Raw genomic sequence first — 57671 nt, 5'->3', positions numbered from 1 at the left:
CGAGGAAATAGGCGATCCTCATACGCGCACCTCCCGGCCCTCCGGGGCCCCGAGGGCGTGATCCGCGGCGAGGCTGGCGGGGGCTTCAGCGCGGGAGGCCTCTGCTGCGGGGATGGCCGCCGCCGGGGCGGCTGGGGCGCTGCGCGCGGCGGTGCCGGGTTCGGTCTGCTGCCGTCCGTTCTGCGGCGCAGCGGCGCCGGTGGGGGAGGCCACCAGGGCGCGCAGCTGCTGGGCTTGGCGGTGTGAGTCGAACTGCTCGGCCACCAGCCGGCGGGCCGCATCGGTCATGGCGGTGTGGTCACCGGGCTGCACAGCCTCAGCCAGCGCCTCAGTCAGTGCCTGAAGGTCGCCGGTGGGCACCAGCCAGCCGGTCTCCCGGCGCCAGGGGCCGGAGTCCGGAGCGCTGTGCGGCTCGCCGCGGATGACTTCGCCTACTGCGGTCACGTCGGCGGCCACGCAGCGGATGCCGCGCGCCATAGCCTCCAGCAGCACGGTGGGCAATCCGTCGGCGTTGCCGTCGCTGCCGATCACGAAGGGCGCGGCGAAGACGTCGTGGCTGCCCAGCAGCTCGGTGATCTCAGCCTGTGTGCGCGGGCCGAGCAGGTGGACGTCGTCGTGGAGGTCATAGGCGGTGATCTTCTCCTCCAGCTCCGCCGCCAGCGGCCCGTCCCCGGCGATGTCGGCGGTGACCCGGATGCCGCGGCTGCGCAGCTGCGCCACCGCGTCGATCAGCAGGCCGAAGCCCTTCTTCTCCACCAGCCGGCCCACCGCCAGGATGCGTGGGACGGCGCGCTGCGGTCGCTGCGGGGTGTAGGGGAACCGGTCCAGGTTCAGGCCGTTGCGCACCAGATGGAGCGTGGCGGTGGCGTCGGGGAAGCAGCGGCGCAGGTGGCGGAGGTTGTACTCGGAGATGGTCACCGCATGGTGGGCTTCGGCGAGTTTGCGCTGCAGCAGCTGCTGGTCGACCTCTTCGTGGAAGATGTCCTTGGCATGGGCGGTGAAGGAGTAGGGCAGTCCAGCGATCATCCCGGCCAGCCGGGCCACAGTGGTGGCCACCGAGGCGAAGTGAGCATGGAGGTGGGTCACCCCTGCCTCCCGGGCGGCCTGGGCGAGCATGACCGCCTGAAAGGCGTCGTCGCTCTCGCTGGCCAGCAGATCCGGCAGAGCACGGGCGATGCCGGTCTGAAGATCCTGCTGGCCGGCGACCTCCCCGATGCGCTCCCACATTTTGGAGGCGTTGGAGGTGCGCGGGATCTGGATCACCGGTGCTTTGACCCTGGCCAGCTCTGCGTGGAACCGCGCGTCGGTGGGAGTGCGCAGGGAGAAGATGACGATCCGTTCGCCGGCGGCCTCACGGGCTAGGATCTCGGAGACGATGAACGTTTCGGAGAAGCGCGGATACATCTTCAGTACGTAGCCGACCACTGGCGTGCCGGGCTGGCCGGCCTGCGGGGACGCGGGGGCGGCCGACTCAGCTGCGGCGTGCGCGACGGCGGGCACCGGATCAGGTGCGCCGGGCTGCGGGCTCTGCTCTGCGGTGGGCTGCGGCTCAGCGGGCATGGGGAATCGACCTCTCGTGGTTCTGTTCGGCAGCGGCCGCGGCGAACTGGGCGGCCGCACCGGGGGTGTCAGGGGGAAGCTCGTCGGCGGCGAAGTCGCCGATGCGGGTCAGCCCGTCCAGGTCTACGCTGTCGCGGACTGTTCTGCGGCGGGCGGCGTCGGCGTACCAGCTGGTCAGGGTCTCGGCAGTCAGCTGTTCGGGGGGAAGGGTCTCCACAGCTCCGGCGGCGGCAAGCGCCGCGGCGCGGCGGGGCTGCTCCTGGCGGCGGGCGCTGCGCGGAACGATCAGGGCCGGGGTGGTGGTGGCCATGATCTCGGCCAGGGAGTTGTACCCGCCCATGGAGACCACGGCAGCGGCGTCGCGCACCAGCATCGGCACGTGCGGGGCGTAGCGGGTCACGCGGATCCGGCCCCGCTCAGCACCGCTGCTGCGCACTGCGTCCAGAATCCGGTCATGGTCGGCCGCCGGCATCTGAGGGCCGGTGAGGATCAGGTGCTGGTGCCCCTCGGGCAGCGTGGCCTGGGCGGCTGCCAGTCCGATGGGGCCGCCGTCGGAGCCCCCGCCGACCATGGTGAGCAGGTAGGGCTGTTCGGCCCGGATGCTGGATCGGGTCAGCGGGTCCTCCGGCCGGCCGTGGGAGAGGTAGCCGGTGAAGCGGGTGCGTCCGGCCAGCTCGGGCGGGATCTCGCCGGTGGCCACCGGATCGTAGATGCTGCGGTCGCCGTAGATCCACAGCGAGTCGTAGTAGTGAGATACTGCACGCGGGCCGCCGATCCGGGCCCATTCGCGGCGGGCGACGTCGGGGGAGTCCAGCACCTCGCGCATGCCCAGGACGCAGCGGGTCCCCACCGCGCGCAGAGTCTCCAGGGCCGGCAGCAGCTCATTGTCGACGCCGAAGGCGTGCCGGTCCACGATCAGCAGATCCGGGCTCATCGCCTCCAGTGCGGCTGCTGCGGTGGAGCTGCGCAGGTGCCACAGCCGCTCGGTGCTCACATCCAGGCTGCGGCACTGGTAGCCGTCCTGGGTGCGGGTGAATCCCGGCAGCACCAGCCAGTCCCAGCCCTCGGGCAGAGTGTCGGCGGTGGCTCCCGGGTGTCCGGCGATCAGCAGGCCCCTGACCCGCTGGCCGGTGATCCGCGGCAGGTCTGCGGCCAGGGCGTGCGCCAGGGCCCGGTTGCGCCGGGCGTGCCCCAGACCCACTGAGTCGTGCGAATACATCGCGACTGTGATGCTCATAGCCACCCACTGTCGCGGGCGAAGGTGAGATCACAGTGAGAGCTGTATGAGAAAGTGCGGCAGTTTTCTCATTTTTGCTTCCGATGCCGCAGCTGCGGCATCCGGGACGCGGCGTCCCCAGGGGGTGAGTGGGCTCAGTTCACCGGGCCGGTCCACTTCTCACCCGGGCCCTGACCGGGGGCATCGGGCACCAGCGACTCTTCGCGGAAGGCCAGCTGCAGCGAACGCAGCCCGTCCCGCAGCGGCGCGGCGTGGGTGGAGCCGACCTCCGGGGCGGCGGCAGTGACCAGACCAGCCAGGGCGGTGATGAGTTTGCGCGCCTCGTCGAGGTCCTTGAGCTCTGCGGCGTCGGGGCCCTCGGCGAGTCCGGTCTTCACCGCTGCCGCGCTCATCAGGTGCACGGCCACAGTGTTGATGAGCTCCACTGCCGGTACCTCAGCGATGTCGCGCGCCTGGGCCTCTGCCGGGCTGGGGAGGTGGTCCTCCGGGGTGTTCTGGTCACTGGTCATGCTGATAAGCTTGACACAGTCTGATTCCGCCGCGCCAACGTGTGCCCGGACGCAGACCCTTCACAATCACACCGCATCGAATCAGGAGCAGGACAGATCAGCGAACCACGTATCAATAACCGCATCCGAGTGCCAGAGGTCCGCCTTGTAGGCCCCCAGGGGGAGCAGGTGGGCATCGTCAGAATCGAAGACGCACTGCGTTTGGCGGGCGAAGCTGATTTGGATCTGGTGGAGGTGGCACCCCAGGCCAAACCGCCGGTATGCAAGCTGATGGACTTCGGCAAGTGGAAGTACGAGGCGGCGGTCAAAGCCCGGGAGTCCCGGAAGAACCAGTCGACCACCACGCTGAAGGAAGTCCGCTTCCGGCTGAAGATCGACGATCACGACTACAACACCAAGGTGGGCCACGCACGCCGCTTCCTGGAGGCAGGTGACAAGGTCAAGGCGATGATCCAGTTCCGCGGCCGTGAGCAGCAGCGCCCGGAGATGGGCGTGCGGCTGCTGCAGCGCTTCAGCGAGGACGTCGAGGACCTCGGCCAGGTCGAGTCGGCCCCGCGTCAGGACGGCCGCCATATGGTGATGGTGGTCGGACCGCTGCGCACCAAGGCGCAGCAGGCCAAGAGCGGCGGCAGCGACGTCGTCGCCGATAACGAGGAGAACAAGGCTCGCGCCAAGGCGAAGAACGAGCGCCGGGCGCGGAAGACCCAGCAGCGTCAGGAGCGCGTCTCCACTGACGAGAAGGACGTCAAGCCGCTGTCGAACTCCATGGCCGACTACCTGCCGGACGAGCTGAAGAACCTCTGAGCAGATCCGCCGTCGACCATCGGCGGCGCTGAGCCGGCCTCGGGAGACAATTTCGTCTCCCGACGGCACTGGCGTACTATGGACGGTTGGGTCACTCGGCCTGCGCCGCGCGTCTGCGCCGGCGCGGCGGGGCGACCCATGACAAAGGGATCTCCCCAGGCCGGGAGTCTGGGCGATGATCCACCTCTGCACCGCCGTGACGGGATCCCCGTGACACATAGGTGCTGCAGGTCCGAACGAACGAAGGAGAACGGCATCATGCCGAAGAACAAGACGCACTCCGGCGCCAAGAAGCGTTTCAAGCTCACCGGCTCCGGAAAGATCAAGCGCCAGCAGGCCAACCGTCGCCACTACCTGGAGCACAAGTCTTCCCGCCTGACCCGTCGCCTGGCGAAGGACCAGATCGTCACCAAGGCAGACGAGGGCCGCATCAAGAAGATGCTGGGCAAGTAAAGCCCGCAGCTGCACTGCGGATGCGTGCGCATCCGGCCGGGCCGCTGGGTGCGGCCCGCGAAGACTTACGTAAGACTCACAGGAGAAACTGACACATGGCACGTGTGAAAAGGGCACTGAACGCCCACAAGAAGCGCCGCAAGGTCCTCGACCGGGCCTCCGGCTACCGCGGACAGCGCTCCCGCCTCTACCGCAAGGCCAAGGAGCAGCTGCTGCACAGCTACACCTACAACTACCAGCACCGGAAGAAGCGCAAGGGCGATTTCCGCCGCCTGTGGATCCAGCGCATCAACGCTGCCTCCCGCGCTCACGGCCTGACCTACAACCGGTTCATCCAGGGCCTGAAGGCCGCCGGTGTGGAGGTTGACCGCCGTATGCTGGCCGAGCTGGCCGTCTCCGACGCCAAGACCTTCGAGTCGCTGGTGGAGACCGCACGCAACGCCCTGCCTGAGGACGTCAACGCCCCCCGCGCCTGAGTCCCCGGCAGCAGCCGAACCGGCGAAAGCGCCGCCGTCCCACTCCGGGAGGCGGCGCTTTCTCATTGCCGCGCCGGGGATCGAAGCCCGCATGGGCCTCGCCCGCCGGGCTCGCAGGGCAGAATGGGGAGGTGGGCGCACACTCCCGCACACCAGGAGGTACGGGCGCACGCCCCCGCACAGCAGAAGGAGCAGACCTGTGGCCGATGAGTATCTGATGGACAATCCGCGCAGCGACCGGGTCAAGAAGGTCGCCGCCCTGTCCAGCCGGGCCGGCCGCCGCAAGCAGGGACTGTTCGTCGCCGAAGGACCGCAGCCGGTGCGCGAGGCGCTGCGCCTGTGGCTGGCCCGCCACGATGCCGGCCCAGACCCCGCCGGCCCAGACCCCGCAGCGCCCGCCGGGGAGGCCGAGCCTGCCCCAGGTGCAGGGCACATACCCAGCGGTGATCCGCACCTGCTGCCGCAGCTGGACGCGCTCTACTTCACATCCGAGGCGCTGGAGCAGCACCCCGATCTGGCCGCCCTGGTGGACCAGGCCCGCGGGGTCCTCTTCGACCCGCAGGCCCAGCTGCCGCGTGGGGCACGGTTCTTCCTCCGGGAAGCCACCTCTGCGACCCTGCAGGCGATGAGCGACGCCGAGACCCCCCAAGGGGTGCTGACCGTCTGCCGGATCCCTCGCAATCCCGGCCCTGAAGCCCAGGCCCTGCTTGCCGACCGCATGCGGCTTGGCGCAGCGCTGCTGGGAGTCCAGGACCCGGGCAACGCCGGAACCATCATCCGAGTGGCGGACGCGGCCGGCGCTGACGCCGTCGTACTGTCCCCCGGCACCACAGACCCCTGGGCGCCGAAGGTGGTCCGCGCCGCCGCAGGCTCCCACTTCCACCTGCCGGTCCTCACCGGGGTGGACCCCGCCGCTGCGGCAGATGACTTCAGAGCCCGTGGACTGCAGATCCTTGCTGCCCACGGGTACGCAAACCTCTCGCTGGCGCAGCTGCAGGCCGGCGCCGGTGCTCCGAGCCTGCAGCGCCGCACTGTGTGGCTGTTCGGCAATGAGGCGCACGGACTGAGCCCGGCTGAGCGCGATCTGGCTGATGCGGCGGTCTCCATTCCGCTCTACGGGCAGGCTGAATCGCTCAACGTCGCAGCGGCCGCTGGCATCTGCCTCTACGCCTCGGCCATGGCCCAGCGCGCAGAAGGCACGCCGTGAGCTACTCGCCGCAGGGCCGGGACGTGGAGAACGCCGGCTTCCGCTGCACCCGCTGCGGAGCCGGCGTGGCCCCGCACACCGCAGGCAGTTACCGCAACCACTGCCCGCACTGCCTGTGGTCCCGGCACGTGGACGAGCTGCCCGGCGACCGGGCCGCCGAATGCGGCGCGCCGATGGAGCCGGTGGGGGTGGACTATTCGGGAAAGAAGGGCTACATCCTGCTGCACCGATGCACCGCCTGCGGAGCTCAGGACCGCAATAAGCTGGCTCCCGACGACGACATGGACCGGGTGATCGAGCTGCAGCGCCCGCGGTAGCCCCGCAGGAGGGGACCCAGTCCGAGCCTGAGCCCCTATGCAGCTCCGGCCCCTGCTGCGCGGCATTCGGTCGCGGCGCCCAGTCCCGCCCAGGCACAGTGATGGCCCCACCATGCTGCGCCTGCCGACCGCGCCGGAGACGTCACGATGGGGCCATCGCCCTACCGAGAGCCCGTCATCGGGCCCTTGGATTCACTATGAGATTGTCAGCTGCCGGCCGGAGTGAAGTCCCTGCTGCTGAGGAACTCCGGACGCGGCTGCGGGGCCGCAAACGGCTCCACCGGGGTGTTCTCCACCGAGTTGTAGACGATGAACACATTCGAGCGCGGGTAGGGGGTCACATTGCCGTTGGAGGCGTGCATGCAGTTGGAGTCGAACATGATCGCTCCGCCGGCCGGGCCCTCCAGCACGTCGATGCCGAACTTGTCGGCGAACTCGGTGAGCGTCTCAGGGTCCGGCACACCGGCGCCCTGCATCACCAGCGACTGCTTGTGGTTGTTCTCCGGGGTCTTGTCCACTGCACTGATGTAGTGCTTGTGGGAGCCGGGCATGATCATCAGCGGACCGTTGAACGAGTAGTTGTCGGTCAGCGAGATGGAGATGCTCACCGCACGCGGAGTGGGCATGCCGTCCTCGGCGTGCCAGGTCTCGAAGTCCGAATGCCAGGTGAAGTCCTTGCCCACAAAGCCGGGCTTGTAGTTGATCCGGCTCTGGTGGATGTAGACGTCGGAGCCTAGAATCTGGCGGGCCCGGTCCACAATCCGCGGGTCGTTGGCGATCTTCCGGAAGACTTCGTTGGTCTTGTGGATATCGAAGATTGACCGCACCTCATTGGACTTGGCCTCCACCACAGTGCGCTCATCGGCCTTGACCTCCGGGTCCTCAGCCAGGCGCTTGAGCTCATCGCGGAACAGCTGCAGCTCATCGGCCGTGATGAGCTGGTCGATGGTCAGGTAGCCCTTCTCGTCGAAGCCGCACAGGGTCTCTGCGTCCATGGGGCCCTGCTCTGCAGTGCCCTGGACAACCGGGTCCTGCCGCGGAATCACGCGGGGCTCACCACCCTGGCGGGTGGGGTACAGGTCCGTCACCTCGTGGACGGTGGCCGTCATGGGTTGACCTCCTTCATCGTTGGACGTTCTGTACATGTGCATCAGACCAAAAGATGCTTGCAGCGCTCGCCTGCCGATGAATGGCAGCTAACGGCGCCGCCACCTACGGACCCTAGCAGGTCTGTTGCTCACTGCAACCGACTGTGCACTACAGTGCTGATATGGAGGCATCACGCAACTACGCGATCACGAACGCACATATTGTTCCGGTGACCGCTGAACCCTTCGACGGCACCTTGGTCATCACCGAGGGCACCATCGCCGCGATGGGTCCCGATGTGCAGGTCCCTGAGGCCCATGAGGTCATTGACGCCGACGGCGGCTGGGTGCTTCCCGGCCTCATCGACGCCCATGTCCATCTGGGCGTCCACGAGCAGGGGGAGGGCTGGGCCGGTGCGGACTTCAACGAGTCCACCGATCCGGTGACCGCCGCCGCCCGCGCCCTGGACGCCATCAACCCCACGGAGCTGGGATTCGACGACGCCGTCTCCTCCGGGGTCACCACGGTGAACGTGAACCCCGGTTCGGCCAACCCGATCGGCGGGCTCACAGTGGCGATCAAGACCTTCGGCGCCGTGGTCGACGATATGGTTCTGCGGTCTCCCTCCGGCCTGAAGGCGGCGCTGGGGGAGAACCCCAAGCGGGTCTACGGAGACCAGAAGAAGACCCCCAGCACCCGGCTGGGAGTGGCGCTGACGGTGCGCAAAGCGTTCTCCGAGGCCCGCGAATGGGCGGCCAAGCCTGCCGAGGAGCGGGGCACCGATCTGGTCAGTGAGGCGCTGGCGAAGGTGCTGAACCGGGAGATCCCCTGGCGGCAGCACTGCCACCGGACAGACGACATCGCCACCGCTATCCGGATCGCCGACGAGTTCGGCTACGAGCTGGTCCTGGACCACGGAACCGAGGCGTATAAGCTGGCCGACCGAATCGCTGAGCGCGGCATTCCGGTGCTCTACGGCCCCATGATGGTCTCCCGCTCCAAGGTGGAGGTCCGCGAGCGGAGCCCGCGGGCGCCCGGGCTGCTGGCCAATGCCGGAGTGAAGGTCTCCATCATCACCGATCATCCGGTGGTGCCCATCGACTTTCTGATCCATCAGGCAGCCCTGGCAGTGCGTGAAGGGATGGACCCGCAGCAGGCGCTGCGCGCGGTGACCATCCATCCGGCCGAGGTCCTGGGCGTCTCCGACCGGGTGGGCTCCCTGGAGCCGAACAAGGACGCCGATGTGGTGCTGTGGTCCGGTGATCCGCTGGACACCCGCAACCGTCCGCTGGCCACCTGGGTCTCCGGCAGGCAGGTCTACACCTACGACGCCGCCGCCGGAGAGGGCACTGTGGCGGCCCGCTGGTAGCCCGCCCGAACGACCTCAGGCGTGGGTGCTGCGCTCGGTCCGCGCGTGGGCGGCCGTCTCCAGCTGGAATGTCGCATGCTCCACCGCGACGTCGAAATGCTCGGCCACGCAGCTCCGCAGCTCGGCGAGCTTCTCCGGGGCGCAGCCGTCGGTGAAGCACTCGTCATCGAGCACCACATGGGCAGAAAGCACAGGCAGCCCGGTGGCCACAGTGGAGGCGTGCAGATCATGGACATCCTGCACGTGGTCGATCTGCAGAATGTGCTGCCGCACCTGGTCCACATCCAGCCCGCGCGGGGCGAACTCCAGCAGGATGCGCCCGGTCTCGCGCAGCAGCACGGCGGCGCGGGGGATGATCACACCGGCGATCAGCAGCGCTGCCACCGAGTCGGCCTGCTGCCAGCCGGTGAGCCAGATGATCACAGCTGCCGCCATCACCCCCGCCGACCCCAGGGCATCGGCGAAGACCTCCAGGAACGCAGCGCGCACACTGAGGTTCTCCCGCCGCACACCGGCCAGGATCCGCAGCGAGATCAGGTTGCCCACCAGCCCGGCGGCCGCGAAGGCCAGCAGCTGCACCGACGGAATCTCCTGGGGCGAGCTGAGGCGCTGCACCCCTTCCACCACGGCATAGACCCCCATGGACAGCAGCAGCGCCGCCTGCAGCAGGCCTGCCAGGATCTCCGCACGGCGGTACCCCCAGGTGCGCGAGGAGGAGGGCGCTCGCAGCATCAGCCCGGCGGCGGTGACCGCTGCCACCAGGCCGATGCTGTCGGCCGCTGAGTGCACCGCATCGGTCAGCAGCGCCAGCGAGCCGGTCAGCCACGCGCCCACCGCCTGGGCGGCCACCACTGCCGCGGTCACCGCGCAGCACAGCAGCAGCCGATCCCGGTGCCCGGCGTAGTCTGCCGCTGCAGGGTCACTGTGGCTGTGCTGGTGGCCGAAGCTCATGCGTTCACAATAAGCCCGCCCAGTTGAGAATGCCTAAGGTGAGAAGCCTGCGCAGAAGAGTTATCACCGGCGCCCGCCGGCCTGCGCTGACGCCGGCCGCCGCGCTCTCCTATTCTGGTGCTATGAGCATTGAGCCGGCCCCCACCTTCAGCACAGAGTTCACCTCAGGAACCTTCGCCCGCATCACCGGCCGCGTCCAAGGGGTGAACTACCGCCGCTCAGCCAAGCGGCAGGCCGATGAGCTGGGTCTGATCGGCTGGGTCCGCAATGCCGACGACGGCGCGGTGGAGATGCTCATCGGCGGGGCCGGCCCTGCCGTGGACTCGCTGCTCAGCTGGTGCCGCTCCGGCCCCTCCAAAGCGGAGGTGAGCCAGGTGGAGACCCGTGAGGCGACCGAGGAGGAGCTGAAGACCCTGCCGGAGAGCGGGTTCGAGGTCCGCCGCTGAATCAGCCGGCCCCTCACTCAGCCCGGCGACCCTGCAGCCGACTCCTCGTCGGCGGTCTGCGGGGTGGTCAGCCCCAGCTCTGCCGGCAGCTCCTCGCTGCGTCCGAGCACATGCTCGGCCAGGAACGCGAAGACCACCTGGTACCAGACCTTGGCGTGCTGGGGCTTGAGAATCCAGTGGTTCTCATCCGGGAAGTACAGGAACCGGTGGTCGGTGGCGCCGTCGTCGTCCATTGGGCGTCCCGAGCGCTCCAGCAGCTCATACCAGAGCCGCAGTCCCTCTCCGATGGGCACCCGATAGTCCTTGTCCCCGTGGATGACCAGCATCGGGGAGGTGATCTTCTCCACGTGGCGGTGCGGTGAGTGCTGCTCCTCCATGGCGGCATCGATCTGCCGGCGCCAGAACGGGGACATATCAGTGGTGGGGCCGAACTGGTCCAGCGCCCAGAGGCTGGCGTGGGTGACGATCGCCCGGAACCGGTCGGTGTGTCCGGCCACCCAGTTGGCCATATAGCCGCCGAAGGATCCGCCCATCGCCGCGGTGCGGGTCTCGTCGATGTCCTCGCGGGCCACCGCGGCATCGGTGATGCTCATCAGATCGGTGTAGGGCTTGTCTCCCCAGGAGTTCCACCCGCGCTGGATGAAGTCCTGCCCGTAGCCGGTGGACAGCGCCGGGTCCGGCAGCAGCACGGCATAGCCCTTGGCCACCGCCAGCCACGGGTTCCAGCGCCAGGTCCAGGCGTTCCAGGAGTTCAGCGGGCCGCCGTGGATCCACAGCAGCATCGGTGCCGGTGAGTCGGCAGCGGCCTCTGCGGGCAGCGCCAACCACGCCCGGAGGCGCGCCCCGTCCTCAGCGGTGGTCTCCACCTCGGTGAGCGTGCCTGGCAGCTGGGGCCGCTCGGCCGGATTCGGCAGCCGGGTGCTGTCCCCGGTGGCCAGATCGATCCGGGCCAGCTCGGAGGGGAATGCGTAGCTGGAGCGCACGCCGTAGGCGGTTGTGCCGTCGGGGGAGACCCGCACCTCCGAATAGGTGGAGTCCTCGGAGGTGAGCCGCGTGGTGCTGCGCTGCTCCACATCCACCCTGAAGATGGGGCCGCGGCCGTTCTCATCAGCCAGCGCCAAAAATCCTGAGCCGTCGGGGAGCCAGTCGGCAGGGGTGAGCCACAGGTCCACATCCTCGGTCAGCGCGGTGAGCTCCCCGGAGTCCAAATCCAGCAGGTGCAGCACCGGGCGCATGGCCTGCTCCGGGGTGGGACGCCGGGAGATCCCGACGACGGCGCGGCGCGAATCGGGGCTGATGATGCCCGGGGTGTGGGTCAGGTTTGGGTCATCCAGCAGCACCTCCCACTGGCCGGAGCGCAGGTCCACCCGGGCCACAGCGGAGCGCATATCCGCCCCGGCCTCCGGGATGCGCAGCGCGAAGAGTGCGAAGCTGCCGTCGGGGCTGATATGCACATCGCCGCCGAACCGGTCCCCGATCTGCTCGGTGACCCGGCGCAGGCTGCGCCGGGCGGGCTCGGCCGGCGCAGCAGCGGCTGGCGCCTCAGCCTCCTGCGGCTGGTCCTGGCCGAGCACGAACAGATTGCTGCGGGCCGGGCCGAGGTCGTGGTCCCAGAACCGGACCGGGTAGCCGGAGTGCAGGATGGCCTTCACGGAGGAATCCTTGCGTGCTGAGTGCAGCCGCTGGTGCTCCTGCTCGGTCTGGGCACCGGGCAGAACAGAGGCGGTCACGGCCACCACGTCGGCGTTGCGTGCGCAGGCCACCGATTCCACCCCGCCGGGGCGGCGGTTGACCACATATGCCTCGCCGCCGCCGGCCGGCAGGCACCACAGGGCGGTGTCGTCGTCGTTGTCCTGCTCGTCCGGCCGGGCGGAGGTGAAGTAGAGGTCGCCATCGGCTGAGAACACCGGTGAGGCCTCGCCCTTGGCGCTGCGGGTCAGCCGCCGCGCCGGGCGCTCGCCCTCCGGGTCCACCTCCCACAGGGCGGTCACATAGCCGTCCTTGGCGGTGTTGAGCGTCTGGACGGTGGTCACCAGACGGCGGCCGTCCGGGCTCAGCGCCAGCGAGGCGATGCGCGGGTGGGCGACGTAGTGGTCAAGGTCTGTGAAGGTCTGATCAGCCATGCACCAAGTCTGCCACGGCAATGGTTGCCTCACGCAACTATATCGGTGGTGCCGGTGAGGTCGCCGCGCGCCGCTCAGCGCCGGGAGAGTGTGCGGAAGAACCAGAGGTAGAACGCGCTCCAGCACCCAGCGAACACCATGCTCACCGCCGGCTCGGGCAGCCGGGGTGCGGCGCGGTGAGCTGCCGCGGCAGCACCGGAGGCCAGCAGCGTGACCGCGGCGAAGCGCAGCAGCCGGGCGGGCACGCTCCAGGCGAGGAAGCTCACCAGCGAGCGGCCCTGCAGTCCGGAGGCGCGGGCGTAGAGCTTGTACGGCACACCGCGGGTGGGCCCCCGCATCAGGCTGCGGTGGCCCTCGTGCTGCAGCTCGGCCTCCACCTCCACTACCATCTGCTCCGAGACGGCCGGCACCTTTGCCATCCATCGGCGCGTAGTGCGCTCAGGCATTCGGCGGCTCCACAGGTAGGTCACTGTGCCCCCGGTCATCGCCCCGCCGAGGGCTGAGAGGCAGCACGTCAGCGCGCGCCGCGGCCGGCGCAGCCCCACCCAGGAGGTCCACACATCCGGCACCACAAAGAAGAAGGTGGCCTCGGCGAAACCCCATCCGGCAGCCACGCTGTGATCAGCGACACGTCCCATGGGAATGACCATATACTGGCCGCGGAACGCAGCGGGAGGGCCGCAGCCAGACAGGAGGCCGCATCGTGGCGCCGCAGCCGGCAGAAGACCGACGTCAGATCCCCCAGCGCAGCTCAGCATGGGCCGCGCGGGCCGCGGACCTGCTGGCTGCTGCGCGGCTGACCCCCAACCAGGTCTCGGTCGGCTCAGTGATCGTGGCCGCCGTCGGCGCTGCTGGGCTGGTGGCCTCCGCCTTCACTGAGGAGGCGGTGCGCGCGGCAGTGCTGGCCGTCGCAGCGGTGTGCATCCCGCTGCGGCTGCTGCTGAACATGCTCGACGGCATGCTGGCGGTGGAGAAGGGCATGCACTCTCCAGTCGGCGAGATCTACAACGAGCTGCCGGACCGCATTGCCGATGCGCTGCTGCTCGGCGCTGCCGGAGTCGCCGGCTCCGGCGTGGTGGTGCCGGCCGGGCTGGACGTGGGCCTGCCGCTGGGGCTCCTCGCAGCGGTGCTGGCGGTGCTCACCGCCTATATCCGCACCCTCGGCGCGGCCCTGGGGACCCGGAACTTCTTCGACGGCCCGCTGGCCAAACCTCACCGCATGTGGCTGCTGATGGCCGCCTGCCTGCTCGCCGCAGCTGAACCATGGCTGCCCTGGAGCAGCGGCTGGGTGATGCTGGTGGCCGCCGGCGTCATCGCGCTGGGCTCACTGTTCACCTGCATGCGCCGCACCCGCCGTATCAGCGCAGTGCTGCGCTCCCGCGGCAGCGAGGACGCAGCGTGAGGCTCACCCAGCTGGCCCGCCGGGGCCTGGCGCGCACCATCAGCGCAGCCGCGGGGGCCCGTGTGGTGGACCAGGCCTCAGCGCTGCCGCAGCTGGAGCAGGCGATCTTCTACGCCAATCACTCCAGCCATCTGGACTTTCTCACCATCTGGGCAGCTCTGCCGGAGCACCTGCAGCAGCGGGTCCGTCCCATCGCGGCGAAGGACTACTGGGGCTCCGGCCTCCGCCGCAGCGTGGCAGAACGAATCTTCAACGCCTACCTGGTGGAGCGTCACGGCTCCTCCGCTGCGCGCACCCGCGGCAGTGACGCCGGTGTGAGCCCCAAAGGCCAGATCACCGGGATGACGCAGGTGCTCGACGCCGGGGACTCGCTGATCATCTTCCCGGAGGGCACCCGCGGCGACGGTGAGACGATCGCGGAATTCCACTCCGGGCTGTACCGGCTGGCCTGCCACAATCGGCAGATCCCGGTGATTCCGGTGGCCCTGGCGAATCTTGGGCGCATCCTGCCCAAAGGGGAGATTGTGCCGGTCCCGCACCTGTCCACTGTGGTGTTCGCCCCGGCGATGCACGTGGGAGCTGAGGAGGACAAGGACAGTTTCCTCACCCGGGCCCGCGAGCAGCTCATCAGCATGCTGGCCCAGCAGGATCAGCAGCAGGGTGAGCAATGAGCATCGGGCTGCTGGATTCGACGTCACTGGCTCTGCTGGCCGGAGTCGGCGCGGTGCTGGTCATCGCCACACTCATCGCCTGGCTGCTGGGGCGCCGGATCGGACCCACCGGAGTGATCATCAACCTCAAGCAGCGCATCGCCGCCTGGTGGCTGATGGCCGGCCTGATCGGCGCGGTGCTGGCGGTGGGGGAGACCGCCACGGTGCTGCTGTTCCTGCTGATCAGCCTGTTGGCGCTGCGCGAGTTTGTGACCATCTCACCGACTCGGCGCGGGGACCATAAGGTGCTGGTCTGGATGGTGTTCATCATCCCGGCGGTGCACTACTGGTTCGTCTGGGAGCACTGGTACGGGATGTTCAGCGTCTTCATCCCGGTCTACGCGTTCCTGTTCCTGCCGGCGCGCAACGCGCTGGCCGGCCAGACCGATGGGTTCCTGCAGCGCACGGCCACCATCCAGTGGGCGCTGATGGTCAGCGTCTACGCCATCAGCTACGCCCCAGCCCTGCTGCAGCTCCCGGTGGCCATGGAATTCGGCCGCGAGGCCGCCGAGGGTTCACCCCCGGGCGCCGGAGGAGCCGCCGGCGCCCAGCTGCTGCTGTTCCTGCTGCTGGTGGTGCAGGGATCCGATGTGCTGCAGTACATCTGGGGCAAGACCATCGGGCGGCATCCGATCGCGCCGCGGGTGAGCCCGAATAAGACCTGGGAGGGGTTCATCGGCGGGGTCCTTTCGGCCACGGCCCTGGGTGCGGCACTGTGGTGGATCACTCCGTTCACTCCGCTGCAGGCCGCGGCCCTGGCGCTGGTCTCCTGCGTTATGGGCTTCGCCGGAGGTCTGGTGATGAGTGCGATCAAGCGCGACCGCGGCATCAAAGACTTCGGCAGCCTGATCTCCGGCCACGGCGGAATCATGGACAGGCTGGACTCCCTGGCTTTCGCCGCGCCGGTGTTCTTCCACCTGGTGCGCTTCTTCTTCTCCTGAGCTCAGGCGGGCAGCCCCGGGCCGGTGCTGGGGTCCAGACCGAGAGATTATGCTGGGCGGTCATGAACAGATCCCACCGTGCCCTCGTGCTGGCCGCAGCCACTGCGCTGCTGGTCAGCTCCTGCGGAGCAGATGACGACGACGCCGGCACCGAACCGACCGCCGCGCCGGAGAACGCCGAGGCCGATCAGCAGGCCGAAGACCAGCAGGAACAGGTGCAGGAGGAAGAGGTCTTCGCCGAAGCTGAGATCACCGATCAGGCCGGCAACCCGCTGGGAACGGTGACCGCCTCCCACACGGAGGAGGGTGTGCGCATCGCCGCCGAAGTGCACAGCCTCACCCCGGGGTTCCGCGGAATCGGCATTCACGAGACCGGAGTCTGCGAAATTGCCTCGGCCGACGAGTTCGGCCAGATCGGCGATTTCCTCTCCGCAGGGGAGCTGCTGGCCGGCAGCCCGGAGGAAGATCTGGGCACCGTGGAAGGTGAGGACGAGCTGGCCGAGACCCCACCGGCCGAAGAGGGGGTGCCGGAGAACTCGCAGGAGGACACCACCGACCAGGCAGAACCTGGCCAGCCCACCACAGAACAGCCCAGCACAGAGCAGCCCGGTACTGGCCAGCCGGGCACTGGCGAGGACCAGGGGCACCCGGCACCGCCGCAGGGAGCCGAAGCTCCCGGGGGCTCCGCCGCGCCCCAGGCCTCCGGTGCAGTGATCCGCCCAGCCGCCTACCTGCAGTCCCAGCCCGGGGCGACCGCGCCGCCGCCGCAGACCGACCCCGAAGCGGAGATCGACCGTCCCGAGCGCGCCGGGGCGCTGCCGAACCTGCTGATCAATGAGGACCGCACCGGCTACCTGGAGACCATCTCCCACCGGCTGACCGAGGAGCTGCTGCTGGACGGCGACGGCGCCGCGGTGATCATCTACACCGCGGCCGACCACCACGGAAATATTCCGCAGCGCTATGCCCCCTACGGGCCCGATGAGGTCTCACGGACCACCGGGGACACCGGCGACCGTGTCGGCTGCGGAGTGCTGGAGCCCAGCGGCGGAGACCAGTGAGCGGTCTCACAGCACTTTGCTGGAGGGAATCCGCTGTGGATATAGTCGGGGGAACAATCTGGTGTGCCGGGAAGTCTGGTCGGCGAGCTGAGAAGGCTGTGTCACCTGGGGTTCACGCGGGCCTGGGTAGGATGCACTCTCGGCATCTGACCGATGCAGGACCCCGACTGCCCAGGAGGCCGCCTGATGGAGACCTCGCTGCTGCCGTGGCCGTTGGCGCGGCGGTCGGCAGCCGACGTGCGCAAGGAGGCTGCTGATCAGTGACTCTGATGGTCCTCCTCTTCCTCACCCTGCTGCTGGTTCCGGCAGCCGCCGCCCTGCACCGCGTGCTGAAGCGTGACACCGGCTGGTTCGCCGCCGCTGTGCTGGCCGTGCTGGGCGGGCTGACTCTGCCCTGGCTGCCCGGTGTGGCCGCCGGAGAGATCACCGCCGAGCATCTGCCCTGGATCCCCAGCGCCGGTGTCGGCATCTCGCTGCGCCTGGACGGGGTGGCCATGGTCTTCCTGCTGCTGGTGCTGCTCATCGGCGCCCTGGTGATGGCCTACAGCGCCCGCTACTTCGCCCCCGGAAAGAAGACCGGCGACTACTACGTGTGGATGCTGCTGTTCGTCTTCTCAATGTCCGGCATGGTGCTGGCCGATGATCTCATCCTGCTGTTCGTCTTCTGGGAGTTCACCACGCTGTGCTCCTTCTTCCTGATCAACCGCTCCGGGGACAAAGCCCCGGCGCCGGCCCAGCGCACTCTGCTGATCACCATGGGCGGCGGCCTGGGGCTGCTGATGGCGGCCCTGATGATCATCTCCGCCACCGGCACCTCCAGAATCTCCGAAGCCCTGCAGCATGACGTCTGGCAGCAGGACCCGGGATTCACCGCCGTGGTGGCAGTGCTGGTGGCGCTGGCGGCCTTCACCAAGTCCGCGCAGTTCCCCTTCCATATGTGGCTGCCCGACGCGATGGTCGCCCCCGCACCCGTCTCCGCCTATCTGCACGCGGCCGCGATGGTCAAGGCAGGCGTCTACCTGCTGCTGCGGTTCTCCCCGGTCTTCCACGATGTGGCGCTGTGGCAGGCGATGCTGCTGACCAGCGGACTCATCACAGCGCTGATCGGCGCGCTCTTCGCGCTGCAGCGCCACGACATCAAAGAGATCATGGCCTTCTCCACCGTCTCCCAGCTGGGATTCCTGGTGGCGATGATCGGCGTCGGCACTCCCACCGCACTCTCGGCCGCCGTGATCCATGTGATCGCCCATGCGCTGTTCAAGGCCACCCTGTTCATGATGGTCGGCATCGTGGAGGGTCAGGCCGGCTCGCGCGATATCCGGGTGCTCAACGGCCTGCGGCGCACCATGCCGGTCAGCTTCGCGATCACCGGCGTGGCTGCCCTGTCCATGGCCGGTGTGCCGCCGATGCTGGGCTTCGTATCCAAGGAGAACCTGCTCAAGGGCTTCCTCTCCGCCGGCGAGGACGGCAGCTTCGGCTCCGGACTGACCTGGACGGTGACGCTGCTGGGCGTGCTGGCTGCCGTAGGGACCTTCGCCTACTGCGGGCGGATCGTGCTGGGCATCTTCACCCGCTACAGCGGCGCCGGCGCTCAGGATGAGCCGCAGCGGCCGATGGAGACCGACGCGGCAAAGGAGGCCCCTGCCGCCTTCTGGCTGCCGGCCATGCTGCCCGCCGCTGCCGGTGCGGTCCTGGGGATTGTGCCGCAGCTGCTCGACGGGGTGGTCACGGCCGCAGCCCGCGCCGCATCGGGCACCGACTACACCTCCCACTTCCACCTGTGGGGCGGTCTGAGCACGGACCTGATGCTCTCGGCAGTCATCATGGGCATCGGCCTGGCGGCGGTGCTTGCCCGCACCCGCGTGGACTCTGTGGTGCCGCGTCGGATCCTGCCGTTCACCGGTGTGCAGGCGGTGGAGGGCATCCGGGAGATGCTCATCCGACTGGGCCGGCGCGCCGGGGATCTGACCCGCACCGATATGCACGGCCTGCATCTGACGGCTCCGGGCCTGATGCTGGTGGGACTGCTCATCGCAGGCCTGATCGCCGCCCCAGCAGTGGGCGAGCTGGAGCCGGGCAGCACGCGCACCGCTGACTGGCTCTTCATCGCACTGATGGTGGTCCTGCTGGCCGGTGCCGTGATCACCACGAACCGGGCGGCCGCCGTCGTGCTCGCCGGCGGAGCCGGGTTCATCGTCTCGGCCTACTACTTCACCCTCGGCGCCATCGACGTGGGGCTGACTCAGCTGCTGGTGGAGATCCTCACCGTGGTGATCTTGGTGCTGGTGCTGCGCAAGCTGCCCTCGACCTTCCACCGGGTGCGGCGGTCCCGGACCGTGCTGGCGGCCCTGGTGGCCGCGGGCTTCGGGCTGATGGCCTTCACCGCCACCTATGCCCTGACCGGACGCCGTGGCCAGCATGAGGTGGCCCGCTACTACCTGGAGAACACCTACGACCAGACCGGGGCTGACAATATGGTCAACTCCATCCTGGTCGACTTCCGCGCCCTGGACACCTTTGGGGAGCTCACCGTGCTGGGAATCGCCGGCTTCGCGATTCTTGCGGTGCTCAACTCGGCGTTCTCCACCTCGGACAACCGCTCGGAGCAGGCCAAATGGTGGGAGGGCACGCCCCTGGGCGATGCCGAGAACAACACCACCGCCATGCGCAGCGTCTTCAATTGGGTCGCCCCGCTGATCGTGCTGTTCTCACTGGTCCTGCTGGTTCGCGGACACTACGAGCCCGGCGGCGGATTCATCGCCGCCCTGGTGGCCGGCGGCTTCTTCGCCCTGCGCTACCTGGTGGCGCCCTCGGACTCGGCGGTCAAGCTGCGCTGGGACTACGCCCTGGTGATCGTCGGAGGAATCCTGATCGGCGCCGGCACAGGTCTTGCCGGCCTGTTCGGCGGCTCCTTCCTCACCCCGCTCACCTGGGACATCCCGCTTCCCTGGGGCGGCCACTACCACTTCACCACTGCACTGGTCTTTGACGTGGGCATCTACCTGGCGGTCATCGGCACAGTCCTGGTGGCCCTGGACAGGCTGGGGCAGGCCCAGCGCTATCCCGCCGAGCTGCTGAAGGCCTACCAGCGGTCCCACGGTCTGCCGCAGCAGGACGCCGGTGCAGGGGCCGTCGGCGCAGACCCCGGTGACGTGCCCCCGCAGGTTGCCGAAGTCGAACTGTACGGCCAGCGGGCCCGCGGGAAGGGGGATCAGCAGCAATGAGTACCGCAGTGATGGTGGGGCTGCTCACAGCAGCCGCGGTCTACCTGTTCATGCAGCGCGGGATGGTGCGCATCATCCTCGGCTTCGTGCTGATCTCCCATGCCGCCAATCTGGTGCTGTTCTCCGCCGGCAACACCGCATACCGGGGGCTGCCGTTCGTCTCCAACGAGGCCGGCGACCGGGCTGACCCGCTGCCGCAGGCGTTCGTGCTCACCGCAATCGTCATCGCCTTCGCCATCACCATGTTCATGCTGACCCTGGCGATCACCACCACCACCGATGACGACACTGAGGGCAATGATGAGGCCCCGGCTCAGGTGGTGGCCACGGCCCACGCGCTGCGCAGCGGCTCGGTGCCGGTCCAGCCCCAGCCCGGTGAGCAGAGCCACCACGGCAGCGGCCCCGACCGCCCCGCCGAGCAGGCCCAGCGGGACGACGGCGCAGCGGAGCCGCCTGCCGGCGATGCCGCAGCCGGTGAGCACGGGGCCGAGCAGCGGCTGGACGATGAACGAGGCGAAGGAGGGCAGCAGTGACCCAGCTCACCGGGACGCTGCCCGGAACCCTGCCCCTGCTGGCCGGGGTGCCGCTGCTGCTGGGAGCGCTGTGCGCGGCCCTGCGCACCCAGCGCATGCTGAGGCACATCATCAGCTTCACCACCCTGGCAGCCATCCTCTGCTACGGACTGCTGCTGGTGGCTGTCACCTCTGACGGCACCGTACTGGCCCACCAGGTGGGGCTGTGGGACTACGGAGTGGCCATCCCCTTCGTGGTGGACGCCTTCTCCGCGCTGATGCTGAGCTTCGTGGCAGTGCTGGGCATCGCCAGCGTGCTCTTCGCCGCTGCCACCCATGAGGCGCGGGCCCGTTTTTACCACCCCTTCGTGCTGTTCCTGTTCGGCGGAATCTCCGGCGCGCTGATGACCGGGGACATCTTCAACCTCTTCGTGTTCATCGAAGTGATGCTGCTGCCCTCCTACGGCCTGATGGCCATGATGGGCGCCAAACTGGGCGCCCACGGGGCTCGCATCTTCGTCACCGTGAACCTCATGGCCTCCACGCTGCTGCTCAGCGGCGTCGGCCTGGTCTACGCCACCGCCGGCACCGTCAACCTGGCTCAGCTGCAGGGGGCCGCCTCGGAGGACCCCGCAGTGGCAGTGGCAGCCGGCGTGGTGCTCTCGGCGATCGCCATCAAAGCCGCCGTCGTGCCCGCTCACGGCTGGCTCACCCGCACCTATCCGATGACCTCCCCGGCAGTCACCGCGCTGTTCTCCGGGGTGCACACCAAGGTGGCGCTCTACGCGATCTACCGGATCTACTCTGTGGTGTTCGACGGCGACTCGCGGTTCCTCTGGGTTCTGCTGGGCATCGCCGCGCTGACCATGGTGATCGGTGTGCTCGGCGCTCTGGGGGAGACCACGGGGCGGTCAATCCTGGTGTTCCACATGATCAGCCATGTCGGCTACATCATGATCGGCGTCGGGCTGTTCACCCTGTTCGGCCTGACCGCGGCGATCTTCTATCTGCTGCACCATATGATCGTCAAGGCCTCGCTCTTCCTGTCGGTGGGTGCTCTGGAGGAGACCTACGGCACCTCTGAGCTGCAGCGGCTGGGCGGGATGATGCGGCGCGAACCCTTTGTGGCCGCCGTGTTCATGATCGGGGCGCTCTCCCTGGTCGGCCTGCCGCCGTTCTCCGGGTTCGTCGCCAAGTTCACCCTCATCGGCGCCACCATCGACGCCGGTCACCTGTGGCTGGCCGTGGTGGCTGTGGTGGTCAGTGTGCTGTCGATGGCGGCCATGATGCTCATCTGGACCCGCGTGTTCATGGGCCCCGAGCCTGAGGGACTGGAGGAGCGGGCGCTGACCTACCAGACCGCCATCCACGGAAAGCGCTACCTCAGGGTCGAGGCCCAGGCCGAGGAGCCCTCCCTGGACATAGGCCCGCCGACCAGAGCCACTATGCGGGTGCTCAGCGGGGAGCGTCCGGTCCGGGTCGCGCCGAAGCTGATCCTCCCGGCAGCTCTGCTCGCCGCAGTCACCCTGAGCCTGGGATTGGGCGCTGAAGTGCTGTTCGATGTGGCCGGAACCGCCGCGGAGAATCTGCTGAACCTCGAGGGATACGTCGATGCAGTGGAGGGAGCGTAGTCATGTCCAGCACCACGTCGACGGCGCTGTGGCCCTGGCGGGTGGTCACCTTCCTGGTCTGGTACGCCAAGGAGTTTCTGCTGGCCAACGCCCGGGTCACCGCTGATGTGCTGCGCCCCCGGGGTCGGCAGAAGATGCACCCGGCCATCATCGCGGTGCCCGCGGCCAGCCGGTCCGAGGCCGAGTGGGCCCTGATCTCAAGCCTGATCACCCTCACCCCGGGGACCCTGACGCTGACCATCTCCCGCGAGCACCAGATCCTCTACATCCACGGGATGTTTGTGGACTCCCGCGAGGAGCTGGTGGCCGAGATCCAGGAGATGGAGGACCGTATGCTCGGCGCCATGCGCCGCCAGCCGGGGGACCTGACGCGGCCGGTCGAAGCTCCGGTGGTCACTCCGGCCGAACCGTCGGAAGACGGTGAGGACTGATGTCAGAGATCACTCTGGAGGTCGCGCTGATCCTGCTGGCGGTGGGTATGCTGCTGGCGGCTTCCCGCGCCTACGTGGGCCCGCGGCTGACCGACCGGGCGGTAGCCGCCGACCTCATCTTCTTCGCGATCATCGGATTCATCGCCCTGATCGGTCTGCGCACCCAGATTGAGGCGCTGTTCGACATCATTCTCATCGCTACGCTGCTGGGCTTCATGGCCGCGATCTCCATGGCCCGCCTGGGATCAGGAGGTCGCCGCTGATGGATATCGCCAGCTTCTTCCACGGTGCCGGCCTGGTGCTGATCTTCCTGGGCATCGCCACCATCATCATCGCCGGTATCGGCCTCTTCCGGCTGCCGGACCTCTACCTGCGCGCCTCGGCCGTGGGCACCTCGGCCGGGCTGGGAGTGGCCAGCATTGTGCTGGGTGCGCTGCTGATGGACTTCACCTGGCTGAATCTGCTCAAGGCGGTGATCGCCGTCGTCGCCCAGCTGCTGACCTCGGCGGTGGGCTCCATGGCGATCGCCCGCACGGGCTATCTCAACAACTCCCGGCCCGCCGAGATCACCCACACCGATGACCTGATCAGGACCCGGCGGGATATGTTCGATTCCGACGCCGAGCCTCACCGGTAGCCCCCGTTCGGTCTGCCCAGCCAGTGTCCAGACAGTATCCGGATACTGTGGACAGTGACCGCGGCGCAGCGGCGGGCGCACGGAACCCCCTGATCAGGGGGGGCGCGCCGCCGGGTCAGGAGTCCGAGGACCAGGGAAGCGAGGCGAGGATGAGCAGCGAGAATCCCACCGTCGGCCAGCCGGGGGGTCTGAGCCCGTACCAGCGTCAGGACCATGACGACGTCGCAGACGTCTTTGAGGACGCCGCCGGCTACGAGGACGCTTCGCGTCCGGGCACAGTGACAGCCGCAGCCGACCAGCCCTATGTGGTCAAGACGCGGCAGCGGGAGGAGTTCGCCGCAGAGCACAACGGCGAGGAGCGCCGGCGGCCGGCCACGCCGCTGAAGCTCACCGGGGCCGCCTGGCGCTACAGCCTGAAGCGTACGCTGGCGGAGTTCAACCGCGACCAGTGCACCGACCTGGCCGCCGCCCTGACCTATTACGCCGTGCTCTCCATCTTTCCCGCCCTCATCGCCCTGGTCTCCATCCTGGGACTGGTGGGCGAGGCCGAGCGGGTGCAGACCTTCTTCACCGACACCATCCGGGACCTGGTCAATGACGACCCGGGCGTGATGGACACCGTGGAGACGGGCCTGGGCAGCATCACCGGGGCCTCCGGGGCGGGCCTGGGGCTGGCCGTCGGCATCCTGCTGGCCATCTGGACGGCCTCGAACTATGTCAACGCCTTCTCCCGGGCCATGAACCGGATCTGGGAGGTGGAGGAGGGCCGTCCCTTCCTCAAGCTGCGGCCCATTCTGTACCTGGTCACGGTGGCCCTGATCGTGCTGGTCGCCGTCGCCGCGGTAACCCTGGTGGTCTCCGGACCCCTGGCCGAGTCGATAGGCAACGCCATCGGGCTGGGGGAGACGGCAGTGACCGTCTGGAACTGGGCGACCCCGGTGCTGCTGGTGCTGGTGGCCGCCGCGGGCATCGCACTGCTCTACTACTGCACTCCCAATATCCGCCCCCCAGGTGCCGTATGGACCTCGGCCGGAGCGCTGGTGGCCATCGTGGTGATGATCCTGACCACTGTGGCGGTGGCGTTCTACGTGATGAACTTCGCCAACTACGAGGCCACCTACGGGTCCCTGGCCAGCGTGATCATCCTTCTGTTCTGGATCTACATCATGAACATGGTGCTGCTGCTGGGCGCGGAGCTGGACGCTGAACTGGTGCGCGCCCAGCAGCTGCAGGCCGGCATCGAGGCCGAGCGCACCATCATGCGGCCGCCGCGGGAGACCAGCGGAGCCGAGAAGAAGAACGCGGCCTATGAGAAGCTGCTGGCCGCCGGCAGCGCACTGCGGGCCAGCCGGGGTGAGACGGCCGACCCCGAGCAGCTGTGGCGACGCTAGCCAGCGTCCGACCCCGCCGAGAGAGTGAGACGTGCGTCATGGAGCGTAACAATCTGTCATATTGCGCCGCGGCTCGGACTACGACGCCGGCCGCCCCGGCAGCGGGTTGTGTGACGGGAATGTTTCGCGCCCGAGGCGCGGGCTGGCCAGCTATGCATAACCTTGAGGCCGCCTGAAGTTTTCCTCAATGTCAAAAATCCGCGTGATTCCGGCAGGCAGGACCAGTTGGGGGCGCGGCCCCAGCCTCTGTGCTGAATGCTTCCGCGATCCTGCGCCTGCGGACTTGACAGATCGCATCATCGTATTTCTCCGCCATTCCGGGGATGCGGGCGGCCAGTAACGATTCGATTACGGCTCCGCTGAGGGTGCACCCAGCTTCGTCCAAGGGTCGTAATCTGGTGCGCACCTTGTACTGAAGTGTTGCGTGCATCACTTCAGACACTCGCACCTATTGCATGAGGAGCAATATGAAACTGCGCAAACTGTCTGCAGCCGCGGCCATTCTGGCCAGCGGCGCCCTGGTCCTCACCGGCTGCACTCCCGGCGGGGAAACCGAGGATGCCAACGGCGACACCGGCAACGGTGAAGAGACTCAGGCGGAGAACGGCGGCGGCGCCGAACCCCAGGAGGGTTCCGGTGGGGAGTTCGACCAAGAAGGCGCTCTCTACACGGTCATTCCTGAGTCCGGTGCCAAGGCAGAGATGCCGGACACGTTCGAGACTAATGATGACACCATCATCGCCTCCACCGGTGCCCAGCCTTTCCAGAACGTCAACGCTGCGCACTCCGGAGCCAATTCGGTGAACAACTCGGTGGTGACCGACCGTATGTCGTCGGGCTTCATCTACTTCGGCAGCGACCTCTCCATCAATGCCGATGAGGAATTCGGCTCCTACGAGGTGGTCAGCGAGGACCCCTTCACGGTGGAGTACACCATCAGTGATGAAGCCGTCTGGTCCGACGGAACCCCCATCACCGTCCGGGACTACCAGCTCGGCTGGGCCGCTCAGCAGTACGCCGGCGAAGAGGACGGCGGGGCAGGCTTCAGCCCCTCCGGCGGCTCCCTGGCGCTCTACGTTCCGGACGGTTTCCAGTCCGAGGCCCCCGACTCCAAGACCTTCACGGTGGAGTACCCCGAGTACTACGCCGACTGGGAGCTCATGGTCTCCGGGCCGGGTGTTCCGGCCCACATCGTCGCCGAGCAGGCCGGCCTGAGCGTTGAAGAGCTCGACGCCGCCATCGCCGAGGGCGACACCGAGGCTCTGGCACCGGTGGCCGAAGTGTGGAACACCGGTATGGGCCACGCCGGCGAGTGGGATCCGGAGATCGCACTCTCCTCCGGCCCCTACCAGCTGGCTGAATGGAACTGGCAGGGCGAGGAGTCCGGCGGCTCCGTCACCCTGGAACCCAACCCCGAATGGTGGGGCACCCCTCCAGGAACCCAGAACCTGATCTTCACCTTCCAGGACGAGTCCACGCACGTGCAGGCGCTGGAGAACTACGACATCCACATCATCCAGCCGCAGGCCGATGAGGACGTCAAGCTCGGCCTGGACGAGCTGGCCGAGACCGGTGAGTTCATTGTGCACGAAGGTGACCAGGCCACCTGGGAGCACATCGACTTCCAGTACCAGCAGGGCCCATTCGCCGAGACCCCTGAACTGGCTGAGGCCTTCGCGCTCTGCCTGCCGCGGCAGGAGATCGTCGATCAGCTGATCAAGCCGGTCAACCCCGAGGCTGAGGTGCTCAACGCACGCGAGGTCCTGTCCTTCCAGCAGGGCTATGACGACTTCGTGGCCGAGTCCTATGACGGCCGCTATGACGAAGTCGACGTCGACGCTGCGGCAGCGATCCTCGAGGAGCACGACGCCGTGGGAACCACCGTGGAGATCAACCACTTCGGTCAGCCTCGCCGGCACGCCGCAGTGGAGATCATCAACACCTACTGCGGTGAGGAGGGCGCAGGCTTCAACATTGTCGACGCCGGCGACCCGGACTTCGGCGAAGAGCTGTTGGAGGGCAACTGGTCCGGTGTGGCCATGTTCGCCTGGTCCGGATCGGGCCAGGTCGTCTCGGGCCTGAACATCTACTCCAGCGAGGGCCAGCAGAACGCCACCGGCTTCTCCAGCGAGACTGTGGACGAGCAGTGGCGAGTGGTGGCGGACAATGTCTCCGACGAGGAGCGCCGTGAAGCGCTGATCGAGATCGAGCGCGCCCTGTGGGACGACCTCCACGGCATCCCGCTGTATGTCCACCCGGGCATCGTCGCCTCGGATGCCTCCATCGCCAATGTTCGGTTGACCTCTGCCCAGACGGCCGTTCCGTGGAACGCCGAGCAGTGGCAGCGCGTCGAGTGAGTCCGGGGTCGATAGAACTCTGATTCACGTCTGCGGCAAGCAGCACCGCGCCAGCGCCCTGAGCGGGCCCAGCTGGTACCGGTGACCCGTTCCGGGGCCCGGCAGAGAACCTCTGCCGGGCCCCGGGCGGTGTCGTGCCGCGGCGTGGATACCAACGGAAGGCAACCCGCACCGTGCTGAAATACACCCTCAAGCGCTTCGGACGACTGTTCATCGTCCTGTTCGGCGCTTCGATCCTCTCCTACTACCTCATCGTTCACTCCGGGGACCCCCTGCAGAGCCTGCGCGAGTCCACCGATGCCGACGCTGAGTACCAGATGGAGGTCCGGGCCCAGCATCTGAACCTCATGCTCCCCTGGACGGATGAGTACTACCTGCCCTGGTACGAGCGGTACTGGGACTGGCTGACCGGCGTACTGGGGTGCCTGGACCCCACTGACCGCATCATCGGTGCCTGCGACTGGGGCACCACTATCAACGGCGGCGATGTGACCGCCCAGATCGCCCATGCCGCCCAAGTGTCGCTGCGGCTGGTGCTCATCGCCACTGTGATGGCTATCGTGCTGGGCGTTCTCACCGGCATCGTCTCGGCGATCCGGCAGTACTCATCGTTCGACTATGCGATGAGCTTCCTGATGTTCCTCTTCTGGTCGCTGCCCCCGTTCTGGGCGGCAGTGATCGCCAAGGAATACCTGGCCATCCGCTACAACGACTGGATGGCCGACCCGCACTTCAGCCTGCCGATGATCGCGGTGATCGCCGTGGTCCTCGCCATCGCGGTCCCCATGGTCCTCGGCGGCAGTGCACGTCGACGCATCATCACCGGCGCGGTGATGTTCGTCTACACCTGCACGGTGCTGCCGCTGCTGGACCACATCCACTTCATGGAGCACCCCCGGCTGGGCACCGGCTTCGTCGCCGTGGCGGGGGTCGTGCTGGCTGTGGGATTCACCGCCCTGATCGCCGGGATGCAGAACCGCAGGGTGCTCCTCTGCGGACTGGCGGTGGCCGGTCTGGGAATCATCTCCTACTTTGTGACCTGGGACCTGCTGCGAGGCGCACAGGGGTACCTGCTGCCGCTGAGCCTGTTCGCCCTGACGATTGTCATCTGCGTGGCGGTGGGCCGCTTCTTCGGCGGATACGCCCGCGGCCAAGCCACCGCGGTGACCACCCTGACCGGTGTGCTGCTGTCCGGGCTCATCCTGCTGGACCACTACATGTACACCTGGCCCGGTCTGCTCTCGGCCAAGCCGCGGCCTATCCGGACCATCGGAGCCGAGACCCCGAACCTGGGCACCAACGACTTCTGGGTGGTCTCCCTGGACCACCTGAGCCAGCTGTGGCTGCCCACTGTGGTGATGATGCTCACCTCGCTGGCCACCTACACCCGCTACACCCGCAGCTCCATGCTGGAAGTGGTGCAGCAGGATTACATCCGGACTGCCCGCGCCAAGGGCGTCAATGAGCGCACCGTAATTCTCAAGCACGCCTTCCGCAACGCCATGATTCCCCTGGCCACGCTGGTGGCATTCGACTTCGCTGGGCTCATCGGCGGGGCAATCGTGATGGAGCGCGTCTTCGGATGGAACTCCATGGGCACGATGTTCGTCACCGGACTGGGGAACGTTGACCCCGCACCGGTGATGGCCGTCATCATCTTCACCGGAGGCATAGCCGTGATGTTCAACTTCATCGCTGACATCCTCTATGCCGTCCTCGACCCAAGGATCCGAGTATGAGCAACGAACAGACCCCTGAGCCCACAGACGCTGAGCTCGAGCAGCAGATGGTCGACCTCGCTGAGGTCGAAGACGCCAAGCTCAGTGCCACGGACAGGTCCTATTCCCAGGGCCAACTGATCAGGCGCCGGTTCTTCTCCCATAAGCCGGCGATGGTCTCCCTGGTGGTACTGTCCATCATTGCCGTGACGGCCTTCACCTCGGTGGGCTACGGCATCCTCCCCGGCTGGTGGCAGCACCCCTTCCGGCTGCCGCAGGGCGCGGAACTGGTCAATGACGGTCAGCCGACCATGTTCACCGACGGGCAGATCTTCGGTCCCCACCCCTTCGGCCAGGACGGCCTGCCCCGCGACATCTTCGCCCGTGTCATGCGGGGTGCGCAGCAGTCGCTGATCATCGGCGTAGTGGTGGCACTGGTCTCCTCGGTGATCGGCATCCTGGTGGGTGCAGTGGCCGGATACTTCCGGGGCAAGATCGAATCGGTGCTGATGACGCTGACCGATTTCGTCATCGTGGTGCCGCTGCTGGTGATCGCCGCCATTCTCGGAAACTTCGTCCGCAACCTCCCCTTCGCTCCGTTCCCCCTGGCGATCGTCCTGGGACTGGCCGTGTGGACGGGTATGGCCCGCCTGGTGCGTGCAGAAGTGCTCTCCCTGCGGGAGAAGGAGTACGTGGCCGCCGCCATCGCCATGGGAGCCTCCCCGTGGCGGATCATAATCAAGCACATGCTGCCCAATGCGGTGGGCGTGATCATCGTCAACGCCTCCTTCACCGTGGCTGCGGTCATTCTGATGGAGTCCGTGCTGTCCTATCTGGGCATGGGGGTCCAGGCCCCAGAAGTCTCCCTGGGCATGCTGGTCTCCGAAGGAGAGTCCGCCATCAATACCCGTCCGCACCTGTTCTGGATCCCCGGTCTGTTCATCCTGGTCATCACTCTGTGCGTGAACTTCATCGGTGATGGCCTGCGCGATGCCTTCGACCCGCGTCAGCAGCGCCGGGGCGATCGCCGGCCGGGCCTGCGGCAGGTGCTTGGACTGCGCGGGGCCTCCGAGGCCCAGCGGCGGCGCGCCGGATCAGCCGGCATGGACACCGCCGGCAATCCCAGCGGCTCCACCATCGTCACCGGCAGCAATGATCCCAAGACCAATCCGCTGCAGTTCTGGAGGAAGAAATGAGCGTGAACAGCTCCCCGACGTCTGAGCAGAAGGCGGGACAGACCCAGAACCCATTGCTTCCCGCGGTTCTGTCCCTCATCATTCCCGGGCTGGGGCAGGTCGCCGTGCTCAAGCAGCGGAATTTCGGGCTGAAGCTGCTGATTGCGTGGCTGGTGATCGCCGCCGGCCCCACTCTGGTGATGATGCCGATGCGCATCTCCGGTACGCACGTCAACCGGGCCGCCCTGGCTCTGGCTGACACCGTAGCCCTGTGCGGCATCGGCTTCGGCATACTGCTGGGCGTCTACGCGGCCGTAATGGCCTACCGCAGCGCTCAGCCCGCGCCTGAGACCTCCGAGACCACGGCCGCTGCCCCGACCACAGCAGCGCTGAGCTTCGAAGACGTCCATGTCAGCTTCACCACCGAGTTCGGCTCGGTGGATGCCGTCAAGGGCGTCAGCTTCGAGGTGATGCCCGGCGAGGTTGTGGCAGTCGTGGGCGAATCCGGCTCCGGAAAGTCGGTCACCTCCGCCGCAGCCATGGGACTGGTCCCGAAGAACGGGCGGGTCTCCGGCAGGGTCTACCTCAACGGGCAGGAGGTCACTGCCATGGATGAGGCCCAGCTGCGCCGGATCCGCGGGGCCGATGTGTCCATGGTGTTCCAGGAGCCGATGACGGCGCTGAACCCGGTCCTCAGAGTCTCCGACCAGCTGGTGGAGGCCATGCAGGTCCACGGCGTCGCCTTCGGAAAGCAGGCCCTGGCCAAGGGCGTGGAGCTGCTGGAGCTGGTGGGCATCCCCGATCCGGAGACGCGGATCCATGAATATCCGCACCAGTTCTCCGGCGGTCAGCGGCAGCGCATCGTCATTGCGATCGCTATCGCCTGCAACCCGTCGATGATCATCGCCGACGAGCCGACCACGGCCCTGGACGTGACCGTTCAGGCCGAGATCCTGGATCTGCTGCGCCGGCTGAAGGACGAGATCAACACCGGCATTATGCTCATCACCCACAATATGGGCGTGGTGGCCGATATGGCTGACCGCGTGGTGGTGATGTTCCAGGGCAAAGTGGTGGAGTCCGGCACCTCCGAGGAGATCCTGCTGCGCCCGAAGCACCCCTACACCAAGCGACTGCTGGAAGCCATGCCCCGGCTGCACCAGGACGACGACGGCGTCACGGTGACCTCGGCCTCCGAGCCGGAGGAGAGCTCCCAGGACCCGCGCCGTGAGGAGCAGATGGCCATCGAAGGGCGCAACCTCGCTCTGGCGTACAAGAACCGCGGCAAATCGGTACGAGTGGTCGAAGGCGTGAACTTCGCCGTACCCAAGGGGGAGATCCTCGGGCTGGTGGGCGAGTCGGGCTCCGGCAAATCCACCATCGCCAAGGCGGTGCTCGGGCTGCTGGACGTCGACGAAGGCGAGCTGCTGATCCGCGGTCGCAACCTGCCCGCTCTCTCCCGCGCGGAGAAGAAGGTCGCCCGCCGGGAGATCGGCGTGGTCTTCCAAGACCCTGCGGCCTCGCTGGATCCCAGGTTCCCCATCGGTGAGATCATCACCGAGCCGATGGTGGTGCATAAGGTCGGTTCGCCGAAGGACCGCACCGAGCGTGCCAAGGATCTGCTGGAGGCGGTCAAGCTGCCGCCCGGCGTCATCAACCGGTACCCGCATGAGCTCTCCGGCGGCCAGCGCCAGCGGGTCAGCATCGCCCGAGCTCTGGCGCTGAGTCCTTCGATCCTCATCGCCGATGAGCCGACCTCGGCGCTGGACGTCTCTGTGCAGGCTCGCGTGCTGGAGATGTTCGCCGAGCTGCAGGAGCAGTACGAGTTCGCCTGCCTCTTCGTCACCCATGACCTGGCGGTGGTGGACCAGCTGGCCGACCAGATCATGGTCTTGGAGAAGGGACGCGTCGTCGAGCAGGGTCATAAGCACCAGATCCTGCGGGCCCCTGAGAAGGACTACACCAAGCGGCTGCTGGCCGCCGCACCGGTGCCCGATCCGCATGAGCAGCAGCGCCGGCGTCAGGCCCGGCACGAGCTGCTGGCCGCGCAGGGGCTGCGTGCCGACTGAGGGCGGAGCACGGCGATGAGCGAAAACCGCAGCGACCTCACCGGCTTCTACGTCCGCGGCCGGGAGGACGACTGGATGCAGCAGAAGCGGGAGAACTACCGCCGGTGGCGCAGGCGCGGCCTGGCCGCCGGCGGGGTCGCCGCCCTCATCGGGTTCACCGCCCTGTTCTTCATCTATGACTATCCGCGGGAGTCCGGGCTGACCGATGCCCTGGGCCTGACCTGCGGGGAGTACCTCCGCGTCGAATCGCCCGGGGAAGCGAGCCAGTTCTTCGTCCCGTGGTCCGAGCTGCAGGACGATCTGGAACGTGCCGCGGCTGAGGAACTCGGCGAGTCGCAGGCCGACACGGGACTGGAAGCCGCCGTGGACACGATTGCCGAAGAGATCGGGGCAGAGCCGGCATTCGGGGCATTGCGCGGCTTCCAGCCGACGCAGCGGCAATTCTCCGCCGCCGCGGCGGGAGAGCGGCTCATTGTGGGACACCATGAAGAGGCATGGACAGTCACCGACCGCCTCTCAGTGGTGGACCCCTCCTCCGCCGAGGTGGTGTGGACCGCGAAGCTGGTCCATCCGCGGGCGGATCCCAGCCTGGCAGATGAGCAGCGTCAGCCGGTGCTGTACGGCGTCGGCGCCGCGGGGGAGACAGTGGTGGTGCAGACGCCCACCTATCGCGGTGACACCGATGTGGTGACAGCCGCAGTCTCCGGGGACGCAGATACGCAGTGCCTGCGGCTGGAGGGAGGCGTGGAGGCGCAGCCGGTGCTGGCTGAAGCGCCCGACGACGCCGCCGCGTGGCCCCAGACCATCAACCTCAACGCCGCGCGCTCCGAGGATGGCCGGTTCCACATTCTCCACGGCCTCTCGCCGGAGCAGTCCGAGCATGTCTCCAGTTCAGTGGACATCACCAGCGGCGAGGCCGGGGAGGAATCCTCCCAGCAGGTGCCCTGGACGGAGCTGCCAGAGGTGGAGATACCCGAACAGGCGCACGAGCAGACCGTGCTGGAGCTCCACCATCTGCGCCCGTTGGGGGAGGAGCACTGCCTCCTCACCTGGGAGGGCGGCTACACAGTCCTGACGGCCGGCTGATCACTGCCCCGTCGCGGAGGCCTCCTGACGTACGTAGCCAGCAGCCCAGACCAGGGCGCCGAGGGCTGCCAGCGCGGGCACCCCGACGGCTGCGGCAGCCACCGGTGCCGCAAGCTCCGGTGCCACGGCAGCACCGCCAGCTGCTCCCAGGGCCACGGCCGCCACTGCGCCGGGCGCGCCCACGGTGGCCAGCTGCGTCCTGACGGCGGCACGGAGACTGCTGCGGGGCCAGCCCGCTGTCCGCAGCATCTGGTGGGCCGCTCGTGCCTGGTGCATGCTGCGGCGCACGGCCATGACGAGCATGATGGTTCCTGCCGCCGCTGCGCTGACAGCCAGCATCGTCTGCGGCAGCAGCACCTCGGCATTGACCAGCGCAGCCAGGCGAGAGACGCCGGCCCGTGTGCGGGCGCCGGCGATGACCAGCAGGAACATGACAGCCGTCGTGGTCAGCACGGTCAGGGACAGAGCCATCAGCGCGGCGATGCCCGGCGCCGAGCGTCCCAGGCGGAAGCCCACGGAGGCGGGCCCCCGGGCCGGCTGAGCCTCGTCGGCCCGGGGCGTACGCACTCTCGGAGATCGGAGGGCGCCGGCGGCACCTGCAATGACGGCGGAGAGAAAAATCACCGCCGCCGCTGTCCCAGCCAGCCACGTCGCTGTGGTGGGGGAGGCCAGTGCCGCCCCGACTGCCACCGCGCTCACCAGCAGCACGGCGGGGAGATCCTCGGCTATGAACCATCGGCGCACACGCCGTCGAGTCCACCCCAGGAAGACCAGCGTGGACGCTTCTCTGCGCCGGGCCGGCACATGCGCCAACTGGACAGCGCTGGCCAGGACGGCCACGCCGGCCACCGATACGCCCAGCAGCAGCCATGAGGCGGACAGCTGAGCTTCTTCCACCCCTGTTGCCGCTCCCAGAGAAGTCCACTCCTCCACAGTCCACCCCAGGTCGCGGCCGTCCTCAAAGAACTCAGGCAGATAGACGGCCACCGGGGCGAGGCTTGAGCCGGCCACCACCTGCACGTCCAGGCCGAGGCTTTCAATCGCCTCGGCTGTTTCGGTGATGCGTTGGCGTCCTTCGGCTGAGTAGGAGTCCACCCCGGCCACCCGAACCCGCACCACATCAGCACGGCGCTCCCCGCGGTAGGCCTCGTAGGCTCCCAGAGTGGTGATCACCCCCGGTGAGGACAGCAGTGCGCCCCGGCCGCTGAAGGACGGCGGAAGCGGCCTGCCGGCGTACTCGCCGGAGACGATCTGGGATTCGGCGTCGGCGTAGAGCCCCAGGGGCACATACGAGGCGCTGTCGACATCCACATCCACGCCGGGGGTGTAGCTGCCCACCGGTGCCAGCAGCGTTCCGTACGGGGGCCGGGCGTCGAAGTCCAGGTTCCGCTCCCAAGGGCGGTACCGCTGCTCCCTGGCGGTGCGCTCGGCGTCGAGCACGTAGAACCCCTGAGGCTCGTTGACCAGGGCGGCGGCGACGTCGGGCGGAGCCTCCGCGCGCTCCTGGTCGGAAGCTTGCCGGCGCTCGACTCTGCCGGGGGTCCAGTCGGTGTTGATCTGGGCGGAGTCAGCCGTCTGCGGGGCCGAGGGCGGCTGCGCTCCTTCCAGGGCGAAGCCGACATCCAGGCGGGGGACGAAGGGCACCAGGTGCTCAGAGAGGTCGATCCGCTGCGGGTCCTCCAGGGCAGGCGGATCGTCGTAGAGGACCTCGCCGTAATGCTGGTAGGACTGTGCGTTATCGAACGTCGCATCCTCGAAGGTGCTCAGCTGCGGCAGGTGCGCCTCAGCGGTGAGGTCCGGATACTCGGTCTCGGAGTAGACGATGGGCAGGATGGGACCGTCTTCGGCCTGCCATTGCGCGGCCCGCTCGTGGATGTGGGGGTAGCGGTCGGGATCCACCAGGTCCGCAACACAGGTTTCTGAGTCCTCTGCGGTGCCGGGCGGGCACTCTGCATCCTCGGACTGGGCGAGCTGTTCGAATTCGGCCAGCGCGTCCAAGAAGCCGGTCCCACCGCCGAGCAGCTCTGCCTCTGCGGCGGGGTCCACAGCGACCATCGTCGAGTACAGCTGCGGCACCACTTCAACCGTCTCATACACCTGGTGCGGATTCAGCCCCTCGTAGGTGCTGGTGGACCACGACCATGTGCTGCATTCGCAGCGGATGCTCTCCCTGACGTCGAACACTTTCATGGAGGGTCTGTCCCCGCCCCCTGTGGGGTTCCACCCCGTCCCGGTGAGAAAGAGACTGTCGGCAGGTCTGGACTGCAGGTGGCGCAGCTCCATGCCGTCGTCGTAGTAGGTGGAGACGGACCCCTTGAAAGCCCGCGGATGGTCGAAGAAGCCGGCGTCGTCCTCACCCGGCACGGCGGCCCCGAGGGGAGCCGAGAGGGCGGGGGTTGCGAACTGCCCGATGAACGCCAGCGGAGCTGCCACCTCAACGCTGGGCATTGCGCTGATCTCCTCCAGCTGGGCACCGCTGATTCCCTCTGTGGTGGCCAGTGCGGAGAAGTTCTGCTCAATCAGGCCGCCTGTCTGATCAGCCGCCTCCCCCAGCTCACCGGCAGCGGTCACCAGGAGGTCATAGTGGCCGCGCCAATTCTCATCCACAGAGTCGGAGACCGCGGAGCTGGCCTGTTCGCTGATCTGCACCGACGCCAGCACTGTGCAGCTGAGCAGCAGGCAGGTCACCAGCACGCCGGCAGAGCGGGAGACGCGGCGGAGATAACGGCCGATCACAGCGCTGGCCTCTCAGACCAGCCAGGTGTGCGTATCGGCGGCCTCGACCACACCCGGATCGTGGCTGGCCACCAGGATCGCCGCGCCGGAATCGGCTGCGGTGCGCATGGCGCCGATCACTGTATCGGCTGTGGAGCGGTCAAGACTCGCGGTCGGCTCGTCCAGGGCGATGGCCGTGGGACTCAGCAGCAGGGCTCGGGCGATGGCCAGGCGCTGGCGCTCGCCTCCGGAGAGGCTGTGCGCCCGCTGACGCTTGGCCGCCTGGAGGCCGAAGGCGACCAGCAGCTCCTCGGCGCGTCGCTCGATATCAGCCGTAATGCCCTCCGGCATCGCAGGAATCAGCACATTGTCCAGGACCGTCAGCTCCTGGATCACCGTAGCCCCCCTGATCCACATAGCCCATCCGACGCCGCCGGTGGGAGGCCAGCTCGTCCGGGCTCAGCTGCGCTACGTCCGCGCCCGCCCAGCGCACCGCACCGGAGCTGGGCGCCTGGGTTGCGGTGGCCACACGCAGCACCGAGGTCTTGCCCGAGCCGGAGCGTCCGGCCAGGCAATGGATCTGCCCGGGCGCTAGCGAGAGGTCAAAGCCCTCCACAATGCTGCGCTGAGCCCCGTCGGCCTCGGCGTCGCTGATGGTCACAGCCTCCAGCTCGATCGCCGGCGCGGCCTCGGCGGGATCACGGCGCAGTGCATCTGCGGCAGCTCCGGCCGCGCCCCGGCCCCGTCTCCTCAGGAGCAAACCTTTCATGGGTATACGCTGCACGCCGCCTGAACGCCTTCCCAGGAATCTGCGGCCAGGTGAACGGTGTCGAAACATTGCCGAAAAGAAATCTATACTACCGTGGTCTGTACCACGTGTTAGCTCCACTGATGAGGAGAACCAACTGATGACTACCCACATTCACCTCGCGGCCAAGCGCCGGCGCGGCGCCGTGGCCGCCACGGCTGCTGCCGCGCTGGTGCTTTCGGCATGCGGCGGCGACGACGGCGGCGGTGACGGCGGCGGCGAAGCCGCAGGCGACGGCGGCACCGTCTCCGTCTACAACTGCGAACCTCAGAACCTGATGCCGGGCAACTCCTCGGAGGTCTGCGGCTCCTGGGTTCTGGAGAACCTGTTCACCGGTCTGACCCAGGTCGACTACGAAACCTTTGAGGCTGGCCCCGGTGTGGCCACCGAGTGGGAGACCGAGGACAACATCACCTGGACCTTCCACCTGGGCGAGGACTGGACTTTCCACAACGGTGACCCGATCACCGCCCAGACCTTCGTGGACTCCTGGAACTGGGTCGTCAACCCGGACAACGCCCAGCAGAACGCCAGCTTCCATGACAAGTTCGTCGGCTACGACGAGGTCGTCAACGGTGAGGCCGAGGAGATGGAGGGTGTGCGTGCAGTCGACGACTACACCCTGGAGATCGAGCTGACCGAGCCGTTCTCCCCGCTGCCGCTGATGCTCTCCTACACCGGGTTCTACCCGATGCCGGACGAGGCCTTCGAGGACATCGAGGCTTTCCAGAACGCTCCCATCGGCAACGGCCGCTACCAGATGGACGGCGAGTGGGTCCACGACGACGTCATCGCCGTGGAGCGCTACGAGGACTGGCCCGGCGAGGATCCCGGCATCCCGCAGCGCATCGAGTTCCAGATCTACAGCGACGTCGAAACCGCCTACATGGACGTGCAGGCCGGCAACCTCGACGTGCTCCACACCACCCCGCCGACGCGCCTGACCCAGGTGGAGGCTGACTTCGGAGAGAACCAGCAGACCTTCGACACCTCCTCCTTCACCTACATGGGCCTGCCTCTGTACCAGGAGGAGTTCCAGGACCCGGACGTGCGTCACGCCCTGTCCATGGCGATCGACCGCGAAGAGATCATCGACTCGATCTTCGACGGCGCCCAGACCGCGGCGAGCAACATCATCCCGCCGATGCTGCCCCAGGCCCGCGAGGACGCCTGCGAGTACTGCGAGTTCGATCCGGAGACCGCGGCCGATCTGTACGAGGAGGCCGGCGGCCCCAGCGAGCTGACCGTCTACTTCAACTCCGGCGCCGGACACGAGGAGTGGACCCAGGCTGTGGCCAACCAGTGGCAGCAGCACCTGGGCATCGAATCGGTCTCCTTCGAGTCCCTGGAGTTCGCCCAGTACCTGGACCTGCATGACCAGGAAGAGGTCACCGGACCGTTCCGTCTCGGCTGGGTGCTCTCCTACCCGAGCCCGCAGTACGCGATGGAGCCGATCTACACCACCGGTCAGTCCTCCAACTACACCGGATTCTCCAACGAGGAGTTCGATGACCTGATCGACCAGGCCAACGCGGCCCTGGATGAGGATGAGGCCAACGAGCTCTACCAGCAGGCTGAGGACATCCTGCTCGAGGAGATGCCGGTCATCCCGATGTGGTTCTCGAACCACACCGTGGTCCACTCCGACCGGATCAACGGCGACAGCGTGCTGCTGGACCCGCGCACCTTCCTGCGCGTGGAGCAGCTCGAGGTCATCGAGTAAGGAGCCTGACCCTCCCACCGTTGAATGCGGCCCGCACCAGCAGCACTTCCATGCCACTGGTGCGGGCCGCATCGGCGTGCGTCCTGGCCGCGCCGGCCACGTCGAAGCTGTGAAGGGCCGGACGGCCCCGGACCGGATCGACGTCGTCGAGGACTGAGGCGGTCGGTACGGTGCAGGCGGCGGTCGAGGCGTGCGAGTAGGCTGAGGAGGTTCTGTTGGAGGAGCCTCCAGTGCCGCGGATACTCCGCCTGAGGCCGCTCAGGGCCTCCCTCAGAGAACTGACAACACACCCACCCAAGGACACTCATGACCGGCTACATCATTCGGCGCCTGCTGCAGTTCATCCCCGTGGTGATTGCAGCGACGCTGATCGTCTACGGACTGGTCTTCCTTATGCCCGGAGACCCCATCCGCGCGCTCGCCGGTGACCGCCCGATGAGTGATGCGGTCCGCGAGACGCTGCGCGAGCAGTACAACCTGGACGACCCCTTCCTGCTGCAGTACGGCAAGTACATCTGGGGCGTCTTCACCGCCGGAGACTTCGGGACCACATTTCAGGGGCGCCCGGTCTCCGACATCATCCAGCAGCGTCTTCCGGTGACGCTCACCCTGGCTGCAGTCACCTTCGTGATCCAGGGCATCATCGGCATCGCCGCCGGCGTGCTTTCAGCCATCTTCCGCGACCGCTTCATCGACCGGCTGGTGCAGGTCTCGACTGTGGTTGTGGTGGCCCTGCCGGTGCTGGCGATCGCCTTTGTGCTGCAGCTGATCTTCGGGCTGAACCTGGGATGGTTCCCGATCGCCGGGACCAGGGAGGGCCTCTACAGCTACATCCTTCCCGGCTTCGCGATGGCGGCGGTCTCCACGGCAATGATCGCCCGGCTGCTGCGCGGGGAGCTCATCGAGGCGCTGCAGTCCGACTATGTGCGCACCGCCACCGCCAAAGGCATGCGCCGCAGCCGGGTGATCACCCGGCACGGACTGCGCAATTCCATGATCCCCATCGTCACCTTCATGGGCGCGGACCTGGCTTCGATGATCGGCGGCTCGATCGTCGTCGAGTCCATCTTCAACCTCCCCGGACTCGGGGAGCAGGTATACCGCTCCATCCAGGCTCAGGAGGGAACAGTGGTGGTCGGCATCGTCACACTGTTCGTGCTCGCGTTCGTGGTGATCAACCTGATCGTCGACCTCCTCTACGCCGTCCTCGACCCCCGTATTCGCTACGACTAGGGACACGCCATGACCGAGACGAATCGTCCAGACATTCAGACCGCACCGCAGGAGCCCGAGGCCTCGGGCCCGGAGGCGTCCCAGGCGGAGGCGAGCCTCTGGGCCGATGCGTGGCGCTCGCTGCGCACCAACCCGTGGTTCATCATCTCCGCCGTTCTGCTGCTGATCCTCATCACCATGGCGCTGTTCCCGCAGCTTTTCACCAATGAGAATCCGCGCGAATGCTACCTCTCCCGCTCCCGGCTGGAGCCCTCCGCCGAGCACTGGTTCGGTACTGACATCCAGGGGTGCGACTACTACGCCCGGGTGATCTACGGAGCACGGAACTCCGTGGCCATCGGTGTGGTGGTCTCCATCGGCGTGTTCATCATCTCCCTGGTGCTGGGACTGCTGGCCGGCTACTTCCGCGGCTGGATCGACGCCGTGATCTCCCGGATCACCGATCTGATCTTCGCGCTTCCCTTCATCCTCGGCGCCCTGGTGTTCCTCAACGTCATCGAATCCCGCGGCGTCACCGAGGTGGCAGGCGTGCTCATCGTGTTCATGTGGCCGACCATGACGCGCCTGATGCGCGGCTCCGTGCTCTCGGTGGTCAACGTGGAGTACGTCACCGCAGCCCGGGCGCTGGGGGCAGGCCACCTGACCATCATGCGGCGGCACATCCTGCCCAACTCGCTGGGACCGGTGATGGCCTATACGGCGATCCTCACCGGCATCGTCATCGGTGCCGAAGCCACCCTGACCTACCTGGGTGTGGGGCTGCAGCTGCCGGCGATCTCCTGGGGCCTGCAGCTCTCCGACGCGCAGCGCTACATCACCCAGCTGCCGCACCTGACCGTGTTCCCGCTGATCGCGGTGGGTCTGACCGTGTTCGCCTTCATGAGCCTGGGCGACGCCATCCGCGACGCCATCGACCCGAAATCGAAGAAGAGGTGACGTCACCCCGATGACCACCACGACCCATCCAGCCGGCACCGAGCAGGAGGGCTACGACGCATCCGCCCCTCTGCTGGAGGTCGACGACCTGCACGTGGAGTTCCGCACCAAGGCCGGCGTCGCCCGAGCCGTCAACGGCCTGAACTTCACTCTGAACGCGGGTGAAACCCTGGCGATCCTCGGTGAGTCCGGCTCCGGCAAGTCCGTGACAGCCCAGACGATCATGGGAATCCTGGACATGCCCCCCGGCCACATCGCCGGCGGCGAGATCCGGTACCGGGGCAAGAACCTCTTCGATATGCCCGAAGAGCAGCGCCGCAGACTGCGCGGCGTCAACATCTCCATGATCTTCCAGGATGCGCTCTCGGCACTGAACCCGGTGCTGCCGGTGGGCTTCCAGATCGCCGAGATGTTCCGGGTACACCGCGGCTTCAAGCGCAAACAGGCCCGCGAAGAGGCCGTGAAGCTGATGCAGAAGGTCGGCATCCCCGCCGCGGAGAAGCGGGTGGGAGACTATCCCCACCAGTTCTCAGGAGGCATGCGTCAGCGCATCATGATCGCCATGGCGATCGCCCTGGACCCGGATGTGCTCATCGCCGATGAGCCCACCACCGCCCTGGACGTCACCGTGCAGGCCCAGGTGATGCGGCTGCTCAAGGAGCTGCAGACTGAGAACAATATGGGGCTGATCCTCATCACCCACGATCTGGGGGTGGTGGCCGACGTCGCCGACAAGATCGCGGTGATGTACGCCGGTCGAGTCATGGAGGCCGCCGACGTCTTCGAGATCTACGCCAAGCCCGGCCACCCCTACACCAAGGGCCTGCTGGAGTCGCTGCCGCGCATCGACGCCGAGGGGGAGCGGCTCAACGCCATCCCCGGCCTGCCGCCGGCACTGACGAACATTCCCCCCGGGTGTCCGTTCAGCCCCCGCTGCCCCTACTCCACGGAGCTGTGCCGCACCGACCGGCCCGAGCTGCTGCCGGTGGCCGAGGGTCACGTCTCGGCCTGCCACTACCGTGAAGAGATCTACTCCGGAGAACTGAAGCCCCGAGAGGAGGCCCAGGCATGAGCCAGGCCATGGCTGAAGCACAGCGCGATCCCTTCGCGGACGCCGAAGTGGTGCTGGAGGTCGAGGACCTCGTCAAGCATTTCCCCATCCGTGAAGGCATCGTGATCAAGCGCCGCACCGGGGCGGTTCAGGCCGTCGACGGTGTCAGCTTCCAGCTGCGCAAGGGCGAGACCCTGGGAATCGTGGGTGAGTCCGGCTGCGGCAAGTCCACCCTGGCCAAGCTGCTGATGCGGCTGGAGGAGCCCGACGCCGGCAGCATCCGCTTCCGCGGGGAGGACTTCCTGGCCATGCGGGGCGAGGAGCTGCGCCGGATGCGGCGGAAGATCCAGATCATCTTCCAGGACCCCTACACCTCGCTGAATCCGCGCATGTCGGTGGGCGATATCATCGCCGAGCCCTTCAAGCTGCACCCCGAGGCGCAGCCGAAGCAGGGCATCCGCAACCGGGTCAAGGAGCTGCTCGACGTCGTCGGACTCAATCCCGACCACATCAACCGCTACCCCCATCAGTTCTCCGGAGGCCAGCGGCAGCGCATCGGCATCGCCCGCGGACTGGCGCTGAACCCCGATGTGATCATCTGCGACGAGCCGGTCTCCGCGCTGGACGTCTCCGTGCAGGCCCAGGTGATGAACCTGCTGGAGGATCTGCAGGAGGAGTTCGGGCTGAGCTACATCTTCATCGCCCACGACCTCTCGGTGGTGCGTCACATCTCCGACCGGGTGGCGGTGATGTACCTGGGCAAACTCGCCGAGCTGGGCCTGGACGAGGAGATCTACGGTGCCCCCGCCCATCCCTACACCCAGGCGCTGCTCTCGGCGGTGCCGGTGCCCGATCCCACTATGCGCCACGACCGGCAGGAGATCGTGCTGCAGGGCGACCCGCCGAACCCGGCGAATCCGCCCTCGGGCTGCCGGTTTCGCACCCGCTGCTGGAAGGCCACTGAGATCTGCGCGGAGAAGGAGCCGGAGCTCATTGTGCGCCCGGGCATCACGCAGCGGGCGGCCTGCCACCACGCGGCCCAGAATGAGGACGTCTCCGCCTTCGAGTCTTAGGCCAGCCCTGCCTTGCGCTGAGGTGATCTCCCTCAGGGAACCTCAGGCTGTCCAGGGAGGTCCAGTGACTGCCGTACACTAGTGTGGTTGAGCACTCGCTGCATCTCCCCGGAAGGCCGAAGTTTTTGAGCACCACTGCACGCAATGATCTGCGCAATGTCGCGATCGTCGCCCACGTCGACCATGGCAAGACCACACTGGTGGACGCCATGCTTCGGCAGACCAAAGCCGTCGGCGGACACGGTGACATCGAAGACCGCGTGATGGACTCCGGGGACCTGGAGAAGGAAAAGGGCATCACCATCCTGGCGAAGAACACCACGGTGTTCTACTCCGGGCCGGCCGCCGGCAAGCATGCCGGGGCCGATACGGTCACCATGAACATCATCGACACCCCCGGCCACGCCGACTTCGGCGGCGAGGTCGAACGCGGACTGTCCATGGTTGACGGCGTGGTGCTGCTGGTGGACGCCTCCGAAGGACCGTTGCCGCAGACCCGGTTCGTGCTGCGCAAGGCGCTCAACGCCTCGCTGCCGGTGATCCTGGTGGTCAATAAGACCGATCGGCCCGATGCGCGGATCGACGGGGTGGTCTCCGACACTATGGACCTGCTGCTGGGCTTGGCCAGCGACGTCGCCGAGGAGAGCCCGGACCTGGATCTGGACGCCGTGCTGGACGTGCCGGTGGTCTACGCCTCCGGCAAGGCCGGCCGGGCCTCCACCGAGCAGCCGGCCGACGGCGGTCTGCCGGAGAACGAGGACCTCGAGCCGCTGTTCGAAACTATCCTGCAGCACGTGCCGGCACCCACCTACGACGACGCCGAGGTGCTGCAGGCCCACGTCACCAACCTCGACGCCAGCCCCTTCCTGGGCCGGTTGGCGCTGCTGCGCATCTTCAACGGCACCCTGCGGAAGAACCAGCAGGTCGCCTGGGCGCGCAAGGATGGCAGCGTCAAGACCGTGAAGATCACCGAGCTGCTGGCCACCAAGGGCCTGGAGCGCGTGCCGGCGGAATCAGCCGGACCGGGTGAGATCGTCGCAGTCGCCGGCATCGAGGACATCATGATCGGCGAGACCCTCACCGACGTGGAGAACCCCAAGCCGCTGCCCAATATTGTGGTCGACGACCCGGCGATCTCAATGACCGTGGGCATCAACACCTCCCCGATGGCCGGCCGGGTCAAGGGCGCGAAGGTCACCGCCCGCCAGGTGAAGGACCGGCTCGACGCCGAACTGGTCGGCAACGTCTCCATCAGAGTCCTGCCCACCGACCGCCCAGATATGTGGGAGGTGCAGGGCCGCGGCGAGCTGGCCCTGGCGATCCTGGTGGAGCAGATGCGCCGCGAAGGCTTCGAGCTCACCGTCGGCAAACCGCAGGTGGTCACCCGGCAGATCGACGGCGTGCTCCACGAGCCGATGGAGAACATGACCATCGATGCGCCCGAGGAGTACATGGGGGCCATCACCCAGCTGATGGCCGCACGCAAGGGCACCATGACCACCATGACCACCATGACCAACAACGGCACCGGATGGATCCGCATGGAGTTCCTGGTGCCCGCCCGCGGCCTGATCGGCTTCCGCACCAAGTTCCTCACCGAGACCCGCGGAGCCGGCATCGCCAGCTCCTACGCGGCAGGCTTCGAACCGTGGAAGGGCCAGATCGAATACCGCACCTCCGGCTCGCTGGTGGCCGACCGGCCCGGCACTGCCACGCCGTTCGCCATGATCAACCTCCAGGAGCGCGGCACCTTCTTCGTTGAGCCGCAATCTGAGGTCTACGAGGGCCAGGTGGTCGGTGAGAACTCCCGCAATGAGGACATGGAGGTCAACATCACCAAGGAGAAGAAGCTGACCAATATGCGCGCCGCCTCCGCCGACTCCTTCGAAGGGCTGACCCCGCCCACCAAGCTCACCCTGGAGGAGTCCCTGGAGTTCGCCAACGACGACGAATGCGTGGAGGTCACCCCGGAGGCCATCCGCATCCGCAAGGTCATCCTCAACTCCAGCGAACGTATGAAGCAGGCCCGGAAGAACAAGGCCGCCGCGGCGGCCTGAGGTCAGCAGCACAGCTATGGCACGATCTGCGCTTCTGGGAGTCTGCTTCGCCTGCGGGGTCATCCTCGGGATCCTCGGCACGGTGCTGCACGGCAATATCTGGGTGATCGGAGAAGCCGGCAGCGGCCTGTTCCTGCCCTGGGGCGCCGCACTGGCCCTGCTGATCCTGCTGCTGGCAGTGCTGTGGGCGGGCACCACCTCCGGGCGCCTGGCCGAGCCGGCGCTGCTGGGCGGATCCGCGTTCACCGTGGCGACGGTGGCCTACCTCTGGCCCGGACCGGATCAGCTGGTGGTGCCGTTCTCCCCGGCGGCCCTGGAGTCGGTGCCCGGGCCGGTCATCGCCTCCCTGGTCTGGTGGTTCGGTTCGGCGGTGATCACCGCCGCGGGCCTGATCGCAGGCAAATGGGTGGTTCTCGCCGATGTGGCCGGTCAGCGCCGTCACGCCGGGACGACTGCGCCCGCAGGGCGATAGACTGGAGACGACGCACCGTTACCCCTCCCCGGCCGGGGCTGAGGAACCAGCCGCGGGTCGAAAGGAAAGTTCGACTGTATGACCTACGTGATCGCGCTTCCGTGTGTGGACCTGAAGGACAAGGCCTGCATCGACGAATGCCCGGTGGACTGCATCTACGAGGGCGAGCGCTCCCTCTACATCCATCCGGACGAATGTGTGGACTGCGGCGCCTGCGAACCGGTCTGCCCGGTGGAGGCCATCTACTACGAAGATGACCTCCCGGAGGAGTGGAACGAGTATTACCGCGCCAATGTCGAATTCTTCGACGACATCGGGTCCCCAGGCGGCGCGGCCAAACTCGGCCAGATCGACAAGGACCACGAGGTCATCCAGGCGCTGCCTCCCCAGAAGCACGACGTGCACTGAGCCGCCCGGCCATGCTGACCCTTCCCGACTACCCCTGGGATGCGATGGCCCCCTACCGGGCCGCCGCCCAGGCCCACCCCGGCGGGGAGGTCAACCTCTCCATCGGCACTCCCGTGGACCCCACGCCGGAGGTCATCCGGCAGGCGCTCAGCCGTGCCGCTGATGCGCCCGGCTATCCCACCACCCACGGCACCGCGGCGCTGCGCGAGGCCATCGCCGACTGGTTCGCCCGGCGCCGCTCCGCCCCCGGTGTGGACCCGGAGGCGGTCCTGCCGACCATCGGGTCCAAGGAGTTCGTGGCCTGGCTGCCGACCCTGCTGGGGCTGGGCCCCGGAGATGTGGTGGTCCGCCCGCTGATCGCCTACCCCACCTATGACATGGGTGCGGTCATCGCCGGCGCGCAGCCGGTGGCCGCCGATGACGTCACCGCCCTGGATGAGCAGACCCGCCGCCGGGTGAAGCTGATCTGGTTGAACTCTCCGGGCAACCCGACGGGGAAGGTTGACGACGTCGCCACCATGCGTGCTGCCGTGGAGTTCGCCCGCGAGGTCGGAGCCGTGGTGGCCTCCGATGAATGCTATGCCGAGCTGCCCTGGGAGACCGAGGAGGTCCCCTCCGTGCTGGACCCGCGGGTCTGCGGAGGAAGCCACGAAGGGCTGCTGGCGGTCTACTCGGTGTCCAAGCAGTCGAACCTGGCGGGCTACCGAGCCGCATTCACCGCCGGCTGTGCGCAGCTGATCGCCGGGCTGCTCAACACGCGCAAACACGCCGGGATGATCATGCCCGCCCCCGTCCAGGAGGCGCTGCGTGCGGCGGTGACCGACCAGGCACATGTGGCCGCCCAGCGGGAGATCTACCGCAGCCGCCGTCGTACCCTGAAACCTGCCCTGGAGCAGGCCGGCTACCGTGTGGAGCATTCCGAGGCCGGCCTCTACCTGTGGTGCACAGACGGCTCGGGGGAGACCTGGGCGCAGGTGCAGCGGCTGGCGGATCAGGGCATTATCGTCGGGCCCGGTGTGTTCTACGGAGAGGCCGGAGCCGGATATATCCGGGTGGCGCTGACTGCCCCGGATGATCGGATCGCCGCGGCCGCCGAGCGGCTGGGCGGCTGAGGGCGCATTCGCCCCGGCGGCCCGCAGCACGGTAGGTTATCTACTGTTGTCACCCACGTGTGTCCACCGGTGTGCACTGCCGCAGGCAGCGCCGGGGACCCGTCGCAGCCGCACCAGCGGTAAGGAAGTGAGGGAACGTTGACTGAGCAGAGCCCAGCCCGCCTCGAGTACCAGGGGCATGACCTTGAGCTGCCCACGGTATCCGCTGTGGAAGGCAATGACGGTCTGGACATCGCTCCTCTGCTGAAGACCACCGGTGCGGTCACCTACGACCCCGGGTTCATGAACACCGCCAACACCAAATCGGCGATCACCTACATCGACGGTGCCGAAGGGATCCTACGCTACCGCGGCTACCCGATCGAGCAGCTCGCGGAGAAGTCGAGCTTCCTGGAGGTCACCTACCTGCTGATCTACGGCGAGCTGCCCACCAGCGAGCAGCTGGCCGATTTCGACAACCTCACCCGCCGGCACACCCTGCTGCACGAGGAGCTGAAGAACTTCTTCGGCGGCTTCCCGCGGGACGCCCACCCGATGCCGGTGCTCTCCTCGGCGGTCTCGGCGCTGTCCACCTACTACCCGGATTCGCTGGACCCCTTCGACCCGGACCAGGTGGAGCGCTCCACGTACCGGCTGCTGGCGAAGCTGCCGACCATTGCCGCCTACGCCTATAAGAAGTCCATGGGCCAGCCCATGCTCTACCCGGACAACAGTCTGGACCTGGTGGGCAACTTCCTGCGCGGCTGCTTCGGCGTGCCCGCAGAGCCCTATGAGGTGGATCCGGATGTGGCCAAGGCGCTGGACACGCTGCTGATCCTGCACGCTGACCATGAGCAGAACTGCTCCACCTCCACGGTGCGGCTGGTCGGCTCCTCCCAGGCGAACCTCTTCGCCTCCATCTCCGCCGGAGTCAACGCGCTCTACGGGCCTGCCCACGGCGGGGCCAATGAGGCCGTGCTGAACATGCTCAAGGAGATCCAGGCCGAGGGCCTGAGCCCCGAGGACTTCATGGAGAAGGTGAAGAACAAGGAGGCTGGGATCCGACTGATGGGCTTCGGCCACCGGGTGTACAAGAACTATGACCCGCGCGCCCGGATTGTGAAGGGCCTGGCCGATGAGCTGCTGGGCAAACTCGGCGGCGACGACGAGCTGTTCGACATCGCCCAGCGCCTGGAGCAGAAGGCCCTGGAGGACGACTACTTCGTGGAACGCAAGCTCTACCCGAACGTGGACTTCTACACCGGGCTGATCTACAAGGCGATGGGCTTCCCGGAGAAGATGTTCACCGTCCTGTTCGCCCTGGGCCGGCTGCCCGGCTGGATCGCCCAGTGGCGGGAGATGATGAGCGACCGCACCACCAAGATCGGCCGCCCGCGCCAGATCTACGTGGGCGAGCCGCTGCGGGACTACCCCGGCCAGGGCTGAGCCTCTCCGGCCGCCCCGCCGGCCCTCACCCATCGGGCGGTCACTCCTGCTGCTAATTCAGCGGTTGCCCGCGTGATTTAGCAGCATCAGTGACCGCTCGACCCTCGCAGGGGGCGATGCGGTGGTCACCGTGGTGCAGTTTGCTGCAGCCGGTTGAGCCGGCGCCAGCTCAACCGCGCCACCCCCGCTGACGTAGAGCCCGCCGGATTTTCTGCACCGCTTCCGCTCCGCCGTTGCGCATATGGTCCCGGGTGATGCGCACCTCAGTCCACCCCAGCGCTTCCGTGCGCTCCTGACGCCGAACGTCTCGGGCCATCTGCTCCGGAGCCGTGTGGTACTCCCACCCTTCGTACTGAATCGCCACCCGGTACTGGCGGATGCTCAGATCGGGCTGCACTGCACGCTGGCCGTGCTCATCGCAGATCCACACATTGACCTCCGGCTCGGGCAGGCCTGCCCGGCGCATCAGCAGTCGCAGTCTCGTTTCCTGAGGCGAGTCCACACCGTCCCTGCTCAGCTCCAATGCACGGCGGACCTGGGCAATGCCGCGAGGCCTTCCGCGTCGTCGCAGTGCAGCCTCGAGTTCTGAACTGTCCGCCAGTGGGCGCGGGTCTTCGTTGTATTCGGCGCGGCCTCGGCGGCGGCACCGGTCGGCCAGGACGACTGCCTCGAGCTCGGGGCAGGTCAACGCCACGTCGATCCACGTGCGCGCCGGAGTGGTGATCGGAAGCCCTGCCAGCATGGTCCGGTCAGCTGCGGGCACGTCGCTGCGGTGCGAGATGACCAGCCCTGGGCGGCGGATGCGGGCCGAGGCGGCTGGTGAGGTCACATGGTAGGGAGCAGACACCTCACGGGACACCATGCCCCACAGGGCCGCGGCCGTGTGGTGACTGACCAGATGCTCCGTCCCTCGGCACAGGGCCTGAAGCGTGGCCACATGTCGCTCGGCCTCCGATTCAGGGGCCGGAATGTAGAGGTCCCGACCCGGCGTGAGCAGCTCCCCGCCCCGGACGGCGTGCTGGATGTCCCTTCGTGGCAGTGCCGCGGTCAGCTCCGGGTATCGCATGCCCTGGGCGGGCAGGGGGTAGTCACGGGAACGCCGCCGGCTGAAGCGGTAGCGAGCCATGCTTCAGGTCTCTCACGGTCACAGCACATTTCCGAGAGTAACCGCCCGCGGGTGAAAAGGTCGGCGCGGACAGAGCCGCTGAGCCCAGGCTGGGGCAAAGTGCGAGTCTCAGACGAGCGCACCCGACCCACGGCTCAGCCCCGCCTCCCGGTCCTCGCCCCCACTGCCGGTCATCTATGCCGCTATTTCAGCAGGAGTCGACTCGAAATAGGGGCACAATTGACCGGCGGATGGGGCCGCCGACGTGCTGGCGGGGTCAGCTCTCCCGGCTGAAGCCGAGCACCACTGTGGTGCTGCCGGTGTCCTGCTCCGCGCCGTTGCGGCTCCACCGGGCGGAGTCCCGGTCCCAGCGGTAGGTCCGCGCATCGACAGTCTGGATGCCGTAGTCGCGGGCCACCGCAACCGCCCAGTGGGCGACCATCCACTGGTAGTCGTAGGCCCCGTCGGCCGCCGGCACCGAGACCTCCACCTCGGCATCGGCGCCGCTGCCGCGCGTCTCGATGACACCGTCGAGAATCGGCTCCGGCTCGGCGTCGTCGTCGCTCTCCTCGTCGTCCTCCGGCTCCTCGGTATAGGGGATCTCCAATGCTGAGGAGAGCTGCTCCACCAGCGCTGAGGCCACGCCCTGCGGATCAGGCCCGGAGACATCCAGCTGCGAGAGGTGGCAGGTCATGTCCACCGGCTGCTGACCGGTCAGCGGCCGGGCGAATGCCCGCGCCCGGGCGGCGTGCTGGGGGTAGAACTGCGGATTGTAGGGTCGGTCCAAGGCAAGGGCGGCCTCGTCCAGGGGAAGCTGCGGATCCCAATGCTGCGGCTGCTCCTCATCCTCGGCGGCCTCATCAGACTCTGCGTCCTCATCCTCCTCATCGGCGGCTTCCTCGGCCTCCTGCGCCTCCTCCCAGGAGGCCTCGAGCGCACTGTAGAAGCCCTCCACGGTGACGGCCGAGCGCTGCGCGTCCGGACTGTCGGACCAGGAGGGCGCGCCGCGGGCGAACAGGGCCGGTGACCCGCCCTCCTCAGTGGGCTCCCGCAGCATGAGGTCCTCCTCCTGCAGCGAGATTCCCACTGCGTGCACCGCCGCCTCGGGAGGAAGCCCCCGGTCCACGGCGGCCGCGGACAGCAGCGCGGCATTGCGGGCCTGCTCCGGGGTCAGCTCCAGAATCTCCTCGCCGACGGTGACCTCGCAGCGCTCCTCCAGGAGGTATTCCCTCTCCTCGATGAAGCGCCACGTCCCGTAGCCGACTCCAGTCACCAGGGATGCGGTGATGCCGATCGCCACCACCGCGCGGCGTCGTCTGCGGCGGCGCTCCATAGTGCGTGTGGCCACCACTTTTCGGGGCCGACGGCGTGTATGCATGCGGGACCCCGGCTCAGTTGGCGTGCAGCGCCGCGTTGAGCTCGACCTTCTGACCCTTCCGGGGACGGGCCTCCACCCGGCCGGTGGTGGAATCGCGCAGGAACAGCAGCCCTGAAGCTCCGGAAAGATCGCTGCCCTTGACGGTGGTCGGCTCCGAACCTTCGCCCTGAAGCACGGTGATCTTGGTGCCGGCGGTGATGTACAGCCCGGCCTCCACCACGCAGTCATCGCCCAGGGAGATCCCGACGCCGGAGTTGGCCCCCAGCAGCACCCGCTCGCCGAGGGTGATCTTCTCCTTCCCGCCGCCGGAGAGGGTGCCCATGATGGAGGCTCCGCCGCCGACGTCGGTTCCGTCGCCGACGACGACGCCGGCTGAGATCCTGCCCTCGACCATGGAGGTGCCCAGGGGTCCGGCGTTGAAGTTCACGAAGCCCTCATGCATCACGGTGGTGCCTTCGGCCAGGTGGGCGCCGAGCCGGACCCGGTCGGCGTCGCCGATGCGCACTCCGGCGGGAGTGACGTAGTCCACCAGCCGGGGGAACTTGTCAATGGAGTGCACGGTGACGTGCCCGCGGGCGCGCAGCCTCAGCCGGGTGGTCTCGAAGTCCCGCAGCGGGCAGGGACCGAAGTTGGTCCACACCACGTTGGTGAGATGACCGAAGATGCCGTCGAGGTTGATGGTGTTGGGCTTGACCAGCCGGTGGGAGAGCAGATGCAGACGCAGCCACACGTCCTCGGTGCTGGCGGCCTCGGCGTCCAGCTCGGCCTCCACGGAGACGGTCTGCAGCCGCACGCCCCGGTCGGCGTCTTCACCTTCGGCCTCGCGCAGGGAGGCCAGCAGCGAGTCATCGGAGTTCTCCGCCAGCGGGCGCAGCGTGGGGGAGGGGTACCAGGTGTCCAGCACGGTGCCGTCGGCGGCGATGGTGGCCAGGCCATGTCCGGAAGCAGTGCGAGCGTCAGTTGTCATGGCCTCCATCCTACGTATGCCCGGTGGGCGCGCGAAGCTTGCAAGTTGCAGCGCCTCGTGGAGATCGGTCGGACGCTGCCCTGGCCGCGACGCTTTGCCTCCGCGCGGCTCGCCGGCCGTCGCGGATCGCGGACTGATTACATTTGTGTTTCAGGCTAGCCGTATGCATTGTGCCTGGCTTAGTGTGAACTCAGAGAGTTGGCTGGGGACACCTATGACCGCCCAGGTCAGGTGAGCCGCATCTCGCCTCTAGAAGGATCATTCGACCAGGAGGAACTTATGAATATCCGTCGCACCTCTGCAGCCGTGGCCGCCATCGCGGCGATGACGGCGCTGGCCGCTTGCGGCAATGACAACGGCGACAACGGCGGCAATGGAGACGCCGGCAATGGCGAAGGCGAAGAGCTCACGTTTGTCACCGGCGGCACCGCAGGAACCTACTACCCCCTCGGCGGTGAGCTGTCCGACATCATCGAGGCCAATACTGACGCCACCGTCAACTATGTGGAGTCCGGCGGCTCCGGCGACAACCTCGGCCAGATCTACAACGAGGAGGCCCAGCTGGGCCTGAGCCAGAACGACACTGCGGCTCTGGCGGTCAACGGTGAACTGCCGGAGCTGGAGGGCGTCGAGCTGGACAACTTCGGCTGGATCGCCAACCTCTACCCGGAGGCCATGCACATCATTGTGCGCGCGGACTCCGACATCGAGTCCGTTGAAGACCTGGAGGGTCGCACCATCGCAGTCGGCGACGCCGGCTCCGGCACCCGTGTGATCTCCGACGCCATCCTGGAGGCCCACGGCATCGGAGAGGGTGACTACACCGCTGAGGTCACCGACTTCGGGACCTCCACTGAGATGCTGGCCGACGGCCAGATCGACGCCACCATGTTCGTGGTCGGCGTGCCGGTGGCGGGCCTGACTCAGCTGGCCGGCACCACCGACGTCGAGCTGCTGGACATCGAGGATTCGATGGCTGAGGAGATTGCCGGCGGCGGCGACTTCGAGGCCTACGAGATCACCGCCGACTCCTACGACTTCCTCGAGGAGGACGTCACCACCATCTCGGTCTTCGCCGCGCTGGTGGCTTCCACCACTGAAGTCAGCGAGGATCTCGGCTACGAGATTACCGCTGCGATCTTCGACAACGCCGACCAGATCACCCTGGACGTGGGCGAGAGCATCGCCCTGGAGGAGGCGCTGAACGGTATCGGCAGCGTCCCGCTGCACCCCGGCGCTGAGAGGTACTACGAAGAGCAGGGCCTCGACCTGCCGTGATCGCATCGGCCGAGCGTACGGCCGGATCCACCCCCGCGTCCCCGGAGTCTGCGTCCCAGAAGCCGGGGGCCGCGGGGGAGGAGAAGGCCGAGGAGATCCTCCGTGAGCACGACGTCTCCAGCCGGTTCCGCACGAACCTGGGCTGGTGGGCCTGGTTGATCGGAGGGTTGTCAGCAGCCTTCACCGTCTACCACCTTTACTTCGCGCTGGATCGCATCTTCTCCGGATGGATGCACGGCGCGCTGCACCTGGCGGGCGCCACCGCTTTGGTGTTCTTCCTGTACCCGGCCAGCAAACGGCTGCTGACCGCGCAGCCGACCGGGGTGCGGTGGAAAGACCTGCTGATCGGGCACCACCGCGGGGTGCCGTGGTACGACACTCTGCTGGGCTGCGCAGGACTGTTCTGCAATCTCTACATCTTCTTCCGCTACGAATACCTGCAGTCCAACGCAGTGGCCATCCTCGGCTACAGCACCATGGACATGGTGGTCGCCGTCGTCGGCACCCTGTTGGTGCTGGAAGCAACCCGGCGCTGCGTGGGCATCCCCATCGTGATCATCGCCGGCCTGGCGATCCTCTACGGCATCTTGGGCAACCACTCGCCGATCTTCTCCCACCGCGGCAATAGCTTCGAAGGATTCGCCGCCGATATCTTCCTCTCCACCCGCGGTGTCTTCGGCACACCCCTGCAGGTCTCGGCGAACTTCATCTTCCTGTTCCTGTTCTTCGCTGTGGTGCTGCTGCGAACCAATATCGGTCAGTTCTTCAACGACCTGGCCTTCCGCGCGGCCGGCAAGTACACCGGCGGACCGGCGAAGGCCGCCGTCGGAGCCTCTGCTCTGCAGGGAATGGTCTCCGGCTCCTCGGTGGCCAACACTGTGGCATCCGGATCGTTCACCATCCCGATCATGAAGAAGGCCGGGTTCAAACCGCATATCTCGGCCGCCACCGAGGCCACCGCCTCCACCGGCGGGCAGCTGATGCCCCCGATCATGGGTGCCGCGGCGTTCATCATGGCGCAGAACGTGCCGGGGATCGAGTACAACGATCTGATCGTCATTGCGATCATCCCGGCGCTGCTGTACTTCCTGGGAGCGTTCCTCTCAGTGCACTTCGAAGCTAAGCGCAATGAGATCCGGGGTCTGCCGGTGGAGGAGCTGCCCAGCTGGAAGTCGCTTCTGGTGCGCATCGACCTTGTGCTGCCGTTGGTGATCATCGTCTCCACGCTGCTTTCGGGCTTGACCCCGACCACTGCGGCGCTCTACGGCATCGGCACCGCGTTCGTGCTCAGCTTCCTGCGGGCCTCAACCCGCCTGGGTCCCCGGGGGATTCTGGACATGTTCATCGCCGGGGCACGCACTGCGCTGCCGGTGATCATGGCCTGTGCCTGCGCGGGCATCGTGGCCGGCACTGTGACCACCACCGGACTGGGCGGTCAGCTGGGCCGCGGTCTGGTGGACCTGGCCGGCGGAAACTTCCTGGTCGTGCTGGTGATGGTGATGATCGCCTGCATCGTGCTGGGTATGGGCCTGCCCACCACGGCGAACTACGTGGTCACCGCCACCGTGGCCGCTCCGATCCTCTACAACAACTTCGATGTTCCGCTGATTGCGGCCCACCTGTTCGTCTTCTTCTTCGGTATCTTGGCCGACATCACGCCACCAGTGTGCCTTGCCGCGTATGCCGGAGCCGGCATCGCCAACGCCAATCCGATGGCAGCCGGGGTGGCCGCGCTGAAGATCGCGTTCGCCGGATTCCTGATCCCCTATGTGTTCATCCTGCAGCCGGCCCTGCTGCTGCAGGGCACCACCGGGGAGCTGCTGATCTCCCTGGTGACGGTGATCATCGGCATGGTCGCGCTGGCCTCCGGGCTCGCCGGCTATCTCATCGCCCGAGCGGGATGGATTGAGCGGCTGCTGCTGATTCTCGGCGGCCTGATGCTGATCTACCCGGACATCCGAGTATCGGCGGCAGGCATGGTGGCCATGGGTGTGGGCCTGGTGCTGCAGTTCATTGCCCGCGGCCGCGGACGCGGCGCCCAGATTGACCGCGATGAACCAGCAGATATCACCGCATCTGAGACGAGCGACGCCGGCAGGCCCGCCGCCCAATAGGGAGCTCGCAGCTCACCACCCGCGCCGGCGCGCGCGGGCACGGGTGGTGCACCGCACCAGACCCGGCCGTTGGCGGCGCTTTGTCGCGCCGGCGACCTCGGGTGGTGCGGCACGGGCGCCCACTGGCGGCAGGGCAAGCCGATGGCGTCCGGCCAGCAAGGGCGGCGCCGCCGCGCAGTAAGGTGAAGGTATGGCTGAGAAGACTGCACTGATCACAGGCGCGTCCCGCGGCATCGGCCGCGCGATCGCCGAGGAACTGGGCCGCGACCACCACATCCTGGTGGGAGGCACTAACCCCAATCGCGTCCAGGAGGTGGTGGCCTCGCTGTCGAGCGCGGAGCCCTTCCTGGCTGATCTGGGCGATGAGCAGGCCGTGGCTGCCGCGTGGAAGCGGACCGGGCGCGACCGGCTGGACGTGCTGGTGCATTCCGCCGGCCTGGCGTGGATGCGTCCGGTGGGGGAGGCGCCCCTGAGCGAATGGCGGCAGATGTTCGAGATCAACGTCTTCGCCGTCGCGGAGCTGACCCGGCTGACCCTTCCGGCCCTGCGCGCCGCCAAAGGTCATGTCATCGCCATCAACTCCGGCTCCGGCTACCGCTCGCGCGCCGGCAGCGCCCTGTACTCCGGCACCAAGTTCGCGCTCCGGGCGCTGACTGACGCACTGCGCGAGGAGGAGCGCGGCCAGGTGCGGGTCACCTCCCTGCACCCGGGCCAGGTCGACACTGAGATGCAGGTCGCGCTCCAGGCCTCCTACGGGAACACCGAGTACGACGGCGCCCGCTACATATCACCTGAAGCGGTGGCTCGCACCGCACGCCTGGCGGTGGACAATGAGGCTGCCTCCATGATCCAGGAGCTGACCATCCGGCCGGTGGACCCGTAAACCCCCGCCGCCGGCCTCGCCGTCGGCCCCATCACGTGCCAGAAGGGCCCAAACTCCGGTCCTGATGGCCCGAGTAAGGGCCCATCCGGCACGTAAGTCTGGGGGCGTGCCGCCTTCAGCCCGCGTTCACCACCTCACCGGGAAGTGCATCTAGAAGACGATGGTGGAGTTCCCGTGGCGGATGACCCGGTCCTCGCAGTGCCACTTGACCGCGCGGGAGAGTACGGAGCGCTCGACGTCGGCTCCGTAGCGGGTCAGCTGAGCGACGTCGTCGGCGTGTGAGACCCGGATGACGTCCTGTTCAATGATCGGGCCCTCGTCCAGGTCTTCGGTGACGTAGTGGGCCGTGGCGCCGATGAGCTTCACACCGCGGTCCTTGGCCTTCTGGTACGGTCCGGCACCGATGAACGCCGGCAGGAAGCTGTGGTGGATGTTGATGATCGGCACGCCGATCTTCTCCAGGAAGTCCGCTGAGAGGACCTGCATATAGCGGGCGAGCACAATGAAGTCCACGGTGCCGTCCAGCAGCCGCAGGTGCTCGGCCTCGGCGGCGGCCTTGTTCTCCCGGTCCACCGGCACATGCACGAACTCGATGCCGAAGCGTCGCACATCCTCCTCCAGGTCGGGGTGGTTGGAGATGACGACGGCGATCTGCATCGGCAGCTCGCCTCGCCGGTGGCGCCACAGCAGGTCCAGCAGGCAGTGGTCGGTTTTGGAGGCGAAGATTGCCACCCGCTTGGGCCGGGCAGCTTCGGTGAGCTGCCATTCCATGGAGAAGGGGCGGGCCAGCCGGAACTCCACCTCCTGCTCCACCTCGGAGCGGCGGGCAGCCAGGCGCGGAAGATGGAAGACGGTGCGCTGGAAGAACCGGCCGCCCTCGACGCCCGTGGAGTACTGGTCCAGCGTGAGGATGTTGCCGCCGAGTTCGGCGATCAGAGTGGAGACGGCGGCCACGATCCCGTGTTGGTCCGGGCAGGAGATGATCAGCCGTGCGATGTCTGCATCTGGTGTGGTGGTCACGCGGCCAGTCTACGCCGGGGTACCGGATGGGCGGCGAAACTCCTATGCTCTAGCACACCGCACCCTGAGGGAGTCCTGAACGATGCCTAGAACGCAGTCCACCTACGCTTCACGGGACGTCGATGAACTGCCGGCCGGGAAGACGCTGCACCGCACCCCCGTCGGCCTCGGCATCCTCGCCGCTGGAGCAGTCCTGCTGATCTTCCTCGTGGTTGGCTGCTCCAGCCAGGATGCCTCGGACAGCGGGGAGGCAGCCCCAACGGCGGAGACCGCGGCTGCCCCCGCGCCAACGCCGAGCCCCGTCGCAGCTCAGGAGTCGGAAGAAGCCCGCGCTTCCTCGGTTCGCACACCGCCTGAATGGGCAACAGCGGAGCCGGACCCCGATCGACCGCCGGGATACATCGGTGTCCCCGAGGAGGCGTGGGTCGAATGCACTGACCCTGAAGCTGTGGCTCAGCGGGAAGCGCACGAGCCCGCCGGGTGGCCCCAAGAGTGGGACGGGGAAGGCATGATGCCGGAGCCGGAGTGTCACCCCGACTATGTGGAAATAGTCACCTGGGAGTACTACAACAAGCCGTGCGGCTGCGAAGACCTGCTGAGCACGCTCGCTTATCCCGAGCGACTCAGCGAGGCTGAACTGCGCGAGGCGTTGTGGGAGCAGTCCCGTGCGCGGGCAGAATGGACGCCTCCCGCCAGCGGCTGACAAGTGTCGTTCTTGTCCCGCCATGATCTGACGGAACGACGCCGTCTCACGGGTTAGAACCGAGATCCCCGGGTGGGCACGCTTCTGGGCACCTGGACACGCCCGAGCCAGCACCACGCTTATGGCCTATAAACCCTATGCGGACCGGCGTGAGCCTGAAGCGGCTGGAAACAGGAGGAGCCTCCACCGATGACGGTGGAGGCTCCCCTGGTGATTCTTCTCAGCTCCCCCGGCTGGACTCGAACCAGCAACCACTCGATTACCAGTCTCGCTGGCGGGCCCTGGACGTCATTGTGCCGCTGTTCGTCGACCAGCCCGCTCAGT

General features: G+C 67.5%; 52 protein-coding genes (1 of these 52 running past the window's edge). 37 read left to right on the top strand and 15 right to left on the bottom strand.

The window, feature by feature from the left end; all coding sequences use genetic code 11:
- The 4 genes from Q1K09_RS05025 to Q1K09_RS05010 form a co-directional block, all read right to left on the bottom strand.
- A protein-coding gene (locus Q1K09_RS05025) for a glycosyltransferase family 4 protein (RefSeq protein WP_300343766.1) crosses the window boundary here: on the bottom strand, positions 1–22 show its 5' portion. 1190 nt of this gene lie to the left of the window's left edge; 22 of the gene's 1212 nt are visible here — the first part of the coding sequence; the start codon lies at positions 20–22; its stop codon lies beyond the left edge, outside the window.
- Entirely contained in the window at positions 19–1560 is a 1542-nt protein-coding gene (locus tag Q1K09_RS05020; RefSeq protein ID WP_300343765.1) for a glycosyltransferase family 4 protein, read from the bottom strand. Before Q1K09_RS05020 ends, Q1K09_RS05025 begins: the two co-directional genes overlap by 4 nt.
- Positions 1550–2797, bottom strand: coding sequence for a glycosyltransferase (locus Q1K09_RS05015; RefSeq protein WP_300343764.1), 1248 nt, complete (start codon positions 2795–2797; stop codon positions 1550–1552). The genes Q1K09_RS05020 and Q1K09_RS05015 overlap by 11 nt, the downstream gene beginning before the upstream one ends.
- Positions 2798–2931: 134 nt before the next feature.
- The gene (locus Q1K09_RS05010) at positions 2932–3306 is read right to left on the bottom strand and encodes a DUF1844 domain-containing protein (RefSeq protein WP_300343762.1); all 375 of its coding nucleotides are present in this window, start codon (positions 3304–3306) and stop codon (positions 2932–2934) included.
- 39 nt (positions 3307–3345) lie between these two features.
- On the opposite strand from Q1K09_RS05010, the gene infC reads away from it, so the two are divergent.
- The 5 genes from infC to Q1K09_RS04985 all read left to right on the top strand — a co-directional run bounded on the left by infC (position 3346) and on the right by Q1K09_RS04985 (position 6563).
- Positions 3346–4110 (top strand): translation initiation factor IF-3, encoded by a 765-nt coding sequence (gene infC / locus Q1K09_RS05005; RefSeq protein WP_300343761.1) that lies wholly within the window; start codon positions 3346–3348, stop codon positions 4108–4110.
- A gap of 258 nt (positions 4111–4368) precedes the next feature.
- Entirely contained in the window at positions 4369–4563 is a 195-nt protein-coding gene (gene rpmI, locus Q1K09_RS05000; protein WP_028463813.1) for a 50S ribosomal protein L35, read from the top strand.
- Between the two features lie 95 nt (positions 4564–4658).
- A complete protein-coding gene (gene rplT / locus Q1K09_RS04995; RefSeq protein ID WP_300343759.1) occupies positions 4659–5039 on the top strand; it encodes a 50S ribosomal protein L20 in 381 nt (126 codons plus the stop codon).
- A gap of 199 nt (positions 5040–5238) precedes the next feature.
- A complete protein-coding gene (locus tag Q1K09_RS04990) occupies positions 5239–6246 on the top strand; it encodes an RNA methyltransferase (RefSeq protein ID WP_300343758.1) in 1008 nt (335 codons plus the stop codon).
- Positions 6243–6563 carry an RNHCP domain-containing protein gene (locus Q1K09_RS04985; protein ID WP_300343757.1) on the top strand — a complete coding sequence of 107 codons (321 nt, stop codon included), beginning with the start codon at positions 6243–6245 and terminating at the stop codon, positions 6561–6563. The genes Q1K09_RS04990 and Q1K09_RS04985 overlap by 4 nt, the downstream gene beginning before the upstream one ends.
- A gap of 206 nt (positions 6564–6769) precedes the next feature.
- Here Q1K09_RS04985 and thpD read toward each other — a convergent pair whose 3' ends face one another.
- Positions 6770–7672, bottom strand: coding sequence for an ectoine hydroxylase (gene thpD / locus Q1K09_RS04980; protein WP_300343756.1), 903 nt, complete (start codon positions 7670–7672; stop codon positions 6770–6772).
- Between the two features lie 161 nt (positions 7673–7833).
- Between thpD and Q1K09_RS04975 the strand changes: the two genes are divergently transcribed.
- Positions 7834–9021 carry an amidohydrolase gene (locus Q1K09_RS04975; protein WP_300343755.1) on the top strand — a complete coding sequence of 396 codons (1188 nt, stop codon included), beginning with the start codon at positions 7834–7836 and terminating at the stop codon, positions 9019–9021.
- Positions 9022–9036: 15 nt separating this feature from the next.
- Here the strand turns inward: Q1K09_RS04975 and Q1K09_RS04970 are convergent, their stop codons facing one another.
- Positions 9037–9972 carry a cation diffusion facilitator family transporter gene (locus Q1K09_RS04970; RefSeq protein WP_300343753.1) on the bottom strand — a complete coding sequence of 312 codons (936 nt, stop codon included), beginning with the start codon at positions 9970–9972 and terminating at the stop codon, positions 9037–9039.
- A gap of 122 nt (positions 9973–10094) precedes the next feature.
- Between Q1K09_RS04970 and Q1K09_RS04965 the strand changes: the two genes are divergently transcribed.
- The gene (locus tag Q1K09_RS04965) at positions 10095–10418 is read left to right on the top strand and encodes an acylphosphatase (RefSeq protein ID WP_300343752.1); all 324 of its coding nucleotides are present in this window, start codon (positions 10095–10097) and stop codon (positions 10416–10418) included.
- A gap of 17 nt (positions 10419–10435) precedes the next feature.
- Here the strand turns inward: Q1K09_RS04965 and Q1K09_RS04960 are convergent, their stop codons facing one another.
- Both Q1K09_RS04960 and Q1K09_RS04955 read right to left on the bottom strand, forming a co-directional pair.
- Positions 10436–12541: an alpha/beta fold hydrolase gene (locus tag Q1K09_RS04960; protein WP_300343751.1), complete on the bottom strand. Its 2106-nt coding sequence runs from the start codon at positions 12539–12541 to the stop codon at positions 10436–10438.
- A gap of 74 nt (positions 12542–12615) precedes the next feature.
- Entirely contained in the window at positions 12616–13179 is a 564-nt protein-coding gene (locus tag Q1K09_RS04955; protein ID WP_300343750.1) for a hypothetical protein, read from the bottom strand.
- Between the two features lie 65 nt (positions 13180–13244).
- Here Q1K09_RS04955 and Q1K09_RS04950 point away from each other — a divergent pair, with 65 nt between their 5' ends.
- The 16 genes from Q1K09_RS04950 (at position 13245) to Q1K09_RS04875 (ending at position 32886) form a co-directional block, all read left to right on the top strand.
- A complete protein-coding gene (locus tag Q1K09_RS04950) occupies positions 13245–13943 on the top strand; it encodes a CDP-alcohol phosphatidyltransferase family protein (protein ID WP_300343749.1) in 699 nt (232 codons plus the stop codon).
- A complete protein-coding gene (locus Q1K09_RS04945; protein ID WP_300343748.1) occupies positions 13940–14614 on the top strand; it encodes a lysophospholipid acyltransferase family protein in 675 nt (224 codons plus the stop codon). Before Q1K09_RS04950 ends, Q1K09_RS04945 begins: the two co-directional genes overlap by 4 nt.
- Positions 14611–15594, top strand: coding sequence for a phosphatidate cytidylyltransferase (locus tag Q1K09_RS04940; protein ID WP_300343747.1), 984 nt, complete (start codon positions 14611–14613; stop codon positions 15592–15594). Before Q1K09_RS04945 ends, Q1K09_RS04940 begins: the two co-directional genes overlap by 4 nt.
- A 62-nt stretch (positions 15595–15656) precedes the next feature.
- Positions 15657–16655 carry a superoxide dismutase family protein gene (locus Q1K09_RS04935; RefSeq protein WP_300343746.1) on the top strand — a complete coding sequence of 333 codons (999 nt, stop codon included), beginning with the start codon at positions 15657–15659 and terminating at the stop codon, positions 16653–16655.
- Positions 16656–16924: 269 nt separating this feature from the next.
- Positions 16925–19879, top strand: a complete 2955-nt coding sequence (locus Q1K09_RS04930) for a DUF4040 family protein (RefSeq protein WP_300343814.1) — start codon at positions 16925–16927, stop codon at positions 19877–19879.
- Positions 19876–20412, top strand: a complete 537-nt coding sequence (locus Q1K09_RS04925; RefSeq protein WP_300343745.1) for a sodium:proton antiporter — start codon at positions 19876–19878, stop codon at positions 20410–20412. Before Q1K09_RS04930 ends, Q1K09_RS04925 begins: the two co-directional genes overlap by 4 nt.
- Positions 20409–22022 carry a monovalent cation/H+ antiporter subunit D family protein gene (locus Q1K09_RS04920; RefSeq protein ID WP_300343744.1) on the top strand — a complete coding sequence of 538 codons (1614 nt, stop codon included), beginning with the start codon at positions 20409–20411 and terminating at the stop codon, positions 22020–22022. Before Q1K09_RS04925 ends, Q1K09_RS04920 begins: the two co-directional genes overlap by 4 nt.
- 2 nt (positions 22023–22024) lie before the next feature.
- A complete protein-coding gene (locus Q1K09_RS04915; protein ID WP_300343743.1) occupies positions 22025–22453 on the top strand; it encodes a Na+/H+ antiporter subunit E in 429 nt (142 codons plus the stop codon).
- The gene (locus tag Q1K09_RS04910) at positions 22453–22716 is read left to right on the top strand and encodes a monovalent cation/H+ antiporter complex subunit F (RefSeq protein WP_300343742.1); all 264 of its coding nucleotides are present in this window, start codon (positions 22453–22455) and stop codon (positions 22714–22716) included. The genes Q1K09_RS04915 and Q1K09_RS04910 overlap by 1 nt, the downstream gene beginning before the upstream one ends.
- Entirely contained in the window at positions 22716–23090 is a 375-nt protein-coding gene (locus Q1K09_RS04905; protein WP_300343741.1) for a monovalent cation/H(+) antiporter subunit G, read from the top strand. The genes Q1K09_RS04910 and Q1K09_RS04905 overlap by 1 nt, the downstream gene beginning before the upstream one ends.
- A gap of 149 nt (positions 23091–23239) precedes the next feature.
- Positions 23240–24481 (top strand): YihY/virulence factor BrkB family protein, encoded by a 1242-nt coding sequence (locus Q1K09_RS04900; RefSeq protein WP_300343740.1) that lies wholly within the window; start codon positions 23240–23242, stop codon positions 24479–24481.
- Positions 24482–24948: 467 nt separating this feature from the next.
- On the top strand, positions 24949–26838 hold the full coding sequence (locus tag Q1K09_RS04895; RefSeq protein WP_300343739.1) for an ABC transporter substrate-binding protein: 1890 nt from the start codon (positions 24949–24951) through the stop codon (positions 26836–26838).
- 173 nt (positions 26839–27011) lie between these two features.
- Positions 27012–28577, top strand: coding sequence for an ABC transporter permease (locus Q1K09_RS04890; protein WP_300343738.1), 1566 nt, complete (start codon positions 27012–27014; stop codon positions 28575–28577).
- Positions 28574–29752, top strand: a complete 1179-nt coding sequence (locus Q1K09_RS04885; RefSeq protein WP_300343737.1) for an ABC transporter permease — start codon at positions 28574–28576, stop codon at positions 29750–29752. The genes Q1K09_RS04890 and Q1K09_RS04885 overlap by 4 nt, the downstream gene beginning before the upstream one ends.
- Entirely contained in the window at positions 29749–31800 is a 2052-nt protein-coding gene (locus tag Q1K09_RS04880) for an ABC transporter ATP-binding protein (RefSeq protein ID WP_300343736.1), read from the top strand. The genes Q1K09_RS04885 and Q1K09_RS04880 overlap by 4 nt, the downstream gene beginning before the upstream one ends.
- Before the next feature lie 15 nt (positions 31801–31815).
- Positions 31816–32886, top strand: a complete 1071-nt coding sequence (locus tag Q1K09_RS04875; RefSeq protein WP_300343735.1) for a hypothetical protein — start codon at positions 31816–31818, stop codon at positions 32884–32886.
- Here the strand turns inward: Q1K09_RS04875 and Q1K09_RS04870 are convergent, their stop codons facing one another.
- Genes Q1K09_RS04870 through Q1K09_RS04860 form a run of 3 tightly spaced genes read right to left on the bottom strand, consistent with a single transcriptional unit; the run spans position 32887 to position 36370 of the window.
- Positions 32887–35622 carry a hypothetical protein gene (locus tag Q1K09_RS04870; protein WP_300343734.1) on the bottom strand — a complete coding sequence of 912 codons (2736 nt, stop codon included), beginning with the start codon at positions 35620–35622 and terminating at the stop codon, positions 32887–32889. It abuts the gene before it with no gap.
- Positions 35623–35634: 12 nt separating this feature from the next.
- Positions 35635–35952, bottom strand: coding sequence for an ATP-binding cassette domain-containing protein (locus Q1K09_RS04865; RefSeq protein WP_300343733.1), 318 nt, complete (start codon positions 35950–35952; stop codon positions 35635–35637).
- The gene (locus Q1K09_RS04860; RefSeq protein WP_300343732.1) at positions 35930–36370 is read right to left on the bottom strand and encodes an ATP-binding cassette domain-containing protein; all 441 of its coding nucleotides are present in this window, start codon (positions 36368–36370) and stop codon (positions 35930–35932) included. The genes Q1K09_RS04865 and Q1K09_RS04860 overlap by 23 nt, the downstream gene beginning before the upstream one ends.
- Before the next feature lie 139 nt (positions 36371–36509).
- Here Q1K09_RS04860 and Q1K09_RS04855 point away from each other — a divergent pair, with 139 nt between their 5' ends.
- The 10 genes from Q1K09_RS04855 to Q1K09_RS04810 all read left to right on the top strand — a co-directional run bounded on the left by Q1K09_RS04855 (position 36510) and on the right by Q1K09_RS04810 (position 47899).
- Positions 36510–38132: an ABC transporter substrate-binding protein gene (locus tag Q1K09_RS04855; protein WP_300343731.1), complete on the top strand. Its 1623-nt coding sequence runs from the start codon at positions 36510–36512 to the stop codon at positions 38130–38132.
- A 306-nt stretch (positions 38133–38438) separates the two neighbouring features.
- On the top strand, positions 38439–39365 hold the full coding sequence (locus Q1K09_RS04850) for an ABC transporter permease (RefSeq protein ID WP_300343730.1): 927 nt from the start codon (positions 38439–38441) through the stop codon (positions 39363–39365).
- Between the two features lie 9 nt (positions 39366–39374).
- Positions 39375–40301: an ABC transporter permease gene (locus Q1K09_RS04845; RefSeq protein ID WP_300343729.1), complete on the top strand. Its 927-nt coding sequence runs from the start codon at positions 39375–39377 to the stop codon at positions 40299–40301.
- Between the two features lie 10 nt (positions 40302–40311).
- A complete protein-coding gene (locus Q1K09_RS04840) occupies positions 40312–41373 on the top strand; it encodes an ABC transporter ATP-binding protein (RefSeq protein WP_300343728.1) in 1062 nt (353 codons plus the stop codon).
- Positions 41370–42425: a dipeptide ABC transporter ATP-binding protein gene (locus Q1K09_RS04835; protein ID WP_300343727.1), complete on the top strand. Its 1056-nt coding sequence runs from the start codon at positions 41370–41372 to the stop codon at positions 42423–42425. The genes Q1K09_RS04840 and Q1K09_RS04835 overlap by 4 nt, the downstream gene beginning before the upstream one ends.
- Before the next feature lie 125 nt (positions 42426–42550).
- Positions 42551–44482, top strand: a complete 1932-nt coding sequence (gene typA / locus Q1K09_RS04830) for a translational GTPase TypA (RefSeq protein ID WP_300343726.1) — start codon at positions 42551–42553, stop codon at positions 44480–44482.
- Positions 44483–44498: 16 nt separating this feature from the next.
- Positions 44499–44954 carry a hypothetical protein gene (locus tag Q1K09_RS04825; protein WP_300343725.1) on the top strand — a complete coding sequence of 152 codons (456 nt, stop codon included), beginning with the start codon at positions 44499–44501 and terminating at the stop codon, positions 44952–44954.
- Between the two features lie 78 nt (positions 44955–45032).
- Positions 45033–45362: a ferredoxin gene (fdxA, locus tag Q1K09_RS04820; RefSeq protein ID WP_300343724.1), complete on the top strand. Its 330-nt coding sequence runs from the start codon at positions 45033–45035 to the stop codon at positions 45360–45362.
- An 11-nt stretch (positions 45363–45373) separates the two neighbouring features.
- Positions 45374–46474, top strand: a complete 1101-nt coding sequence (dapC, locus tag Q1K09_RS04815) for a succinyldiaminopimelate transaminase (protein ID WP_300343723.1) — start codon at positions 45374–45376, stop codon at positions 46472–46474.
- 138 nt (positions 46475–46612) lie between these two features.
- The gene (locus tag Q1K09_RS04810; protein ID WP_300343721.1) at positions 46613–47899 is read left to right on the top strand and encodes a citrate synthase; all 1287 of its coding nucleotides are present in this window, start codon (positions 46613–46615) and stop codon (positions 47897–47899) included.
- A 169-nt stretch (positions 47900–48068) separates the two neighbouring features.
- On the opposite strand, the gene Q1K09_RS04805 is transcribed toward Q1K09_RS04810, so the two are convergent.
- The 3 genes from Q1K09_RS04805 to dapD form a co-directional block, all read right to left on the bottom strand.
- A complete protein-coding gene (locus tag Q1K09_RS04805) occupies positions 48069–49025 on the bottom strand; it encodes a hypothetical protein (RefSeq protein WP_300343720.1) in 957 nt (318 codons plus the stop codon).
- Positions 49026–49281: 256 nt separating this feature from the next.
- Positions 49282–50352 (bottom strand): hypothetical protein, encoded by a 1071-nt coding sequence (locus Q1K09_RS04800; protein ID WP_300343719.1) that lies wholly within the window; start codon positions 50350–50352, stop codon positions 49282–49284.
- A 43-nt stretch (positions 50353–50395) separates the two neighbouring features.
- Entirely contained in the window at positions 50396–51349 is a 954-nt protein-coding gene (gene dapD / locus Q1K09_RS04795; protein ID WP_300343718.1) for a 2,3,4,5-tetrahydropyridine-2,6-dicarboxylate N-succinyltransferase, read from the bottom strand.
- Between the two features lie 279 nt (positions 51350–51628).
- On the opposite strand from dapD, the gene Q1K09_RS04790 reads away from it, so the two are divergent.
- From Q1K09_RS04790 to Q1K09_RS04780, 3 genes are all read left to right on the top strand, one after another.
- Positions 51629–52627, top strand: coding sequence for a TAXI family TRAP transporter solute-binding subunit (locus Q1K09_RS04790; protein ID WP_300343717.1), 999 nt, complete (start codon positions 51629–51631; stop codon positions 52625–52627).
- Positions 52624–54741, top strand: a complete 2118-nt coding sequence (locus tag Q1K09_RS04785) for a TRAP transporter permease (RefSeq protein ID WP_300343715.1) — start codon at positions 52624–52626, stop codon at positions 54739–54741. Before Q1K09_RS04790 ends, Q1K09_RS04785 begins: the two co-directional genes overlap by 4 nt.
- Before the next feature lie 190 nt (positions 54742–54931).
- Complete coding sequence (locus Q1K09_RS04780) at positions 54932–55624, top strand: SDR family oxidoreductase (protein WP_300343714.1); 693 nt, start codon at positions 54932–54934, stop codon at positions 55622–55624.
- Positions 55625–55774: 150 nt separating this feature from the next.
- Here Q1K09_RS04780 and purU read toward each other — a convergent pair whose 3' ends face one another.
- Positions 55775–56644 carry a formyltetrahydrofolate deformylase gene (gene purU / locus Q1K09_RS04775; RefSeq protein WP_300343713.1) on the bottom strand — a complete coding sequence of 290 codons (870 nt, stop codon included), beginning with the start codon at positions 56642–56644 and terminating at the stop codon, positions 55775–55777.
- Positions 56645–56726: 82 nt separating this feature from the next.
- Here purU and Q1K09_RS04770 point away from each other — a divergent pair, with 82 nt between their 5' ends.
- Positions 56727–57347 carry a hypothetical protein gene (locus Q1K09_RS04770; protein WP_300343712.1) on the top strand — a complete coding sequence of 207 codons (621 nt, stop codon included), beginning with the start codon at positions 56727–56729 and terminating at the stop codon, positions 57345–57347.
- Positions 57348–57671: the final 324 nt, after the last annotated feature.

The sequence above is a fragment of the Nesterenkonia sp. genome, assembly GCF_029265375.1.
Lineage (GTDB): Bacteria > Actinomycetota > Actinomycetes > Actinomycetales > Micrococcaceae > Nesterenkonia.
The sequence above is the reverse complement of the archived record's forward strand: the minus strand, read 5'-3'. Positions and strand labels throughout refer to the sequence as shown.

Coding starts and splice junctions, on each gene's coding strand:
- Q1K09_RS05010 (WP_300343762.1), bottom strand. CDS start 3,306: ATGACCAGTGACCAGAACACCCCGGAGGACCACCTCCCCAGCCCGGCA.
- Q1K09_RS04845 (WP_300343729.1), top strand. CDS start 39,375: ATGACCGAGACGAATCGTCCAGACATTCAGACCGCACCGCAGGAGCCC.
- Q1K09_RS04875 (WP_300343735.1), top strand. CDS start 31,816: ATGAGCGAAAACCGCAGCGACCTCACCGGCTTCTACGTCCGCGGCCGG.
- Q1K09_RS04935 (WP_300343746.1), top strand. CDS start 15,657: ATGAACAGATCCCACCGTGCCCTCGTGCTGGCCGCAGCCACTGCGCTG.
- Q1K09_RS04900 (WP_300343740.1), top strand. CDS start 23,240: ATGAGCAGCGAGAATCCCACCGTCGGCCAGCCGGGGGGTCTGAGCCCG.
- Q1K09_RS04840 (WP_300343728.1), top strand. CDS start 40,312: ATGACCACCACGACCCATCCAGCCGGCACCGAGCAGGAGGGCTACGAC.
- Q1K09_RS04910 (WP_300343742.1), top strand. CDS start 22,453: ATGTCAGAGATCACTCTGGAGGTCGCGCTGATCCTGCTGGCGGTGGGT.
- Q1K09_RS05015 (WP_300343764.1), bottom strand. CDS start 2,797: ATGAGCATCACAGTCGCGATGTATTCGCACGACTCAGTGGGTCTGGGG.
- Q1K09_RS05020 (WP_300343765.1), bottom strand. CDS start 1,560: ATGCCCGCTGAGCCGCAGCCCACCGCAGAGCAGAGCCCGCAGCCCGGC.
- Q1K09_RS04940 (WP_300343747.1), top strand. CDS start 14,611: ATGAGCATCGGGCTGCTGGATTCGACGTCACTGGCTCTGCTGGCCGGA.
- Q1K09_RS04925 (WP_300343745.1), top strand. CDS start 19,876: ATGAGTACCGCAGTGATGGTGGGGCTGCTCACAGCAGCCGCGGTCTAC.
- Q1K09_RS04895 (WP_300343739.1), top strand. CDS start 24,949: ATGAAACTGCGCAAACTGTCTGCAGCCGCGGCCATTCTGGCCAGCGGC.
- Q1K09_RS04835 (WP_300343727.1), top strand. CDS start 41,370: ATGAGCCAGGCCATGGCTGAAGCACAGCGCGATCCCTTCGCGGACGCC.
- fdxA (WP_300343724.1), top strand. CDS start 45,033: ATGACCTACGTGATCGCGCTTCCGTGTGTGGACCTGAAGGACAAGGCC.
- Q1K09_RS04970 (WP_300343753.1), bottom strand. CDS start 9,972: ATGAGCTTCGGCCACCAGCACAGCCACAGTGACCCTGCAGCGGCAGAC.
- rpmI (WP_028463813.1), top strand. CDS start 4,369: ATGCCGAAGAACAAGACGCACTCCGGCGCCAAGAAGCGTTTCAAGCTC.
- Q1K09_RS04930 (WP_300343814.1), top strand. CDS start 16,925: ATGGTCCTCCTCTTCCTCACCCTGCTGCTGGTTCCGGCAGCCGCCGCC.
- Q1K09_RS04960 (WP_300343751.1), bottom strand. CDS start 12,541: ATGGCTGATCAGACCTTCACAGACCTTGACCACTACGTCGCCCACCCG.
- Q1K09_RS04770 (WP_300343712.1), top strand. CDS start 56,727: ATGCCTAGAACGCAGTCCACCTACGCTTCACGGGACGTCGATGAACTG.
- Q1K09_RS04825 (WP_300343725.1), top strand. CDS start 44,499: ATGGCACGATCTGCGCTTCTGGGAGTCTGCTTCGCCTGCGGGGTCATC.
- Q1K09_RS04805 (WP_300343720.1), bottom strand. CDS start 49,025: ATGGCTCGCTACCGCTTCAGCCGGCGGCGTTCCCGTGACTACCCCCTG.
- Q1K09_RS04905 (WP_300343741.1), top strand. CDS start 22,716: ATGGATATCGCCAGCTTCTTCCACGGTGCCGGCCTGGTGCTGATCTTC.
- Q1K09_RS04915 (WP_300343743.1), top strand. CDS start 22,025: ATGTCCAGCACCACGTCGACGGCGCTGTGGCCCTGGCGGGTGGTCACC.
- dapD (WP_300343718.1), bottom strand. CDS start 51,349: ATGACAACTGACGCTCGCACTGCTTCCGGACATGGCCTGGCCACCATC.
- Q1K09_RS04885 (WP_300343737.1), top strand. CDS start 28,574: ATGAGCAACGAACAGACCCCTGAGCCCACAGACGCTGAGCTCGAGCAG.
- Q1K09_RS04855 (WP_300343731.1), top strand. CDS start 36,510: ATGACTACCCACATTCACCTCGCGGCCAAGCGCCGGCGCGGCGCCGTG.
- thpD (WP_300343756.1), bottom strand. CDS start 7,672: ATGACGGCCACCGTCCACGAGGTGACGGACCTGTACCCCACCCGCCAG.
- Q1K09_RS04880 (WP_300343736.1), top strand. CDS start 29,749: ATGAGCGTGAACAGCTCCCCGACGTCTGAGCAGAAGGCGGGACAGACC.
- Q1K09_RS04860 (WP_300343732.1), bottom strand. CDS start 36,370: ATGAAAGGTTTGCTCCTGAGGAGACGGGGCCGGGGCGCGGCCGGAGCT.
- Q1K09_RS04790 (WP_300343717.1), top strand. CDS start 51,629: ATGAATATCCGTCGCACCTCTGCAGCCGTGGCCGCCATCGCGGCGATG.
- rplT (WP_300343759.1), top strand. CDS start 4,659: ATGGCACGTGTGAAAAGGGCACTGAACGCCCACAAGAAGCGCCGCAAG.
- Q1K09_RS04965 (WP_300343752.1), top strand. CDS start 10,095: ATGAGCATTGAGCCGGCCCCCACCTTCAGCACAGAGTTCACCTCAGGA.
- dapC (WP_300343723.1), top strand. CDS start 45,374: ATGCTGACCCTTCCCGACTACCCCTGGGATGCGATGGCCCCCTACCGG.
- Q1K09_RS04955 (WP_300343750.1), bottom strand. CDS start 13,179: ATGGGACGTGTCGCTGATCACAGCGTGGCTGCCGGATGGGGTTTCGCC.
- Q1K09_RS04975 (WP_300343755.1), top strand. CDS start 7,834: ATGGAGGCATCACGCAACTACGCGATCACGAACGCACATATTGTTCCG.
- Q1K09_RS04850 (WP_300343730.1), top strand. CDS start 38,439: ATGACCGGCTACATCATTCGGCGCCTGCTGCAGTTCATCCCCGTGGTG.
- Q1K09_RS04780 (WP_300343714.1), top strand. CDS start 54,932: ATGGCTGAGAAGACTGCACTGATCACAGGCGCGTCCCGCGGCATCGGC.
- Q1K09_RS04865 (WP_300343733.1), bottom strand. CDS start 35,952: ATGCCGGAGGGCATTACGGCTGATATCGAGCGACGCGCCGAGGAGCTG.